Source organism: Pseudomonas sp. P4_C4 (assembly GCF_056402055.1).
In genome coordinates this window covers 1-47,076 of sequence record NZ_JBFUID010000050.1, presented here as the reverse complement: position 1 = coordinate 47,076, position 47,076 = coordinate 1, and the positions used below count along the sequence as shown (strand labels likewise).

General features: G+C 60.1%; 48 protein-coding genes and 1 pseudogene. 15 read left to right on the top strand and 34 right to left on the bottom strand.

The genetic code is table 11. The annotated features are described in order from the left end of the window. The 12 genes and pseudogenes from AC1DXW_RS23065 to AC1DXW_RS23010 form a co-directional block, all read right to left on the bottom strand. Positions 1–176: pseudogene (locus tag AC1DXW_RS23065) on the bottom strand (IS5/IS1182 family transposase); the annotation flags it as partial. Then, entirely contained in the window at positions 154–573 is a 420-nt protein-coding gene (locus tag AC1DXW_RS23060; protein WP_477757127.1) for a hypothetical protein, read from the bottom strand. The pseudogene AC1DXW_RS23065 and the gene AC1DXW_RS23060, both read right to left, overlap by 23 nt. 474 nt (positions 574–1,047) lie before the next feature. Further along, entirely contained in the window at positions 1,048–2,205 is a 1,158-nt protein-coding gene (gene argE, locus AC1DXW_RS23055) for an acetylornithine deacetylase (protein ID WP_477755201.1), read from the bottom strand. Then, positions 2,202–3,356: an NAD(P)/FAD-dependent oxidoreductase gene (locus tag AC1DXW_RS23050; protein ID WP_477760492.1), complete on the bottom strand. Its 1,155-nt coding sequence runs from the start codon at positions 3,354–3,356 to the stop codon at positions 2,202–2,204. The genes argE and AC1DXW_RS23050 overlap by 4 nt, the downstream gene beginning before the upstream one ends. After that, positions 3,353–4,744, bottom strand: a complete 1,392-nt coding sequence (locus AC1DXW_RS23045; RefSeq protein ID WP_477760491.1) for an FAD/NAD(P)-dependent oxidoreductase — start codon at positions 4,742–4,744, stop codon at positions 3,353–3,355. Before AC1DXW_RS23045 ends, AC1DXW_RS23050 begins: the two co-directional genes overlap by 4 nt. After that, on the bottom strand, positions 4,726–5,034 hold the full coding sequence (locus AC1DXW_RS23040; RefSeq protein ID WP_052964739.1) for a (2Fe-2S)-binding protein: 309 nt from the start codon (positions 5,032–5,034) through the stop codon (positions 4,726–4,728). Before AC1DXW_RS23040 ends, AC1DXW_RS23045 begins: the two co-directional genes overlap by 19 nt. Further along, a complete protein-coding gene (locus AC1DXW_RS23035; protein WP_477760490.1) occupies positions 5,031–6,875 on the bottom strand; it encodes an ABC transporter ATP-binding protein in 1,845 nt (614 codons plus the stop codon). Before AC1DXW_RS23035 ends, AC1DXW_RS23040 begins: the two co-directional genes overlap by 4 nt. A 1-nt stretch (position 6,876) precedes the next feature. Further along, on the bottom strand, positions 6,877–7,749 hold the full coding sequence (locus tag AC1DXW_RS23030) for an ABC transporter permease (RefSeq protein ID WP_477760489.1): 873 nt from the start codon (positions 7,747–7,749) through the stop codon (positions 6,877–6,879). After that, positions 7,746–8,702, bottom strand: a complete 957-nt coding sequence (locus AC1DXW_RS23025) for an ABC transporter permease (protein WP_477755196.1) — start codon at positions 8,700–8,702, stop codon at positions 7,746–7,748. The genes AC1DXW_RS23030 and AC1DXW_RS23025 overlap by 4 nt, the downstream gene beginning before the upstream one ends. Positions 8,703–8,748: 46 nt before the next feature. Next, the gene (locus AC1DXW_RS23020; protein WP_477755195.1) at positions 8,749–10,395 is read right to left on the bottom strand and encodes an ABC transporter substrate-binding protein; all 1,647 of its coding nucleotides are present in this window, start codon (positions 10,393–10,395) and stop codon (positions 8,749–8,751) included. 85 nt (positions 10,396–10,480) lie between these two features. Continuing rightward, positions 10,481–11,755: an NAD(P)/FAD-dependent oxidoreductase gene (locus AC1DXW_RS23015; protein WP_477755194.1), complete on the bottom strand. Its 1,275-nt coding sequence runs from the start codon at positions 11,753–11,755 to the stop codon at positions 10,481–10,483. Positions 11,756–11,791: 36 nt separating this feature from the next. Then, positions 11,792–12,460 carry a haloacid dehalogenase type II gene (locus tag AC1DXW_RS23010; RefSeq protein ID WP_150752413.1) on the bottom strand — a complete coding sequence of 223 codons (669 nt, stop codon included), beginning with the start codon at positions 12,458–12,460 and terminating at the stop codon, positions 11,792–11,794. A gap of 861 nt (positions 12,461–13,321) precedes the next feature. Here AC1DXW_RS23010 and AC1DXW_RS23005 point away from each other — a divergent pair. Continuing rightward, positions 13,322–14,809, top strand: coding sequence for an aldehyde dehydrogenase family protein (locus AC1DXW_RS23005; RefSeq protein ID WP_477756193.1), 1,488 nt, complete (start codon positions 13,322–13,324; stop codon positions 14,807–14,809). Between the two features lie 146 nt (positions 14,810–14,955). Here the strand turns inward: AC1DXW_RS23005 and AC1DXW_RS23000 are convergent, their stop codons facing one another. Then, positions 14,956–15,267 carry a cache domain-containing protein gene (locus AC1DXW_RS23000; protein ID WP_477756192.1) on the bottom strand — a complete coding sequence of 104 codons (312 nt, stop codon included), beginning with the start codon at positions 15,265–15,267 and terminating at the stop codon, positions 14,956–14,958. A 259-nt stretch (positions 15,268–15,526) separates the two neighbouring features. Between AC1DXW_RS23000 and AC1DXW_RS22995 the strand changes: the two genes are divergently transcribed. After that, positions 15,527–16,147 (top strand): glutathione S-transferase family protein, encoded by a 621-nt coding sequence (locus AC1DXW_RS22995; protein ID WP_477756191.1) that lies wholly within the window; start codon positions 15,527–15,529, stop codon positions 16,145–16,147. 144 nt (positions 16,148–16,291) lie between these two features. On the opposite strand, the gene AC1DXW_RS22990 is transcribed toward AC1DXW_RS22995, so the two are convergent. Further along, a complete protein-coding gene (locus tag AC1DXW_RS22990) occupies positions 16,292–17,698 on the bottom strand; it encodes a purine-cytosine permease family protein (RefSeq protein WP_477756190.1) in 1,407 nt (468 codons plus the stop codon). A gap of 324 nt (positions 17,699–18,022) precedes the next feature. Here AC1DXW_RS22990 and AC1DXW_RS22985 point away from each other — a divergent pair, with 324 nt between their 5' ends. From AC1DXW_RS22985 to AC1DXW_RS22965, 5 genes are all read left to right on the top strand, one after another. After that, complete coding sequence (locus AC1DXW_RS22985; RefSeq protein ID WP_477753854.1) at positions 18,023–18,508, top strand: flavin reductase family protein; 486 nt, start codon at positions 18,023–18,025, stop codon at positions 18,506–18,508. Positions 18,509–18,607: 99 nt separating this feature from the next. Next, positions 18,608–19,651, top strand: coding sequence for an LLM class flavin-dependent oxidoreductase (locus AC1DXW_RS22980; RefSeq protein ID WP_007982502.1), 1,044 nt, complete (start codon positions 18,608–18,610; stop codon positions 19,649–19,651). A 145-nt stretch (positions 19,652–19,796) separates the two neighbouring features. Then, complete coding sequence (locus AC1DXW_RS22975) at positions 19,797–19,946, top strand: hypothetical protein (protein WP_477753882.1); 150 nt, start codon at positions 19,797–19,799, stop codon at positions 19,944–19,946. 91 nt (positions 19,947–20,037) lie between these two features. After that, positions 20,038–20,715: a cysteine hydrolase family protein gene (locus AC1DXW_RS22970; RefSeq protein WP_477753855.1), complete on the top strand. Its 678-nt coding sequence runs from the start codon at positions 20,038–20,040 to the stop codon at positions 20,713–20,715. Positions 20,716–20,720: 5 nt separating this feature from the next. Beyond that, positions 20,721–22,085 (top strand): purine-cytosine permease family protein, encoded by a 1,365-nt coding sequence (locus tag AC1DXW_RS22965; RefSeq protein WP_477760488.1) that lies wholly within the window; start codon positions 20,721–20,723, stop codon positions 22,083–22,085. A 183-nt stretch (positions 22,086–22,268) separates the two neighbouring features. Here AC1DXW_RS22965 and AC1DXW_RS22960 read toward each other — a convergent pair whose 3' ends face one another. The 4 genes from AC1DXW_RS22960 to AC1DXW_RS22945 form a co-directional block, all read right to left on the bottom strand. Continuing rightward, positions 22,269–23,615: a glutamine synthetase family protein gene (locus tag AC1DXW_RS22960; protein WP_477753857.1), complete on the bottom strand. Its 1,347-nt coding sequence runs from the start codon at positions 23,613–23,615 to the stop codon at positions 22,269–22,271. A gap of 20 nt (positions 23,616–23,635) precedes the next feature. After that, the gene (locus AC1DXW_RS22955) at positions 23,636–24,190 is read right to left on the bottom strand and encodes a helix-turn-helix domain-containing protein (protein WP_477753858.1); all 555 of its coding nucleotides are present in this window, start codon (positions 24,188–24,190) and stop codon (positions 23,636–23,638) included. A 25-nt stretch (positions 24,191–24,215) separates the two neighbouring features. After that, the gene (locus tag AC1DXW_RS22950) at positions 24,216–25,505 is read right to left on the bottom strand and encodes an NAD(P)/FAD-dependent oxidoreductase (RefSeq protein ID WP_477753859.1); all 1,290 of its coding nucleotides are present in this window, start codon (positions 25,503–25,505) and stop codon (positions 24,216–24,218) included. A 161-nt stretch (positions 25,506–25,666) separates the two neighbouring features. Beyond that, the gene (locus AC1DXW_RS22945) at positions 25,667–26,002 is read right to left on the bottom strand and encodes a hypothetical protein (RefSeq protein ID WP_477760487.1); all 336 of its coding nucleotides are present in this window, start codon (positions 26,000–26,002) and stop codon (positions 25,667–25,669) included. Between the two features lie 268 nt (positions 26,003–26,270). Here AC1DXW_RS22945 and AC1DXW_RS22940 point away from each other — a divergent pair, with 268 nt between their 5' ends. Beyond that, on the top strand, positions 26,271–26,510 hold the full coding sequence (locus AC1DXW_RS22940; protein ID WP_477753861.1) for a hypothetical protein: 240 nt from the start codon (positions 26,271–26,273) through the stop codon (positions 26,508–26,510). 13 nt (positions 26,511–26,523) lie between these two features. Continuing rightward, on the top strand, positions 26,524–26,874 hold the full coding sequence (osmE, locus tag AC1DXW_RS22935) for an osmotically-inducible lipoprotein OsmE (RefSeq protein WP_477753862.1): 351 nt from the start codon (positions 26,524–26,526) through the stop codon (positions 26,872–26,874). A gap of 151 nt (positions 26,875–27,025) precedes the next feature. On the opposite strand, the gene AC1DXW_RS22930 is transcribed toward osmE, so the two are convergent. The 10 genes from AC1DXW_RS22930 to AC1DXW_RS22885 all read right to left on the bottom strand — a co-directional run bounded on the left by AC1DXW_RS22930 (position 27,026) and on the right by AC1DXW_RS22885 (position 35,715). Then, positions 27,026–27,226 carry a DUF2188 domain-containing protein gene (locus AC1DXW_RS22930; RefSeq protein ID WP_477753863.1) on the bottom strand — a complete coding sequence of 67 codons (201 nt, stop codon included), beginning with the start codon at positions 27,224–27,226 and terminating at the stop codon, positions 27,026–27,028. A gap of 117 nt (positions 27,227–27,343) precedes the next feature. Beyond that, positions 27,344–28,042 (bottom strand): alpha/beta hydrolase, encoded by a 699-nt coding sequence (locus AC1DXW_RS22925; RefSeq protein WP_477753864.1) that lies wholly within the window; start codon positions 28,040–28,042, stop codon positions 27,344–27,346. A gap of 45 nt (positions 28,043–28,087) precedes the next feature. Then, positions 28,088–28,861, bottom strand: coding sequence for a 1,6-dihydroxycyclohexa-2,4-diene-1-carboxylate dehydrogenase (locus AC1DXW_RS22920; protein ID WP_477753865.1), 774 nt, complete (start codon positions 28,859–28,861; stop codon positions 28,088–28,090). A 170-nt stretch (positions 28,862–29,031) separates the two neighbouring features. Continuing rightward, a complete protein-coding gene (gene benC / locus AC1DXW_RS22915; protein WP_477753866.1) occupies positions 29,032–30,045 on the bottom strand; it encodes a benzoate 1,2-dioxygenase electron transfer component BenC in 1,014 nt (337 codons plus the stop codon). A 10-nt stretch (positions 30,046–30,055) separates the two neighbouring features. After that, positions 30,056–30,544, bottom strand: coding sequence for a benzoate 1,2-dioxygenase small subunit (benB, locus tag AC1DXW_RS22910; RefSeq protein ID WP_477760486.1), 489 nt, complete (start codon positions 30,542–30,544; stop codon positions 30,056–30,058). Then, entirely contained in the window at positions 30,541–31,905 is a 1,365-nt protein-coding gene (benA, locus tag AC1DXW_RS22905; RefSeq protein WP_477760485.1) for a benzoate 1,2-dioxygenase large subunit, read from the bottom strand. The genes benB and benA overlap by 4 nt, the downstream gene beginning before the upstream one ends. Positions 31,906–32,164: 259 nt before the next feature. Next, positions 32,165–33,124, bottom strand: coding sequence for an AraC family transcriptional regulator (locus tag AC1DXW_RS22900; protein ID WP_477753869.1), 960 nt, complete (start codon positions 33,122–33,124; stop codon positions 32,165–32,167). Positions 33,125–33,292: 168 nt separating this feature from the next. After that, entirely contained in the window at positions 33,293–34,222 is a 930-nt protein-coding gene (gene catA, locus AC1DXW_RS22895; protein WP_477753870.1) for a catechol 1,2-dioxygenase, read from the bottom strand. Between the two features lie 52 nt (positions 34,223–34,274). Beyond that, positions 34,275–34,565 (bottom strand): muconolactone Delta-isomerase, encoded by a 291-nt coding sequence (catC, locus tag AC1DXW_RS22890; protein ID WP_477753871.1) that lies wholly within the window; start codon positions 34,563–34,565, stop codon positions 34,275–34,277. A gap of 10 nt (positions 34,566–34,575) precedes the next feature. Then, on the bottom strand, positions 34,576–35,715 hold the full coding sequence (locus AC1DXW_RS22885; protein WP_477760484.1) for a muconate cycloisomerase family protein: 1,140 nt from the start codon (positions 35,713–35,715) through the stop codon (positions 34,576–34,578). Positions 35,716–35,842: 127 nt separating this feature from the next. Here AC1DXW_RS22885 and AC1DXW_RS22880 point away from each other — a divergent pair, with 127 nt between their 5' ends. Continuing rightward, the gene (locus tag AC1DXW_RS22880) at positions 35,843–36,730 is read left to right on the top strand and encodes a LysR family transcriptional regulator (protein ID WP_477753873.1); all 888 of its coding nucleotides are present in this window, start codon (positions 35,843–35,845) and stop codon (positions 36,728–36,730) included. Between the two features lie 84 nt (positions 36,731–36,814). On the opposite strand, the gene AC1DXW_RS22875 is transcribed toward AC1DXW_RS22880, so the two are convergent. Continuing rightward, entirely contained in the window at positions 36,815–37,714 is a 900-nt protein-coding gene (locus tag AC1DXW_RS22875) for a polysaccharide deacetylase family protein (RefSeq protein WP_477760483.1), read from the bottom strand. Positions 37,715–37,910: 196 nt separating this feature from the next. Between AC1DXW_RS22875 and AC1DXW_RS22870 the strand changes: the two genes are divergently transcribed. Then, entirely contained in the window at positions 37,911–38,591 is a 681-nt protein-coding gene (locus AC1DXW_RS22870) for an SOS response-associated peptidase family protein (RefSeq protein ID WP_477753875.1), read from the top strand. A 167-nt stretch (positions 38,592–38,758) separates the two neighbouring features. On the opposite strand, the gene AC1DXW_RS22865 is transcribed toward AC1DXW_RS22870, so the two are convergent. The 3 genes from AC1DXW_RS22865 to AC1DXW_RS22855 all read right to left on the bottom strand — a co-directional run bounded on the left by AC1DXW_RS22865 (position 38,759) and on the right by AC1DXW_RS22855 (position 39,980). Beyond that, positions 38,759–38,905 carry a hypothetical protein gene (locus tag AC1DXW_RS22865; RefSeq protein WP_008051909.1) on the bottom strand — a complete coding sequence of 49 codons (147 nt, stop codon included), beginning with the start codon at positions 38,903–38,905 and terminating at the stop codon, positions 38,759–38,761. 65 nt (positions 38,906–38,970) lie between these two features. Further along, the gene (locus tag AC1DXW_RS22860; protein WP_177413237.1) at positions 38,971–39,282 is read right to left on the bottom strand and encodes an AzlD domain-containing protein; all 312 of its coding nucleotides are present in this window, start codon (positions 39,280–39,282) and stop codon (positions 38,971–38,973) included. Then, entirely contained in the window at positions 39,282–39,980 is a 699-nt protein-coding gene (locus tag AC1DXW_RS22855) for an AzlC family ABC transporter permease (protein WP_007978998.1), read from the bottom strand. Before AC1DXW_RS22855 ends, AC1DXW_RS22860 begins: the two co-directional genes overlap by 1 nt. Positions 39,981–40,148: 168 nt before the next feature. On the opposite strand from AC1DXW_RS22855, the gene AC1DXW_RS22850 reads away from it, so the two are divergent. The 3 genes from AC1DXW_RS22850 (at position 40,149) to AC1DXW_RS22840 (ending at position 42,668) form a co-directional block, all read left to right on the top strand. Beyond that, a complete protein-coding gene (locus tag AC1DXW_RS22850; RefSeq protein WP_477753876.1) occupies positions 40,149–41,084 on the top strand; it encodes a GGDEF domain-containing protein in 936 nt (311 codons plus the stop codon). 285 nt (positions 41,085–41,369) lie between these two features. Then, positions 41,370–42,245, top strand: coding sequence for a 4-hydroxy-tetrahydrodipicolinate synthase (gene dapA, locus AC1DXW_RS22845; protein ID WP_477753877.1), 876 nt, complete (start codon positions 41,370–41,372; stop codon positions 42,243–42,245). Between the two features lie 60 nt (positions 42,246–42,305). Continuing rightward, positions 42,306–42,668: a DUF2784 domain-containing protein gene (locus AC1DXW_RS22840; protein WP_477753878.1), complete on the top strand. Its 363-nt coding sequence runs from the start codon at positions 42,306–42,308 to the stop codon at positions 42,666–42,668. Between the two features lie 79 nt (positions 42,669–42,747). Here the strand turns inward: AC1DXW_RS22840 and AC1DXW_RS22835 are convergent, their stop codons facing one another. Both AC1DXW_RS22835 and AC1DXW_RS22830 read right to left on the bottom strand, forming a co-directional pair. Continuing rightward, positions 42,748–44,292, bottom strand: a complete 1,545-nt coding sequence (locus AC1DXW_RS22835; RefSeq protein ID WP_477753879.1) for a sensor domain-containing diguanylate cyclase — start codon at positions 44,290–44,292, stop codon at positions 42,748–42,750. A gap of 84 nt (positions 44,293–44,376) precedes the next feature. Continuing rightward, positions 44,377–44,904 (bottom strand): DUF3087 family protein, encoded by a 528-nt coding sequence (locus AC1DXW_RS22830; RefSeq protein ID WP_477753880.1) that lies wholly within the window; start codon positions 44,902–44,904, stop codon positions 44,377–44,379. Positions 44,905–45,138: 234 nt separating this feature from the next. Between AC1DXW_RS22830 and ppnN the strand changes: the two genes are divergently transcribed. After that, on the top strand, positions 45,139–46,512 hold the full coding sequence (ppnN, locus tag AC1DXW_RS22825) for a nucleotide 5'-monophosphate nucleosidase PpnN (RefSeq protein WP_477753881.1): 1,374 nt from the start codon (positions 45,139–45,141) through the stop codon (positions 46,510–46,512). The last annotated feature ends 564 nt before the right edge of the window (positions 46,513–47,076 follow it).

Below are 47,076 nucleotides of genomic sequence, written 5' to 3'. Positions count from 1 at the left end.
GCCGGTCGGCCAGTTTCAGCAGGGACAGCGCTTTCAAAACCCAAGGTGATCAGGTCGAGTTCATCCACGAAGACATCGACAACGCGCACCGGATTAGTGTCGCTGACGTAATCGTCCAGGCTCTCGGGGAGCAGGGTCCTTTGACCTCGGTGTTCACCTTGAATGAAGCGTTTCATGGGCAGCCCTTGCGATGAAATCCGGGGCAATCATAGCAAGGGTTGGCTTTGGCGTTTTGACACACTCTGGGCCGGGGGCGGCTACCGCGGCATCCTTGCCGCGGTGCCCCCTACGCAACGCCTGCGTTCGGCCTCTGGGAAAGGGGCGGCAGATCAAGATCAAGATCAAAAGCCAAAGCCACGGCAACGGCAACGGCAACGGCAACGGCAACAGCAACAGCAACAGCAACAGCAACGGCAACGGCAACGGCAACGGCAACAGCAACAGCAACAGCAACAGCAACAGCAACAGCAACAGCAACAGCAACAGCAACAGCAACAGCAACAGCAACAGCAACAGCAACAGCAACAGCAACAGCAACAGCAACAGCAACAGCAACAGCAACAGCAACGGCAAGATCAACAGCTTCGCGAGCAGGCTCGCTCCCACACTTGGACTGGGTACATTCGGGGAAGATGGGCCGGCTGACAGGTCGCCATCGCAGGCAAGCCAGCTCCCACAAAAATTCAGACATATCCGCTCTGCTTTTCACCACGCAACAGGCCGAGCGTTAGCTCGCCTGCAGCTTTTGATCTTGACGCACCGCCCCCTCGTGAGGCCGAGTGGAGGTTCTGCGCAGTGGGCAACCCGGCATGGATGCCGGGTTAGCCGCGCACGGCCATGGATGGCCGATCGCGGCGGGCCCACGGAGCAGGACCGGAGCGAGGGCATGCCGAGCCTAGGCGAGGCACCGAACGAAAGGGGCAGAAGCGCTTTGGTTACTTTCGCGCTTTTCGAAAGTGACTCGCTGTAAAAGCGAAACCGCCAGCGGCCATGACCGCAAAAACGGATATGTACACCGATCAATGTTCGGTGTCAGCAAGCGGGACACTAGAGCCGCATCGAGCCCAACAACCCTTGCAGAAAGTGCTCGCCGGCTTCCATCTGGCTGATCTCGATGAACTCGTCAGGCTTGTGCGCCTGTTCTATCGAGCCCGGGCCACAGACCACAACCGGCACATCCAGGCGTTGTTTGAACAACCCGCCCTCGGTGCCGAATGAAACTTTGGCAGTGCCGGTGTCCGGCGCGGCAAAGTTTTTCAGAAAACGCACCGCTTCAACGCTCGGGTGGGTATCGAGGCCCGGATAGACGTTCAGGGTTTCGATCTCGATATCCGCCACGCTGGACAGCTTTTTGGCTTCGCGAACGATCAGTTCGGCACGCTCGCGCATCTGTTCCAGGAACTGATCCAGGTCGTCCGCTGGCAAGTTACGCACTTCGAAATCCAGGGTGCACAGGTTCGGCACGATATTCAGCGCCTTGCCGCCGACAATCTGCCCGACATGCACGGTGCTGTAGGGCACGTCATAGTCGGCATCCTGGGCGCCCTGCTCTTGCAGTTGCTGCTGGCTCTGACGCAGTGCCGCGATGAAATCGCAGGCCACATGAATCGCATTGACCGAACGCGGCGCCAGCGAGGAATGCGCTTCCAGACCGCGACAGTAAGTGCGGTAAGAACCCTTGCCCTTGTGCCCGAGCACGAACTGCATGTTGGTCGGCTCACCGATCACGCACAGAAACGGCCGCACCGGCGCCAGATGCAATACATCCAGTAAGCGTCGAACACCCACGCAGCCGATTTCTTCGTCGTGGGACAGCGCCAGTTGCAATGGCCGACTCAACGGATGATCGGCGGCATCGAGCATGGCGTCGATAGCCAACGCGACAAAGCCCTTCATATCGCAACTGCCACGGCCATAGATCCGACCGTCCTGCACGGTCGCCTGAAACGCTGGAAAGGTCCAGGCCTGCCCCGCTGCCGGCACCACGTCGGTATGGCCGGACAGCAGAATCCCCGGCACCTCCCGCGGACCAGTACTGGCGAACAGGTTGGCCTTTTTACCGCTGGTGTCCTTGACGATCAGCGACTCGATGCCCTTGCTCAGCAGCAGATCGCGCACGTACTCAATCAAGGCCATGTTCGATTCCGCAGAAACGCTTTCAAAGGCCATCAGGTGTTTAAGAATCTCCAGTACACGAGGCTTCATGAGGCCTTGCTCCGTTGCTCGACTGAAGAAGCGAACCGGTTGATGGAGAACGGCAAAATCGAAGTGCTGGTGCTGCCGGTGCTGATCAGTTCCGCCATCACGTCGCCCACGCCCGGGCCGAGCTGGAAGCCATGACCGCTGAAACCGAACGCATAGAACAAACCATCAACGGTGCCGCTCGGCCCCATTACGGGCAGTGAATCAGGCAGGTAACCTTCGATACCACTCCAGACCCGAATGATGTTCAGGTTGCCGACACCCGGCAGCAGGCGACGCATCTGATCGAATTGATTGAGAATGCTGCGCGGCTCGACATAGGCCCGGCGGTTGAGCATGTCCGGCTCGCTGCGATAGCCGCCACCGATGATGATATTTCCACGGGGTATTTGGCGGAAATAAATCACTTCCTCGGGAATCCTGGTATAGACACCGATGACTGTCGGCAAGGCGTAAGGCACTGGCTCGGTCACGGCCATTTGCGGACCATGGGTTTCCAGCGGCACCGGTTCGCCGAATTGCGCCGAGAGTTTTTGGCCCCAGGCGCCAGCGGTGATCAACAGCTGGGCGGCGCTGAACTGACGACCGTCGGTGGTGCTGATACTGAACTCGCCGCCGACCTTTTGCACCTCGGCCACTTCCGTGCGCTCTTCGATCTGCGCACCGAGGCGTCGTGCCGCGCGGGCAAACGCCGGGGCCGCCAGACGCGGGTTGGCGTGCCCATCGTGGGGGGCATAGGAGCCGCCTTTCACATCCGGGCCGAGAAACGGAAAGCGCTTATGTAATTCGTCGCCACTAAAGATCTTCAGGTCCAGCTGCTCTGCCTCAGGGGCGTCTGCGTAGGCTTGCAGCTCGGCGATCTCGTCTTCGCGGTAACACACCCGCATATGCCCACTGGCGATGAATTCCAGGTCATCGTCAATCAGTTCTGGCAGACGCTTCCATAACGCCCAGGAACGATTGGCCAGTTCCAGCTGCCCGAGGTATCGCCCTTGACGTCGCACGTTGCCGAAATTCACGCCGCTGGCGTACTGACCGATCTGGTCGCGCTCCAGCAAGATCACCGACTGCCCGCGCAGGCGCAGGAAAAACGCCGCCGCTGAGCCCATCAGGCCGCCGCCAACAATCACGACATCGGCTTTCTGTACCGTCATGGCGACACCTCCTCGGTGAGTATCGAAAGGGGTTTGACCGGCGCTTGACCCCGTTGTCGGCCAACCTGTTGCACGCTGACGCCCGCGGCGGCGGCAATCACCTCTGCCCCGGCCTGGGAGCAATAACGGCCCTGGCAGCGGCCCATGCCGACCCGGCTGAAGGCCTTGGCCCGATTGACTTCACAGGCCCCCTTCTCACTGACGGTCCGACGCAACTCGCCGGCCGTGATCATTTCGCAGCGGCAGACGATCGCCTCGTCCGGCAGCGCTTTGGYCTGGGCGGAGGGCCAGGGAAACGCCTGCGCCAGGCCGAGGCGAAATTCATCCATCACCGCCAGCGCGTGCCGTTGTTCGTCGCGCAACCCGACGTTCATCGGTTGCTGCTGATCCTCCAGCAGCGCCATGGCCACCAGCCTCCCGGCGTGTTCGGCCGCATCGGCACCGCGAATCTTCGAGCCGTCACCGGCGGCATACACGCCGCTGACCGAGGTCCGGCCGTCTTCATCCGTGGCCAGCCACCATTGGCTCGACGCTTCATCGAAGCGCATACGGCAACCGGCCAGGTCGGCCAATTGAGTTTCCGGACGCAGGTGATAACCGAGGGCCACGGCATCGCAATCCACCGTCAAGGTCTCACCGCGCGCCGTGCGCACGCGTACGCCACTGACACCGCTGGCCGCATCGCCTAGCACTTGAAGCGGTGAAATGCCCAGGTGCACCGGGATCTTCGCCCGGTAAAGCTGCGCCAACAGTTTCATCCCGGTGAACAGCAACCCCGGGCGCGCCAGCAGTTTCGGCATGGCAAGGATCCGTTTGCTCAACGGCGAAGTGTCGAGCACTGCCGCGACCTTGGCTCCCGCCTTCACATACTGACTGGCAACCAGATACAGCAACGGCCCGCTGCCCATGAACACCACGCTGTGGCCGATGGACACAGCCTGAGATTTCAGGGCGATCTGCGCACCGCCCAGGCTATACGTGCCCGCTAACTGCCAGCCTTCAATCGGCATCAAACGGTCGGTGGCGCCGGTGCAGAGGATCAGCGCGTCGTAATCCACCGTCGAGTGCTTGCCCTGGCTGACACAGCACAGTTGCCCCGGCGTCAGGTTCCACACCAGTGTGTCCGGACGATAATCAATCTGCCCGCGCAAACGGTCGAAGCTCTGGTGCAGGTCGTTGGCCTTGGCGGCTTCGGTGCCATACAGCGTGGCGTAATCCCGGGTAAACCCTTCGGGTTGGCGCCGGTAGATCTGCCCGCCATCCCGGCGATTTTCATCGATCAGGATGGGCTTGAATCCAGCGGCGACCAGGGTTTCGGCGCAACGTGTACCGGCCGGCCCGGCGCCGACGATTACGACTCGATGAGGGTTCAGCCGCGCAGTGGCCATATCGCCTCCGGTTGTGTGGTGACAATATCCAGCCCTTCACGGACCTCATTGGAACAGGCGCGTAGACGTTCGCCGCTGCGGGTCCAGACCCAGCAGTCCTGACACGCGCCCATCAAGCAGAAACCGGCGCGGCGGCCAGAATCGAACTCCGATTGGCGCAAGGCCGAACCCTGAGTCAGCAACGCGACCATCAGCGTATCGCCCTGCAGCGCCTCGATAGGTTTGCCGTCTACCTGAAGTTTGATGATGGGCCGGCCCTGTTCGGCCAGCCTTACGAAACGCCCGTTCATGCATAGGCTCCCACGGTCATGCTGTTGGAATCCTGCTGAGTTTTCAGCAGCTCGGCACTGTCGTGATGGCAAAGGACTTCACTGCCGCCAACGATCATCCGACGGTCCGGCGGGACACAATTGCACAGGCCGTCGACCCGCACCGGGCAGCGATTGAGGAACGTGCACAGCCCCGGCACATTGGCTTTTGCACCAATGGGCGGCAGCGTGCCGCAGGTCGTTGTTCCACAGCTTTCCAGCCAGCCCTGACGCAACTCCGGCACCGAATGGATCAACAAGTCGGTGTAGGGGTGGAACGGTGCCTGGGCGTACGACTGGCGACTGCCGGCCTGGATCTTGTGGCCGCTGTACATCACCACGATGTCGTCGCACAGCGCTCGCACGGTGGAGATGTCATGGCTGATGAACAGATAGGACACGCCCAGTTGCTGACGCAGGTCGCGCAACAGTTCGAGAATCGCTGCACCGACCACGGTATCCAGTGCCGAGGTCACCTCGTCGCAGAGAATCAGATCCGGCTTGGCGGCCAGGGCCCGGGCCAGATTGACCCGTTGTTTTTGCCCGCCGGACAGTTCGTTCGGACGACGTTCAGCCATCGTGCGCGGCAAACGAACGAGATCCAGCAACTCACCGATACGCTCGCGCAATGCCGCACCCTTGAGGCCGAAATACATCTTCAGCGGGCGACTCAGAATCGTGCTGACGCTGTGCATCGGGTTGAGTGCGGTGTCGGCATTCTGAAAGACCATTTGAATGCGTCGGAACTGCTCATCGGTGCGCGACGACAGGCTGCCACCCAAGGGCTGGCCATCGAAGGTCAGTCCCCCGAGCGCCGGCTCCAACAACCCGGCCACCACCCGTGCCAAAGTCGACTTGCCAGAACCTGACTCACCAATGACGCCAATCGCCTGGCCCCTACGCACGGTCAGATCAATATCCTCCAATACGAGGATCGATGGCATGCCATGCGCGTTCTTGTTGCCGTAACCGGCGGTCAGACCCTGGATGGTCAGCAAAGGAGTGTCTTCAGCAACACCGCAGGGTGGACGGATAGTGGTGTCCGGCCGTGCTGCCGCCAACAAGCTGCGGGTGTATTCGTGGGTCGGGCCTTTGAGCAAGGGTGCCGTGGCGCTCTGTTCGAAGATCTCGCCGCCATTGAGCACCACGATCTGATCGGCCATCTGCGCCACTACCGCCAGGTCGTGGGACACGTAGACTGCCGTCGCGCCACGTTCACGGACCACCCGTTTGAACGCCCGCAGTACATCAATTTGGGTGGTCACATCAAGTGCCGTCGTCGGTTCGTCGAGTACCACCAGCAATGGATCGCTGATCAGCGCCATGGCCGCCATCACCCGTTGCAGTTGCCCGCCGGAAACCTGATGAGGGTAACGCTGGCCAATGTGATCGGGGTCTGGCAGGGCCAGGTCGCGGAACAACTCGATGGCCTTGGCCTCAAGCACAGCCCTGCTGCCCAGACCATGAATCAACGCACCCTCCACGACTTGGTCGATGAGCCTTTTCGCCGGATTGAACGCCGCGGCGGCGCTCTGGGCGATGTACGACACACGGTTGCCGCGCAAGCCTTGCAGCTCGCCTTCGCTCAACGCCAGCATGTCGTGTTCGCCGATCTGCACCACCCCGCCCGCCAACCGACAACCGCGTCGGGCATAACCGAGTAACGCCAGGGCGATAGTGGTCTTGCCGGAGCCGGACTCACCGATCAGCGCCAGCACTTCGCCTTTCTGCAGGGAGAAGCTTACGCCCTTGACGATTTCCACCTCACCAAGCTCGCCACAGGCGACCACTCGCAGGTCCTGAACCTTAATTAACTCACTCATTTCAATGACCTCCCGAACGTCGACTACGTCGCGACGACAGTCGGTCGATAAACAGATTCACACCGATGGTCAGGGTGCCGATGGCCAACGCCGGAATCACGATGGCCGGTGCCCCTTGGTTGAGACCACCGATGTTTTCGCGCACCAGCGACCCGAGATCGGCATCCGGCGGTTGCACACCCAGCCCCAGGAAACTCATGCCACTGAGCAGCAGCACGATGAAGCCAAAGCGCAAGCCCAGGTCCGTCAGCACCGGGTTGAGCATGTTCGGCAGGATTTCCACGCAGGCGATGTACAGCCGACGCTCGCCGCGAGTACGGGCCACTTGCACATATTCCAGCGCTTCGATGTTCACCGCCATGCTGCGGGCGATGCGGAATGCACCCGGGGTGAAGCTCAATACCGCCGTGCAGATCAGCAAGGTGACCGAGGAGCCGAAGGCCGAGACCATGATCAACGCCAGCATCTTGCTGGGGATCGAAATGAAGGCGTCCATCAAGCGACTGATCAACTCATCCAGCCACTTCGGCGACACCACCGACAGCAACGCGAAGCTGGTCCCCAGACCGCTGGCCAACACCGCCGCCACCAAGGCCAGGCCGACGGTGAATCGTGCGCCGACGAGGATCCTGCTGAGCATGTCGCGACCCAGGTAATCGGTGCCGAACGGGTAAGCAGCGCTCAGGTTGTCGAAGACATTATCAGAGACCACTTCCCCCACCGGATGCGGTGCCAGCCATGGGCCGAAGATGGCCACCAGCAACCAGATCACACACATCGCAGCGCCGATCAGGCCGAGCCAGGACGATCCGTGGGAAACCTTGCCCTGCGCCAATTTGGTAGTAGCCGGCGATTTCACAATGAGATTGTTCATTGATTTCTCAGCCTCGGATTGGAAAGAATCGCGCACAGGTCGGCAATCAGCACCAACGTCAAATACGCCGTACAAAACAACATGGTGCAGGCTTGAACCAGGGCCATGTCGCGGTTGGTCACGGCATCGACCATCAGGCTGGCGATGCCGGGGTAGTTGAAGATCGTTTCAACGATCACCACCCCGCCCAACAGGTAAGACAGGCTCAAGGCGATGGCATTGGCGATGGGCCCGATGGCGTTGGGCAAGGCATGGCGTAGAACGATCCGGATCTTGCTCACACCTTTGAGCCGGGCCATTTCCACGTAAGGGCTGTCGAGCTGATCGATCACCGCCGCCCGGGTCATGCGTGCCATTTGCGCGACAATCACGCAGCACAGCGTCATCACCGGTAAGGCGTAAGTGCGCATGAATTGCCAGGGTGACGTGATGTCACTGGCGTAGGACAACGCCGACAACCAACCCAGGTTCACCGCGAAAATCAGCACCGCCAGGGTCGCAACCAGAAACTCTGGCACCGCCACCATGGTCAAGGTAAAAAAGCTGAGGACACTGTCGATGCGCCCGCCCCGGCCCATGGCCGAACCGATGCCCAGAATCAACGCCACCGGCACTGATACCAGCGCCGTGGCGGCCGCCAGCATCAGGGTGTTGGGCAGACGCCCGGCCATCAAGTCGCGGACCGGCATGGCGTTGGATACCGACTGCCCCATGTCACCGCCAAGCAGGCTCATCAACCAGTGCAGGTAACGCAACACACCGGGCTGATCCAGCCCCATTTTCAGGCGCAAGGCTGCCACCTGCTCGGGCGTGGCGAATTGCCCCAGAGACTGTTGTGCCGCGTCTCCCGGCAGCACCGCCGTGATGGCGAACACCACCATGGACACAATCAACAAGGTCACGATCGCCGTGCCCAAGCGCCGGCCGATCAACCACAGTGTGTTGCTATTCATCACCCTATCCTCATGCAATGTAGCTGCAGCAAAAACCCGACTTTCATCAAGCGTCCAGCCAGACCTGCTCGGCAAACATGTACCCCATGAAACCGCCTAGAGGGTTGGTGCCGTAGCCCTTGACTCGCTGATCGGCGGCATCGATGTTGCTGATGAACACTGGCACGCCGATACCGCTGTGCTCATGCACCAGGGTTTGCATATCTGCGTACATCTTGCCGCGCTTGGCCTCGTCGGTTTCACCTCGGGCTTGTACCAACAGCTGGTCGAACTGTTCGTTTTTCCAGCCGGATTCATTCCAGGGTGCTGTCGACTGGAAGAACTGCGAGAAAAGCATGTCGGCATTGGGGCGCGGGTTGATGTTGCCGAAGCTCAGCGGGTGCTTCGCCCAGTGATTGGACCAGTAGCCATCGCTCGGCAGACGGTTGACGTCGAGCTTGAGTCCAGCCTCTTTGGCTGACTGCTGCAACAGCACGGCGATGTCCACCGAACCGGTCGCGGCCGGCGAGCACATCAGCGGCATCGTGATGCTTTCCATGCCGGCCTTTTTGAGCAGGAACTTGGCTTTTTCCGGATCGTAGGCACGTTGTGGCAGGTCGGCGTTAAAGAAGCGCGCACCCGGTGCGATCGGGTGATCGTTGCCAACCCGGGCGTAGCCACGGAATATCGCCGACTTGATTTGCTCGCGGTCCATCAAGTATTTCATGGCCTGGGTGAACTCCGGGCTTTGGCCCGGCATCTGGTCTTGACGGATGATCAGGTCAGTGTAGTTACCCGACGGCGAGTCCACGACCCGATGCTTGGGGCTGGCCTTGATGCGAACCGTTGAGCGCGGGTTAACCTCGTTGACGATGTGCACGTCGCCCGACAACAGGGCGTTGATCCGTGACGACTCATCGGCAATTGAGATAAATTCGATCTCGTCCAGATAGGGCAAGCCGGGTTTCCAGTAATTGGTATTGCGCACAGCAATCGAACGCACCCCGGGCTGGAACTCCTTGGCCTTGAACGGACCGGTACCGATGCCCTGGCTGAAATCGCTCGTACCCTCGGGAACGATCAACATGTGAGAGACGGCAAGAACCGACGGCAATTCAGCATTCGGGCCGCTCAATTGTATCTGCACTTCGTGGGTACCGACGGCCTTGACCTCGGCGAACTGCGACGCCAGCGGCAGGACCTTGGAACCGGTGAGTGGATCCTTGTGCCGCAACAGCGAAAACACCACGTCGGCGGCGGTCAGCGCCTTGCCGTTGTGGAAGGTCACTTCCTTGCGCAGGCTGATCACCCAGAGCGTGGCGTCAGTGGTTTCGATACGCTCGGCCAACTCCAGTTGCGGCACCATATGGCTGTCGAAACGCGTCAGACCGTTGTAGAACATGTAATGGCGCACGTAGTCGGTGGAGCCTGAACCTTTGGCCGGATCCAGGGTGTCGGCGGTGGAACTGGACGAGCCTGAGACGCGGATACGACCGCCGGGCTTGCCTTTGCCAGGGCTTGCAGCCTCATCATCGGCAAACAGCTTGCCAGCGGCGCCGAACAGACTACTGGCGCCCGCGACAGCCACCCCGGCCAACCCCAGCATCTGCAATGCATTGCGGCGTGACATGCCGCGATTGAGCCCTTCGAAAACGCGCAGACTTTCTTCACCGGTGATCAGCTGGGAGTCGATATTATTTTTTTTGTCAGTCATGTCAGTCCTACCTTTCGTCAATGATCAGGCTCAAGTGCTGCTGATTAAGCGCAGCGTGGTTGAAACGTAAAGCAACACCATGAACTCAGTGCAGGTAGTCCTGCAGGCGGTAATACGCCCCCACCAGAGGCAGGAACCAGGGTTTTCCGAAATGCCCGGGAATGGCTGGCCAATCGAGTTCGCGCCACGGATTGGCCTCGACCTTACCGGCCATTACCTCAGCCATGACCTGCCCCATGTGCACCGACATTTGCACCCCATGACCGCTGTAACCCATGGAGTAATAAACCCCTCCATGCTGCCCGGCGCGGGGTAACCGATCGGAGGTCATATCCACCAGGCCACCCCAGCAGTAATCGATCTTCACGCTAGCCAGTTGCGGAAACATCTGGACCATCGCCGCCTGCAATACCTTGCCGCTCTTGGCGTCGGAAATGCTGTCGGACATGGCAAACCGGGCACGACCGCCAAACAGCAAGCGGTTGTCCGGTGTCAGGCGGAAGTAGTTACCGATCATGCGGCTGGTGACATAGGAACGCCGTGCCGGTAGCAAGCTGTCGATCAGGGCCTGCGGTAGCACCTCGGTGGCGATCACGAAACTGCCCACCGGCACGATCCGCCGCCGATACCAGCCCAATCCGCCCTGCTGGCACGTGCCTGTGGCCAGCAGAATCTGCGTGGCGTGTAGCGAGCCCTTGGTGGTATTGACCTGATAGCCGCCGGCACTGGCCTTCCAATCCGTCACTGACACGCCCTGAAAGATCAATGCGCCGTGACGTGCTGCCGCCTCGGCCAACCCGACACCGAAGCGCCCAACGTGCATCTGCACGCCGTTGCGCTGCAGCATGCCTCCATGGAACTGGGCCGAGTTGGCTTCAGCACGGGCTTCTTCTGGAGAGAGCAACTCGACCTCGGCGTCGACCTCCCGCCGAATCAATTCGCAGGTGCGCGCCAAACCTTCGTAATGCATCGGTTTGGCGGCCAGCTTCAGCTTGCCATTGCGCTGTAGGTCGCAGGCAATCTGCTCCTGCTCCACCAATGAAACGACGCTCTGTACGGCGCTTTCATAGGCTTGGTAATAAGCACGCGCCTTATCAGCGCCGAGGCTGGCGCTGAGTGCCGCGTAGTCTTGGGCAACGCCGGTGCTGCAGTGGCCACCATTGCGCCCCGAAGCCTCGCCAATCACCCGCCCTCCTTCCAGCACCACCACACTGGCCCCCTTCAAGGCCAGGGCTCGGGCCGCGGCCAGGCCAGTGAGACCACCACCGACGATGGCCACATCGACCTGCCCGGGCAATGCGCCGAGCTGTGCACCGGTGAATTGCGGTGCGGTATCGAGCCAATAGGACTCACTGCCCATGTCTAACCCCTTTTGCCTTGAAGAGTGCCTTGAGACTTAGAGACCGACCAACCCGGGCAATGCGCCGATATCCGGGATCTGGTGGTAGCCATAAACGGCATTCGCCGGCTGTTCATGACCACGAGCAACGAAGGCTTTGTTCTTGATCTTCATGTCGTTGGCCGGCATCAGGTCGTAACGGAAGCTCGAGGACACATGCAGAACGTCCTCAGGCCCGCAGCCGAGGTTATCGAGCATGAACTCGAAGGCGGCCAGGCGCGGCTTGTAGGCCTGGGCTTGTTGGGCGGTGAAGACTTTATGGAAGGGAGCGCCGAGCTTGTCGACGTTGGACATGATCTGCTCGTCCATCGCGTTGGAGAAAATCACCAAGGGAATCTTGTCGGCGATTTTTGCCAGGCCGGCCGGTACGTCGGCATGTGGCCCCCAAGTCGGTACGGCGTCGTAGTAGAGTTGGCCTTCACCCCGGTACTCGACACCCCAACGCTTGCAGACGCGCGCCAGGGCGGTCTTGATGATCTCATCATACGGCCGCCAGTCACCCATCACCTGATCCAGACGATAGGCGGAGAAGTCCTTGACGAACTGATCCATTTGCTCAAAAGGGACACGATCGGCGAACAGTTCGCGCGTCATGTTTCCCATTTGAAAGTTGGTCAACGTGCCATAGCAGTCAAAGGTAATAAACTTGGGTCGAAGAAAGCTCATGAGTGCGGTCCTTAATGATTGTTGAGGTCATGACGGGGCAAGCAGTTACTCCGCTCTGGAAGCATCGGTGCAACGCTGCATCACGGATTTATTACAACACCAAGAGACCATGCATAAACTGTTAAAAGTATAGGCTGCTTGGTACAAACCACCGTTTTGCAGGGCTTGCTCAGCAGACTTTGCGGGACGCTCCAGACTCGGGCGCTCCACCCCCTGTTTCTACGCCTTTGCGGGCTTTTATGGTGCGCTGGCAAGCCACGCACAATGCAATGTGCGGCAGTATTTATGGCTGACGGAAGGAGAACGAGGGCATTTTCTGAGGCGCGCCCGCTGATTGTGCTGCGAGGTGAGGCGGGGCCAATCAAGCGTCAATGCGCGCTGGGACAACCTTGCTTCTATTAGCGATAGCCGTGACATACCGGTCAAAACAACATCTGTACGCGTCGCGACAGCTCTACAAAGGCGGCGCATCGCACGATGCATCACCACGCCCCCACCTGCCTATCTATATGACCCATCACCGCCACCGATGTGCCTACGAACGCACTGACCAGGAATGGTCTCACTGAGCGGTCTATCAGAAGGTTTACTAACGAAATCGGTTCAACTTGTTCTCATACAAAGTCAGCCTGACAGATACGGCAGATTCTCCCTTGCAAACCTGAAGAACAGCACATTTTATCTGGCACGCTTTGCTAGCTTATTGAGAAGACCCGGCATAGCGATGTCCTGGTCGCCACGGCGATGTTCTGGTGATTTCCACGTTCGGCTTGATCTTTGTTTCAGCGACCTTGCAAGGTCGCGAGCCAGACCGCCCTCTGCTGCTTGCAGTGCCTGTTACCGCTCTAGGGAGCCAGTTGGATGACAATACAATCTTCGAATAGCTACAGCATTGATCCGCAAACGGCTCAGAAATTTTATATCAATGGCTGTTGGTCTTCCCCGGCAATCCCGGCAAGTTTGCCGGTGGTCAATCCGGCAACTGAAGAGGTCGTTGCGCAGGTCGCGCAAGGCTCCGCCGCGGATGTTGATCGGGCAGTAGCTGCTGCGCGCGCAGCGTTTCCTGGTTGGTCTGCTACCTGCGCAGAGTCACGCGCGCTTGTCCTTGGAAAGATCCATGAGCTCATCCTTGAGCGAAAAGAAGTGCTCGCGCAGGCCCTCTCTCTCGAAATGGGCGCTGCCATCGGTTCCGCCCGGGCAATGCAAGTGCCTCTCGCGGCCGAACACGTTCGGGTCGCCCGCGATCTGCTGTCCACTTATCGTTTCCAGACGGTTGAAGGTGGAACCGCGATTGAACGCGAACCCATAGGCGTCTGCGGTCTCATCACTCCGTGGAACTGGCCGCTTTATCAAATCACCGCGAAAGTCGCCCCTGCTATTGCTGCCGGATGCACTGTGGTCCTCAAACCAAGCGAACTGTCGCCTCTGAGCGCCCTTCTTTTTGCACAACTGGTCCATGACGCAGGCCTTCCACCAGGCGTCTTCAACCTCGTGAACGGAAGTGGATCCGAGGTCGGCGCAGCGATGGCTGCGCACCCTGATATCGATATGATTTCGATTACCGGCTCCAACCGCGCGGGCGCGCTGGTCGCACAGGCGGCCGCCCATACGGTGAAGCGGGTTACACAAGAACTTGGAGGAAAATCCCCGAACATTCTGCTTCCCGACGCCGACTTCGCCAAAGCCGTCCCACTGGGCGTGATGTCAGCGTTGCGCAACGTCGGACAATCGTGCAGCGCCCCGACACGAATGATCGTACCTAAGGACCGGCTGGCGGAGGTTGAATCGCTGGCAGCCGAAACCGCCAATGCGATCATCGTGGGTGATCCGCAATCGGAAGCTACGGTGCTCGGTCCCATTGCCAACGAGGCCCAGTTCAATCGTGTGCAAGCCATGATCGAAGCTGGTCTGAGTGAGGGCGCAAAACTCGTTTGCGGCGGACCAGGACGTGTACCGGGTTATGAGAAGGGCTTCTACACTCGACCGACAGTATTCTCCGACGTAGATGCCGCAATGCGGATCGCCCAAGAAGAAATTTTCGGGCCGGTGCTGTGCATCATTCCGTATGAGACGATCGATGAGGCGGTCCTTATCGCGAACGATACGGTATACGGCCTGGGCGCCCATGTTCAGTCTCAGAACCTTGATCTTGCACGTGCAGTTGCCTCTCGTATCCGCGCGGGGCAAGTGCATCTGAATTACCCCGCCTGGAATCCAATGGCTCCATTCGGTGGTTACAAACGTTCTGGTAATGGTCGTGAGTATGGTGTCTACGGCTTGGAGGAATACCTGGAAACCAAGGCAATCATTGGATTTGGCGGATCACTTGATAGTACTTCCCGCACGTAGAACTCATTCAAATGTTCGGTGCCGTCCAATTCGGCTAGCCGCCGATGCGGACGCCCATCGCGCAGACCGGTCGCGAACGCTTGTTGCGCCAGCAGAAAACACCGATCTCACACTCCTTGCGGTGGTTGCTGTTGGTCCCTGTCGGATTACTTGATCGCATGGCAGCCTACCGCCACGACGTAACCGCTCACCCGCTGCAAAAAAGTCCTCTTGTATTCGTTCTGCCCAGTGATGGGGTTGCGCCACAGGTAAGCAATTTCCCCTTTTTCATGGGCGCTCATTTGCTTGTGGATGTCCTCGCCAATAGGCTTGTCGTCGACTGAACGCAGTGACTTGAAGTCGGTGCCGATCAACCGGGACGAAAAGCCGTGAGCGACAAACCGTTGGGTTTTCAAGTCCACCACGAAGGCATAAAGATCCTCCTGGGTGAACCGCTTATCGTTATTTGAAGGTTTCACCGCCAGTCAGGACCCGATGAGTGACATGCGCATCGGAAGTTCGAGGTGAGGGTTGACTGAATGGCTTGTGAAACGCTTAAAACATTTCGAGAGGCTATTATCAAACGCAGTGAAAGTAGTTTTCGTGGAGGGATAAGGCTTGTCGCGCTGGGGTATGGACGGTCACTGTTTTTTGAATATCAGTGCGGCGGATTTTCATCATACTGACATGATTGGCAGTGTTCGGTGGCTGCCTGTGTCCCGACAAGAGCAATGACCCATGAACGATCAAATCGAACTGTACGGCGCGAACACCGGCAACAGTCTGCGGGCCGCAATTGCCCTGGAAGAATCCGGCATCGCCTACACGGCACGCAGGCTCGACCTGTATGCGCAGGAACACCGTGGCCCGGCCTTCCTGGCGCTGAACCCGGCCGGGAAAGTCCCGACCCTGATCGACCACGGGACCACGCCGGCGCTGGTCATCAATCAGTCCAACGCCATCATCCAGTACGCCGATGCCAAGGCGCCGGGACGACTGGCGCCGGCGCAGGCCGGACCTGAGCGTATCCGGGTGATTGACCGCTATTTCTTTTTCGTGACCGATGTCATCGCCCCCAGCCATGCCGCGTTTTTTCTGCACCAGGCGGGGCAGGACAAGGCGGCGGCGATCATCGATCTGCGGGTGATCGAGCAACTCACCTACGCGGAAAGTTTTTTGACTGCCGGGTTCATGGCCGGAGCGCAGTTCTCCATGGCCGACATTTCGGCGTTCACCATCGCCACAGCGTTCCGTGATCGACTGGAATGGAAAGAGCTTCCGCAACTATCGCGCTGGTTCGACTCGGTCGAAGCCAGGCCGGCGGTACAACGCGGCCTGAATGCGTTCAAGGATGCCTGAGTGGTCGATGTGCTGACACTTATGTAGGAGCGAGCCCTGCTCGCGATGGACGTCAACGATAACGCGTGCTTACCGGTTAAACGCGCCGTACTTGAGTCTTTCGCGAGCAGGGCTCGCTCCTACAAAGTGCGGCATTCCAATAGATCAGTCGGTGTAGCCGAACTTCACCGAACGGCTTTCCTGCACCTGGCTTCGCGTAGCGAGGCAGTAATACAACGGACACGTCACCACCAGCCCCACCAGCCATGACAGGTCCGCGCCGTCCACCAGATTGGCGTACGGTCCGACATACAGCGACGTATTGGCGAATGGCAGCTGCACGATGATGCCGATGAAGTAGGCAATGATCGCGTGCAGATTGAAGCGACCGTAGATGCCGCCGTCAGCGCGGAAGATCGAAGCGATGTCATAGCGACGACGCTTGATCAGGTAAAAGTCGATCAGGTTGATCGAGGCCCACGGCACCAACACCAGCAACAGCGCGAGAATCAGGCCGATGAACTGCGAAATGAAGTTCGCCGAAGCGCCCAGCGCCACCACGCAGCAACCGGCCAGTACGATGCCCGACAACACCACGCGCACCTTGATGCTCGGCGTCCACTGGCTGGCGAAGGTCTGGATCGAAGTGATGATCGACAGCACCGCGCCATACAGATTCAAGGCGTTGTGGCTGATGATGTTGAGCAGGAACAGCACCATCAGGATCGGCCCCAGCCAACCGGTGGACTGCTTGACCGCCGCCATCGCCTCAGTGCCTTCCGGGGTTGCCAGTACCGCCACGGCGCCGAAAGTGAACGACAGGATCGTGCCCAGGGTCGCCCCCAGGTAAGTGGCGAAGAACGGACGGGTGATACCGATATCCGCCGGCAGGTAGCGCGAGTAGTCAGACACGTAGGGTGAGAAGCTGATCTGCCAGATGATGCCCAGCGACACCGTGGCCAGCCAGCCGGACAGGTTGAATCCGCCGCGGGTGAAGAAGTCCGCCGGCAGATCATGGGCGAAGATATAGAGAAAGCCAGCGAGCAACGCGCTACCCATCACCCAGGTGCCGATGCGGTTCAGGGTATGGATGAAGCGGTAGCCAATCACGCCGATGGCGGTGGCGCTGAGGGCACCGATGAGAATGCTGGCCGGCACCGGAACCGACGGCGCAATGCCGACAATCGATTTGCCTGCCAGCACGATGTTGGAAATGAAGAAACCGATGTAGATCAACGCCGCGAAGAACACGATCAGCAGAGCGCCGTAGCGGCCGAACTGGCCACGACTCTGCACCATCTGTGGAATGCCCATGCACGGCCCCTGGGCCGACGCCAGCGCAATCACCACGCCGCCGACCATGTGCCCGAGGGCAATCGCCAGCAGGCCCCAGAACAGGTTGAGGTGGAACACCTGGACCACCATCGCGCCGGTGACGATGGGCAGTGGCGCGATGTTGGTGCTGAACCACAAGGTGAAAAGATCGCGGGCCTTCCCGTGGCGCTCTGCGAGTGGAACGTAGTCGACCGTGTGGTTCTCGATCAACGGATCTTGCCGGGACATCTGGGACATGTGCATGAACTCGAGTTTGTCTGTTCTTATCTTTGTATGAAGCCAAACCGGGGGGACTCTCTGGCCGCCCCTCAGATGACGACCATATTATGGTATTCCAAACTTTAAACAAGACTGATCCGGTCTTTGAACAAGCATCTGAGCCGGCATCCTGCCCGAATCACGCCAGCACTGGCTAGCCGAAAGCCCCGTAATCATTGGGTTTCCGACGAAAGCCTTACGTTTATCGGTTCACCTAAAAAGACCTTGCAATAGATGTATTACGGTATACCATCAGACCTACAAGCACATAAAAAACGCGTCACACCACCCGAGGACCGTCCAATGATCGATGCCGCCATCTACAAACAAGTCATGGGTTCGTTCCCGTCCGGAGTGACCGTGATCACCACCCTGGATGACGACGGGCAAATCGTCGGCCTGACCGCCAGCGCCTTCAGCTCGCTGTCGATGGACCCGGCCCTGGTGCTGTTCTGCCCCAACTACAGTTCCGATTCCTACCCGGTCCTGATCAAGAACAAACGATTTGCCATCCACGTGCTTTCCGGCGGCCAGCAAAACGAAGCCTATGCTTTCGCGCGCAAAGGCAAGGACAAGGCCCAGGGGATCGAGTGGACGTTGAGCGAACTGGGCAACCCGATTCTGGCCAACGCCACGGCGGTCATCGAATGTGAGTTGTGGCGCGAATATGAAGGCGGTGATCACGCGATCATGGTCGGCGCGGTGAAGAACCTGATCGTGCCCCAACAGAGCAGCGGGCCACTTGTGTATTGCCACGGCAAGATGGGCGCCCTGCCCGTTCTGGCCTGATTTGACATTTCGGCTGCAGCTATCCAGTATTATGGTATACCAACAATCATCAATGCCCTGCGCCGACGGGCCAATAACAATAGATCCGAGGTAAGCGTCATGAAGTTTTCCCTGTTCGTACACATGGAACGTTGGGACGAAAGCGTCAGCCACCGCCAGTTGTTCGAAGACCTGACCGAGCTGACGCTGATGGCCGAGGCCGGTGGTTTCAGCACCGTATGGATCGGCGAACACCACTCCATGGAATACACCATCTCGCCAAGCCCGATGCCGTTGCTGGCTTATCTGGCGGGCAAGACCACCACCATTCACCTCGGTGCCGGCACCATCATCGCGCCGTTCTGGCATCCGCTGCGGGTGGCCGGTGAATGCGCGTTGCTCGACGTGATCAGCAACGGGCGCATGGAAGTCGGTCTGGCCCGTGGTGCCTACCAGATCGAGTTCGACCGCATGGCCGGCGGCATGCCGGCATCCTCCGGTGGCCAGGCGCTGCGGGAAATGGTTCCGGTGGTGCGCGCACTGTGGAACGGCGACTACGCCCACGACGGCGACATCTGGAAGTTCCCGACCTCCACCAGCGTGCCCAAGCCGATCCAGCAGCCGAACCCGCCGATGTGGATCGCCGCCCGCGACCCGGACTCGCACAACTTCGCCGTGGCCAACGGCTGCAACGTCATGGTCACGCCGCTGATGAAAGGCGACGAAGAAGTCCTCGACCTGAAGAACAAATTCCAGGCCGCGCTGGACAACAATCCTGGCGTGCCGCGCCCGCAATTGATGGTGCTGCGTCACACCCACGTGCACACCGCTGACGATCCACAGGGCTGGGAAGTCGGGGCCAAGGCGATCTCGAAGTTCTACCGCACCTTTGATGCCTGGTTCGGCAACAAGACCACCCCGGTCAACGGTTTCCTCGCGCCGAGCCCGGAAGAGAAATTCGCCGGTCGCCCTGAGTTCGAGCTGGAAAGCCTGCACAAGACCGCCATGATCGGCACCCCGGAAGAAATCATTCCGCGCATCAAGTACTACCAGGAACTGGGGGTCGACGAATTCAGCTTCTGGTGCGATAACAGCCTGCCCCACGCGGAAAAGAAAAAATCCCTGGAACTGTTCATCAAGCATGTGGTGCCAGCGTTCCGCTGATTGCGCCGTCCTGCTGCAGCACACCTCAACTGTGGGAGCGAGCCTGCTCGCGATGGACGCTAACGATAACGCGCGCCATCTGAATGACCGCGTTGTCCAGAGTTTTTCGCGAGCAAGCTCGCTCCTACAGGGGTCGATTCCAATGATGACTGGTCGTCTCCCACCACTCGCCCTTCCCTCCGGCGCCGCGCGGGCTTACCTGCGCGGTGAATGGACCGCTTCGCACCTGCATTTCAAGCGCCTGCGCGCCAGCGTTTCGGCCAAGCAGAACGGCTTCTGGCAAATAGTTCACTGAGCCCACCCGAACAGCCAATCACGCACCCCGCGTCTCGCCATTGCATGGCGCGTGCGGTGCATCGTGTTTCGCCTTTGATCAGGTTTGCCCAATGAACAATAACAACGCGCTGTTGATCATCGACATGCAGCAGGAGGACGGCTTCGTCCTGGAAAACTTCGACAGGGTGGTCGCCCATACCGCCGCCCTGCTCGATACCGTCCGCCGTCAGCGGATGCCTGTCATCTATACCCGCCACGTCAATCAGGCCGACGGCAGTGACCTGCCCCGAGGCGAACCTCTGGCCGCCGACGGTGGCCCCGGCAGTTACCGCGCCGGCACCCGGCAAGTGGAAATCATCGAGTCGCTGACGCCGCAGCCCGGTGAATTGATCATCGACAAGGGCCGTTACAGTGCCTTTCACCGCACCGACCTCGACGCCCGACTCAAGGCAATGGAGGTCGACACGCTGATCGTCTGCGGCGTGCTGACCGACGTCTGCGTGCTCACCAGCGTGTTCGATGCCTTCGCCCTGGGTTATCGCGTGCGCCTGGTCAGCGATGCCTGCACCACGACCACCGAGGCCGGGCATTACTCGGCCCTGCTGATCATGGCCAACTGGGTCTACGCACTGGAAATCCTCACCACGACCGAGTGCCAGCGCGACCTGGAACACCGCGATTACATCAGCCTGATCCCCGAGCGTCCGGACCTGTTTGCCCACCAGCCCCATGAGCTGCAAAGCACCATCGCCCGTCTGCAATCCCGTCTCGTCCGGACTCAGGAGTGATCGCCATGCAAGTTGAAAAAAGAAGCATCGATTTCATCCCCGAGACCGAACGCCACGGCAAGCCGGGTTCGCTGTTCTATATCTGGTTCGGCGCCAACATGAACATCACCACCATCGCCTCCGGCGTGTTGCCGGTGGTGATGGGGCTCAACCTGTTCTGGAGTGCGTTGGCGATCATCATCGGCTCGTTGCTGGGGGCGATTTTCATGGCCTCCCACTCGGCCCAGGGACCGAAGCTGGGCATTCCGCAAATGATCCAGAGCCGGGCGCAATTCGGCGTGTTGGGGGCGGTGTTGCCGCTGCTGTTCGTGATGCTGATCTACTTGGGCTTCTTCGTCAGCAACACCTTGCTCGCGGCCCAGGCACTGGAGTCCGTCAGCCCGCTGCCGATGTCCGGCAATATCTACCTGATCGGCGCGTTGTGCTTCGTCGTCGCGCTCTATGGCTATCGGTTGATTCACCGCTTGCAGAAGCTGCTGTCGATTCTGTCGCTGGTGGTGTTCGTGGCGGCCACGGTGCTCGCCTTGCAGTTGCCGATCCCGGCCGAACAATGGCTGCCAACGGGCTTCTCGTTGTCGAAGTTCCTGGTCGCGGTGAGCATCGCCGTGACCTGGCAACTGTCCTACGCGCCTTACGTCGCCGACTACTCGCGCTACCTGCCAAGCAGCACGCCGACCGCCCAGGTATTCTGGTACAGCTATGCCGGCACGGTCAGCGGTGGCGCGTGGATGATGATTCTCGGGGCGATCCTGAGTGTCGGTATCGGCGATTTCTCCAGTAACGTCGGCGGGCATGTCGCCGGTCTGTTCGGCGCTGGCGCGGTGCTGCTGTTCGCCTTCATCGTCTACGGCCAGGTGTCGATCAACGTGTTCAACCTGTACGGCGCGTTCATGTCGACCATCACCGTGATCGAACCTTTCGCCCGGCTCAAGGTGACCCCGCGAGTACGCGGTGTGTTCATGCTGCTGATCAGCCTGGTGGCCACGGCCCTGTGCACCATCAGTCAGGACGACTTCATCAACTTCTTCCTCAACTTCATCTTCTTCATGAGCTACTTCCTGATCCCGTGGACGGCGATCAATCTGGTGGACTACTACTGCCTGCGCAAAGGCCAGTACCGGATTGACGACATCTTTGACCTGAACGGGATCTACGGACGGGTCAACCGGATCGCCTGCGGCAGTTTCCTGCTGGCGATTGCCCTGGAAATTCCGTTCATGAACACCACGCTGTACGTCGGCCCGGTGGCCACGGCGCTGGACGGGGTGGATCTGACGTGGATCGTCGGGTTGGTAGTGCCGGCGTTGAGTTATTACTGGCTGATGAAGCTCGGCAAGCGAGCGCCGATGATGGAGTCAGCAGCCGACTGATTTTCAGGCAAAAAAAATCCCAGGCAGCTGATGGACGCCCGGGATTTAAAAATGCATAAACCGTGGTGGTGAACGCGGCGCGGATATTACGGAATATTTCGGCCTGTAACAAGATATTTTTATTCACCATCCAGTTACTAAACGTTCTAACCCCTTCAATATCCACATGTTTTCAAAGGGCAACTACAGGAACCAGCGATACTCCCGCGCGCTGATGTCATGCAGAAATGCCAGATGATCCTGACGCTTGTTTTCGCAGTAGACGTCCACGAACTCCGCCCCCAAGCCTTCGCGCAGCACTGAATGACTTTGCATGGCCTGCACCGCTTCGAGCATTTCCAACGGAAAATCGATGCCACTGCTGCGGTCTTCGTTGAGCGGTGCAATCGGCTCGCGCTCCCCTTCCAGGCCTTGCTCCAACCCCACCAGAATCGCCGCCAACGCCAGATAGGGGTTGGCATCGGCGCCCGCCAGGCGATGTTCAATGCGCAGGTTCTTGATGTCCGACTCCGGAATGCGCAAGCAGGCATCGCGATCCTCGAAGCCCCAACTGGCGCGGGACGCGACGTTCACCGTGGCGCTCAAGCGGCGCATGGCGTTGTGGTTCGGAGCAAAGATCGGCATGCAGTGCGGCAACACCTCCAGGCATCCGGCCACCGCATGGCGCAGCGCCCGCTGGCCGTTCGCCGCCAGCAGGTTGTTGCCGGCCTGGTCATACAGGCTGACATGCACGTGCATGCCGCTGCCGGGGTGCTGCAGGTAGGGTTTGGCCATGAAGCTGGCGCGGTAGTTGTGCTTGAGCGCCACGCCCCGGGTACTGCGGCAGAACAGGGCGGCCCAGTCGGCGGCACGCAGGCCGTCATCGCAATGGCCGAAGTTGATTTCGAACTGCCCCGGGCCGAGTTCGGCGGTAATCACCGTGGCATCGATGCCTTGGGCTCGCGCGGTCTCGACCATTTCATCGAGTACCGGGGCGAAGCGCGACAAGCGTTCGATGTGCATGTTCGGCTGATCGTCGGCATCACCGGTCAACGCATCACGGGGGAACTGCGGCAAGCCGTCCTTCAGGTGACTGTCGAACAGGTAAAACTCCAGCTCGAAGGCCACCACCGGATGAATGCCCTTGCGCTTGAGCCGTTGCAGCACCTGCGCCAGCACTTCACGGGGTTCGAATTCGATGGGTTTTTCCGTGCCGTCGGAGGTGATCAGCATCTGGCCCAAGGGCTGTTTTTCCCAGCTCACCAGCTTCAGCGTGCCGGGCACCAAACGGCGCAGCGCGTCCGGGTCACCATCGTTGAAGCAGTAATCACCGATCTTGAACAGCCCGCCCTGGGTGCCGAGCAGCACGCAGTTTTGCGGCAGCTTCAGTGCACTGCCGGCAGCGACTTTTTCCAGCATCTCGATCGGGTAGCGCTTGCCGTAGAAATGCCCTGGAATATCCAGGGAGATCAGGTCGACGTAACGCACTTCGGGGTTGCAGTGGCGGAAGTTGCGAACCTCGGCCAGCAGATCAGAGCACACAGCATCCATCGATTTGTTCCTTGTCGTTATCAGGTGTAAACCCAAAGCACGCGGGTCAGTTGGTCGGACCGGTTGCCGTAGCGGCAGTGCGCATGGCTGGCCAGTTGAAAGCTGTCGCCGGGATGCAGGGTCACCGGTTCGTTGTCGCCGAGCCATAGGGTCAACTGCCCTTCCAGGACGTAACCGCCCTGCTCCGAGCTGTCCTTCATGTGTCGGTCACCGCTGCTGGCGCCGGGTTCGAGCTGGCTTTCGAGCATCGAAAAGGACGCGCGCATTTTTGGCGAAACGAGGATGTCGGTGATGCCGTCGGCGTAGTACAGCGTGCGGCGCTCGTCCGGGCGGGTGACCCAGGACAAGGCCATGGGTTTGGGCAGGCTGTAGAAATAGGTGGTCGGCACGCCGAGGGTTTCGCTGATGGCGGTCAAGTCCGCTACCGTCGGGCGCGACAGGCCGCGCTCGACCTGGGACAGAAAACCCACGGAGCGACCGATTTTGTCCGCCAGTTCCTTCAGGGTGTACTTTTTGTGTTTGCGCAGGTCCTGGATCAGGATCGCCAGCGCCGAGATTTCTTCTTGCATGTCCATCTTGAGGCTTCCAGAAAGTGTCGCTTCAAATGCTGTCGCGCAGTCGATACCAGGCCTTGCCGATGGCTTCCAGCGGCGCGGCCAGGTATTTGCCGCCGGGAAAACTGCCGTTGTTCAGGCCCTGGTACAGGGACAACTCGTCGGGCTGACCGAGGATCGCGTCGGACACCGCCCGCGCCGCGGCCAGTGTCGGCAACACGCCATGCCCGGAATACCCCTGCATCCAGTAAAGATCGCCGCGCCGTCCGATATCCGGCGTGCGTTTGAGGGTCAGATCAATGTGTCCGCCCCAGGCAAACTCCAGATCGACGCCGGTGAGTTGCGGGAACACGCGCTCCAGGAACGGCCGGGTCGCCGCGGCGATGTCCTTCGGCATCCCGCCCAGGTAAGTGCAACCACCGCCGAACAGCAGGCGGTTGTCCGGGGTGCGGCGGAAATAATCGAGCACGAACTGGTTGTCGGTCACGCATACATTGCTCGGCAGCAGCGCCGTGGCCTGGTCCTTGGTGAGCGGCGCAGTCGCGACCTGATAGGTCCCGACCGGCAACACGCAACTCGCCAGTTGCGGGTCGAGCCGGTCGAGGTAGGCGTTGCACGCCAGCACCAGCACATTGGCACGAATACGACCGCGCTCGGTGGTCACCACAAACCCGTCGCCCTCCTCGCCATAGCTCAGCGCCTTGCTTTGCTCGTGGATGCGGCCACCGGCGCGCTCGATTGCATCGGCAAGGCCGAGGGCCAGTTTCAGCGGGTTCAAATGCCCGCCTTCGGGATCGAACAGGCCGGCCTGATAACGCTCGCTGGCAACCCACTGCGGCAAATCGCTGCGCTCGATCAATTGCAGTTTGTCGTGGCCCCACTTGTGGCTGGCCTCGTGTTGCCACTCCGTCAGCAGTCCGACCCGACGCGGCATCACCGAAGTCCAGAGATGGCCGGCGCGGTAGTCGCAATCGAACCCATGGCGGCCGGGCAAATCACGCAACTCGCGTGCGGCCCAACGCATGCCGTCCCACAGTCGCCGCGCCCGTTCGTAACCCAGCGCCGCTTCCAACGGTGGCATGTCGCACGACCAACCGAGAATCGCCTGCCCGCCATTGCGCCCCGAAGCGGCCCAGGCCACCCGGCTGGCTTTGAGCAAGGTCACGCGCTTGCCGGCCAGCGCCAGGCGCAAAGCCGTGTGCAAACCACTGAAACCGGCCCCGATGATCAGCACTTCGGTGTCTTGCTCACCCTCCAGTGCGGCTCGATTGACCAGACGATCGGCGCAGGTGTGGGCGTAATAGCTGGCAACGTGTTGGTCGGACTGCTGAAACATGCAAGCCTCATGAAATTTTCTATTTATAATTTCATGAAAAAATACACGGTAAATTTCACGCAGGCAAATGGCGCGCAAAAAAAACCGGATGCACACCAGACATCCGGTTTTTTCTCGATTCGGCGAAAAACGGTCGGCGACCGATTTTCACTCTCTCGCGCTTACAAGCAATCACGCACGATTTTGCGCAGGTCGCCGGACTTGGCCCAAGGTGGCCCCTGATACAGCGATATCCGGCTGCCGTCCTTGTACTTCACGATATCCAGCACTTCGTCAGCCGTGATCACGCTGGGCGCGGTGATGCGGTATCCGTTGGATATCGAAACCTGGGTGGTATTCGCTACTTCCTTTTGCCAGGCCGGCAAAACGCACGCCGCATACTCTTTTGGCGCCTTCGTGCTGTGCTTGCTGACATTCGGCTCGCCCGGTACCAGCGACGCCGGCAACGAACACCCGGCCAGCAATGCCAGAGCGACTCCCCCCATCAACATCCGCATGCTGCTTCCTCAAATTCGAAAAAAGAAAATGTAGCTTGCCGTCGTCCTTACATCCAGCCCCAACGATTCAGCGACAGTCATTGATATCGCTTCCCTCGTTTAGTTCCTTGCGTTCGGATAAGCCATCCATCTTTCTTGGGCAGGACAGCGTATTTTCTCGTTCACTTTCAATTCCCGACCAAAGGAAACCCCGCTGATTCAGACGAACACAACATCCGGCCCGGTAAACAGGTCTAAAATTCCGGAGTGAAGAGTTCAGGAGGTCGTCATGTGGCTTAACGAATCGGAACAGGAACTTCGGCGTGATCTGCAAGGGCTTGCGTCAGATTTGCGCTGGTCGGCTGTGGAGCTGTTGCGCATCGAGCAGCAATTGCGCCTGCTCGGGAACGACGTCGACGCACAAGCCGTTCAGAAACTGTGTGCTTTGTTTCAGGGTGATGAAGCAAAACTGTCCGGCTATGCCGAGGAAGTGAAAGCCAAGGTCATTAGCCGCAACAAGGCTCAATAGCGGGAGCGCTGCCATGAACAGGCCTCTATTCACGCTGGTCGTCGCACTGACCGCGTTGGCAGGCTGCAGCACCAACTCGATCTACCAGGAGCAGCCGCTGGTTGCGAAAGTCGACACCGGCATGAGCCAGGAGCAAGTCCGGCAAATCGGCGGCCAGCCCTTGGCGGTCACTGATCGTACCGTCGAACCCGGTACGTGCTTTGACTACAAACTGACTCAGTCCGGCCATCAACAAACTTACAATGTCAGCTTTGACGGCCGGGGCATGGTCGACCACAAAAGCTTTATGACGTGCGCGGAATGGAGCCACATGCAACAAAAGGCCCGAGAACCCTCCCGCCCCAGCGGAGGCGGCGGCTACTAGCGCCCTTAAGGACTTTGTAGGAGCGAGCTTGCTCGCGATGGTCGTCAACGAAGACGATGTAAGCCTGACACCCCGCGATGCACTCAGGTTCATCGCGAGCAAGCTCGCTCCTACAAGAGATTACCGGAGAACCGGGGCCTCGGGCTGGACTTCACTTTGCTTGATGGCTACGCGCAGGCCTGCCAGCACGAGCCCTGTAGCCGGGCAGCGACGCGGCAAACGCCAGTGCTTCTTCCCGACTGTCAAATGAAGCCAGTCGGTCACCCTGGGTACATACCCGCCAGGGGCCGTTGCTCACTCTGAGTACCTCATAGCCATTCATGTGCATTTTGTTCAGCATCGGAACGCTCATAGTCACCTCCTCCTGGGCAGTGATATCAGGTTGACTTGCTTACCTTACACCCACCCTTCTCCAAAATACCGACCAGACATCGCCATGAAGATTCCCGAATCCGGTTGCACTTGGACCCTAACCCTTGGCCAACGCCGTCGCTGCCCTGTCGATCAAGGCCGCCACTTCGGCGGGCATCGACGCCAGGGACGCATGGCTGGCAGTCAAGGTCAGAATCTCCCGGGCGTTCAGCCGCTCAGCCATCCATTGCTGGTTTTGTGGAGCGATCATCCGGTCCCCGGTCGAAATCTGATACCACGATGGTTTTTTCTTCCAGGCCACCGTGCCAATAGTGTCACCGAAGGTACTCGCCAGCGGCGCTTTCTGGGTGAGGCCCATGACCAACCCTTCGGTCGCCGGCAGGTCCTGACAGAAGCTTTCGTGATAGAGCTCTGGCTTGACCCACAGGTAACCGTCGCTATCGGGCGCCAGGTTGGCCGCCGCCGCTGGCAGATGCCGTTGGGTAATGCCACCGGGGCTTTCACCAGCGTCCGGCGCAAATGCGGCGATATACACCAGGCCCACCACATTCGGCAAATCACCCGCTTCAGTGATCACCGCACCGCCATAGGAATGCCCCACCAGCAGCACCGGCCCCGGCACCTGGGCGACCATCTTGCGCGTACGCTCGGCATCCTCGGCCAGCGAAGTCAGCGGTAACTCGACGGCACGAATGTTCGTGTCACCCCGGCTGAGCAATTTGACGATGACCTTGTTCCAGTGGGCAGCGCCGCCCCAAAAACCATGGACCAGCACGATCGTGGGTTTGTCACTCATCACCATGACTCCGTTGTTTGCGGATGGGGTTGTCTGTCGCTCGCCTCAGCCCTGATCGCCGCCGCCCACGGGCATGACCATGCCGGTGATATAGGACGCTTCGTCGCTGGCCAGAAACAGAATAGCCCCCGCCTGCTCATCCAGGGTGCCGTAGCGTTTCATCAAACTGCTGTCGAGGGTCTGGTCGACGATCTGCTGGTACCAGAGCTTTTCCTGCTCGCTCTGCTCGGCACCGTTGCGGGGTATGCGTCGCGGCGGTGCTTCGGTGCCGCCAGGTGCAGTGGCGTTGACCCGCACGCCACGACCGGCGGTTTCGAATGCCAGACAAGCGGTCAATGCATTCACCCCGCCTTTTGCCGCGCCATAGGGCACGCGGTTGAGGCTGCGGGTGGCGATGGAGGATACGTTGACGATCGCCCCGCTGCCCTGCTCCAGCATGAACGGCAGCGCGGCATGGCAACACCACAAGGTCGGGAACAGCGAACGGCGAACCTCGGCCTCGATCTGCGAGGCTTCATAGTGCTCGAACGGCTTGGCCCAGATCGTCCCGCCGACGTTATTGACCAGCACGTCGAGGCGATCGAAGCGCTCGACGGCGGTTTGCATCACCCGACAGCATTCCTCGTATTGTTCAAGGTCGGCGGTCAGGGCTAATACCTGGGTGGTCGCAGCCAGTTGTTGCTGCACTTCGAATACCAGGTCGGAGCGATCCACCAGGATCAGCTTCGCCCCTTCGGCGGCCATACGCTCGGCCACCCGTCGCCCGATGCCTTGGGCAGCGCCGGTGATCAGTGCGACTTTTTCTTGAAATCTGTTCATGTGTACCTCATGACGAAAATTGGCACCCCGGACGAAACAAGGCCTGTGGGAGCGAGCTTGCTCGCGATGGGGCCGGAACATTCAGCATTGATGTTGCCTGGCAGGACGCTATCGCGAGCAAGCTCGCTCCCACATTGGGTCTTTGCCAACACCGGGAGTTCGTGCACGACTCAAGCCGCGCTGGCAGCAAACTTTTCGTAGTAGAAGTTGGCCGGTGCGATGCCTTGTTCGCGGATGAACTGGCTGACGGCCTCGACCATCGGCGGCGGGCCGCACAGGTAAACGTCGACGTCGCCATCGTTCAAATGCTTTGGCTCGATGTGCTGGGTCACGTAGCCCTTGAGCGGGTGCTGACTCTCGGGGCTGGCGACGCAAGCGCTGAAGGTGAAGTTGGGGATGCGCGCGGCGAAGGCTTCGAGGCGGTCGACTTCCACCAGGTCGAAATCGTGGGTCACGCCGTAGATCAGATGCAGCGGATGATCGCTGCCCTGCTCGGCGATCTTCTCCAGCATCGCGGTGAACGGGGCCAGCCCGGTGCCACCGGCCAACAGCAACAGCGGCCGACGGATGTCGCGCAGGTAAAAGCTGCCCAAGGGACCTGCCAGGCTCATGCTGTCACCGGCCTTGGCCATGCCGGTCAGGAAACTGCTCATCAAGCCACCGGGCACGTTGCGGATCAGGAAGCTGACCTCGCCGTCGCGCTGCAACGAGCTGAACGAATAGGCACGGGTCTGCTCGCTGCCGGGGATCCCCAGGTTCACATATTGCCCCGGCAGGAACGCCAGCTTGCTCAAGGCCTCGCCCTTGATCGACAGCGCGATGGTGCTGTCGGACAACTGGCGCACGGCGCTGATGGTCGCGTCGTAGCAGGCCTGACGGGTGCGGCAAACCTGCGAGGAGGTCGGTACGCGCACCACGCAATCGCTTTGGGCGCGCATCTGGCAGGTCAGGACAAAACCCTGCTCGGCCTCTTCAGGGCTGAGGGCGTCTTCGATGTACTCCTCACCCAAGTCGTAGGTGCCGGCTTCGGCAAAACACTTGCAGGTGCCGCAAGCGCCGTCGCGGCAGTCCAGCGGAATATTGATGCCTTGGCGGTACGCGGCATCGGCCACCGTTTCGCCGGCATTGGCGTCGATGAATCGGGTGACGCCGTCTTCAAAGTTGAATGCAATGGAATGGGTCATGACGGCCGCCTCACAGGTGGTAAACATCGATGACCTGACGAACGTAGTCGTTCTTCAGGATCACTTTCTTGGCCTTGATCAACGGGTTTTCACCGCGCACATCGAGGGTGTAGAAACTGCTGCCGAAATAGCTGTCGACGGTCTTGTAGCGAAAACTCAGGGTGTGCCAGTTGAAGCGCACCTTGCACAGTCCGTCGGCCTGTTCGAGCAGCTCGATGTTGCTGATGTTGTGGGAGGTGCGGGTGTCCGGCACGCTGGCGCTGGAGCGCTCGGTCTTGATGCGAAAGATGCGGTCTTCAAGGCCCGTGCGGTTGCCGTACCAGATCAGCGAGATTTCCCGCTGCGGGTCCTCGGTCAATTCGTCGTTGTCGTCCCAGGACGGCATCCAGTACGTCGCGTCGGGGGCGTACATTTCAAGCCATTCGTCCCACTGCCGGTCGTCGAGGTAGCGCGCTTCGCGGTAGAGGAAATCGCGCACGCTGTCGTAGGTGATGGTCATTGCACGTCCTCCACGGCGATCAGCTTCGACTGCTCGGCCGCCAGGGCCTTGAGCATGGTCTGCTGCCAGTATTTGTGTTGCAGCACGAACAGGCCTTCGTCTTCGGTGCGTACGCCGCTGAGCAGCGGGTGCAGGTCGATCTCTTTGGCGGCCTCGTCAGCGCCTTCGATCCAGTGCTCGGCACCACGGGACATGTCGTTCCAGGTGGTGACGCTGCCCTGATAGCTGGTCTGGCAGGAACGGAATTCCTCCAGGTCGTCCGGCGTGGCCATGCCACTGACGTTGAAGAAATCCTCGTACTGGCGAATGCGGCTGGAACGGGCGTGGTCGCTCTCGCCTTTCGGGGCGATGCAGTAGATGGTGATTTCCGTGCGATTGACCGAGATCGGCCGGGCGATGCGGACCTGCGAGCTGAACTGGTCCATCAGGTACACGTTGGGGTACAGGCACAGATTGCGCGAATTCTCGATCATCCAGTCGGCGCGGGCCTTGCCGAAGTCTTGCGCCAGTTCGTCGCGACGCTCGTACAGCGGACGGTCTTCCGGGTTGGCCCAGCGGGTCCAGAGCAGCATGTGGCCCTTGTCGAAGGAATAGAAACCACCACCCTGCTTGGCCCAGCTGCCGGCGCTCATGGTCGGATTGCTGTCGCCGGCCTCGCGCTGCTTGCGCTGGTTCTGGGTGGCCGCGTAGTTCCAGTGCACGGAGCTGACGTGGTAGCCGTCGGCGCCGTTTTCGGCGGTGAGTTTCCAGTTGCCTTCGTAGATGTAGCTCGAAGAACCCCGCAGCACTTCCAGGCCATCAGGCGACTGGTCGACGATCATGTCGATAATCTTCGCCGACTCGCCCAGGTGTTCAACCAGTGGCAAAACGTCGGCTTTCAGGCTGCCGAACAGGAAGCCACGATAGGACTCGAAACGCGCAACCTTGGTCAGGTCGTGGGAGCCTTCGCAGTTGAAGCTCGCCGGGTAACCGGCGTTGGCCGGGTCCTTGACCTTGAGCAGCTTGCCGGAGTTGTTGAAGGTCCAGCCGTGGAACGGGCAGGTGTAGGAGCTCTTGTTGCCGGACTTGTGCCGGCACAGGGTCGCGCCGCGATGGCTGCAGGCGTTGATGAAGGCATTGAGCACACCGTCCTTGTTGCGCGCGATGAAGATCGACTGGCGCCCCATGGTGGTGGTGTAGAAATCGTTGATGTTGGGGATCTGGCTTTCGTGGGCCAGGTACAGCCAGTTGCCTTCGAAGATGTGTTCCATCTCCAGGTCGAACAACCGGGGGTCGGTGAACATCTCGCGCTTGCAGCGATAGAGGCCCTGCTCGGGATCGTCTTCAAGCAGGGAATGCAAATATTCAGGTCGCAGGGTCATGGCCGCCGCCTCCATTGTTATTGTTCAGGCAGGGCCATGCTAGGACGGGGGGTCAGGCTGGAGTATCCGCGGGGTGCAGACCTTTATCCGTTTTGTGCAGTCACTGGTGGTGTGTCAGGCGCCATCAATGGTGAATGTGCCGACCCCATCGTCGGAACGCCGCCCGGAGCAAGCTCGCTCCCACAGGAGCGAAGAAATCCCTGTGGGAGCGAGCTTGCTCGCGATGGCGCCAGACCAGACAACATCAAACTTGAAGGTCTCAATGCCGACGCTTGAGGGTATCGGACGGCAATTCGCCGAACTGCTTGCGATAGCTGTCGGAGAACCGGCCCAGGTGCAGGAAGCCGTAATCCATCGCCACTTCGGTGACGTTGCGCACGTTGCAGGTCGGGTCGCTGAGGCAGGCGTTGATGCGTTCCAGGCGTTTCTGGCGCTGGTAGTTTTTCGGCGTAAGGCCGGCATTGCGCTCGAACAGTCCGTACAACGAGCGCAGGCTCATGTGCGCCTGGCGCGCCAGTGCTTCGCTGTCGATGTCCTGCTTGAGGTTATTGGCGATGTAATCGGCAATCGCCTCGAAGGTGGCGGTCTGCGAGCCCGGTTCGAGGCGGCAGACATTGGTTTTCATCAGGCTGAGCATCTTGCTGACGATGATCTGCGTGTAATGCTCCTGCACCCTGGGGATCTGCTCGGTGGATTCAGCCTCCTGGCAGATCATCGCCAACAGGTTGACGAAACCTTCCAGTTCATTGAGCTGATAACGGTTTTCCAGAAACCGCACGCCCTGCCGCGGATAGCGCCAGCGCTGCTCATCGCAGACCGATTCGAACAAGCGGGTCGGGACTTTGAGGATGAATTTTTCGCAATCGGCGGAGTACGTCAGGTCCACCGGATCATCGGGATTGATCAGCAGCAATTCGCCGGGAGCGAAGTAATGTTCCTGGCCGTGGCCACGCCACAGGCAATTGCCGCGCAGCAGCACTTGCAGGTGATAAATGCTGTCCAGCGCACCGGACGTCACGCGCACGCTGGCACCGTAGCTGATGCGGCACAAGTCGAGGCTGGCGAACTTGCGATGATCAAGGCTGGCCAGCGGACTGCCGGCGCGGGGCATGAGAATGCAGTGGTTGCCGACGTGCTGATTGACGTAGCCCGACACCGCATAAGGGTCGGCATGGTCGAATACTCTGCTGCGCTGACTCAACAGTTGAGCTTGCATCATCGGGTCACTCTGATTGTTGTTATGAGTTGCTTCAGTTCATTCTAGAACCGAAACACTTGTAGGAGCGAGCTTGCTCTCGATGGACTTGAGAACGCCACGTTTAGCCAGCAAACACGCGTCATCGTTAACGACCATCGCGAGCAAGCTCGCTCCTACAGGATTTTGCGATCAGTCTTCCAGTGCGCGAACCCGCTCGTGGCGCTGCTGCTCTTCAGGCTGGGCGGTCGACTGCAAGGTGAAGTCGAACTCGATTTCGGCAAAGCGACCGCTCACACCATGGGCCGCCGCGCGCTGCTGATCGTCACTGAAGGTGATCCTGGCGATCAATTCGTCACGGGTGGCGTAGGCAAAATCGTCGTGCAGGTACTGATCGCCGTCGAGGTTGATCTGGGTGGTCAGGTGGCGATGATCCGGCGCGGAAATGAAGAAGTGCACGTGCGCCGGACGCTGGCCATGACGGCCCAGTTGATCGAGCAGTTGCTGGGTCGGACCGTCCGGTGGGCAGCCGTAGCCCGACGGCACGATGCTACGCAAACGATAGCGGCCTTCGGCGTCGGTCACGATGCGGCGGCGCAGGTTGAATTCCGATTGCGTGGTATCGAAGTACGAGTAGGTGCCACCGGTATTGGCGTGCCAGACGTCGACCACGGCGCCAGCCAAAGGTTCGCCAGCTGTGTTGAACACGCGGCCTTGCATGAACAGGGTCACGCCCGGATCGACGCCATCGTCGAGTCGCGCTTCGCCTTGCGACAGCGGCGCACCGGCCACGTACAGCGGGCCTTCGATGGTGCGCGGCGTGCCGCCGGACTTACCGGCCTGTTCGTCTTCGGCGTCCATCAACAGGTCGAGGTAATGCTCCAGCCCGACACCGGCCACCAGCAGCCCGGCTTCCTGGCGCGCGCCCAGCACGTTGAGGTAGTTGACGGCTTTCCAGAATTCTTCCGGGGTCACGGCCAGGTCTTCGATGATGTTCACCGAATCACGCAGGATGCGGTACACCAGCGCCTTGGTTCGTGGGTTGCCGGCGTCGTTGAGCAGGCCGCTGGCTTCTTCGAGAAATTTCTGGACTTCGGCAGTGTGGGAAATCTTGACGTTCATTCTGGGTTCCTCATCTTGTAATTATTAGCGTAGCGCGCTGAACAGGCTGGACTCAGCGGTCATCGTCACGGATGGAAGAAGGATGCCGGCACATCGCGTCGATCTCGATGGCCATGTACGGAAACAGTGGCAATTGCATCAGCAGGTCATGCAGCTCCTGAACGCTGTCGACATCGAACACGCTGTAATTGGCGTAGTGCCCGGCGATGCGCCACAGGTGGCGCCACTTGCCCTGCTCTTGCAGGCGCTGGGCCAGGGCTTTTTCGTCAGCCTTGAGTTTGGTTGCCGCTTGCGGATTCATGTCGACCGGCAGGTTCACGGTCATTTTTACGTGGAACAGCATAATGCTCTCCTCAGGCTCGATGAATGGTCTTGTCGCGGCGGAAGAACGCCAGGCGCTCTTCATCCAGGCTCAGGCCCAGACCCGGTGTATTCGGCACGTGCAGTTCAAAATCGCGGTACACCAGCGGTTCGCTGAGAATGTCTTCGGTCAGCAGCAACGGGCCGAACAGCTCGGTGTCCCACGCCAGTTTGTTCAGCGTGACGAAGGCATGGGCCGAGGCCATGGTGCCCAAGCCACCTTCAAGCATGGTGCCGCCGTACAGGGCGATGCCGGCTGCTTCGGCGATGGAGGCGGTACGCAATACAGCGCGTGGGCCACCGTTCTTGGCGATTTTCAGGGCGAACACCGAGGCCGCGCCTTCGCGGGCCAGGTTGAACGCATCTTCCACGCATTCGATGGATTCGTCGGCCATGATCGGCGCCGGGCTCATGGCGTTCAGGCGAGCCATGCCGGCGCGGTTGTTGCGCGAGATCGGCTGTTCGATCAGGTCGATGCCGTTGGTGCCGAGGATCCGGCAGGCGCGAATCGCGACCGCTTCGTCCCAGGCCTGATTGACGTCGACCCGCACACTGGCGCGGTCACCCAGGGCCTTCTTGATGGCGATGACGTGGGCCAGGTCGCGGTTGACCTCACCGGCGCCGATCTTCAGTTTGAAGATGCGATGGCGACGCAGGTCGAGCATTTTTTCCGCTTCGGCGATGTCTTTCTCGGTGTCGCCGCTGGCCAGGGTCCAGGCCACGGGCAGCGCGTCGCGAACACGGCCGCCGAGCAATTCGCTGACCGGCAGGCCGAGGCGTTTACCCAGGGCATCGAGCAGTGCGGTTTCAATACCGGATTTGGCGAAGGTGTTGCCGCGGATGCTGCGCTCCAGGCGCAACATGGCAGCGTTGACGTTGTTGCTGTCCTGGCCGATCAACAGCGGTGCGAAGTGCGTGTCGATGTTGGTCTTGATGCTGTCCGGGCTTTCATTGCCGTAGGCCAGGCCACCGATGGTGGTGGATTCGCCGATGCCTTCGATGCCGTCGGCGCAACGCACACGAATGATCACCAGGGTCTGGTTCTGCATGGTGTGCATCGCCAGCTTGTGCGGGCGGATGGTCGGCAGATCGACGATGATCGTCTCGATCGACTCAATGGCTGTTGCAAGCATTTCGATACCCGTCAGGTTCTTGAAGTTCTGGAATCGATTCTCGTACGGCTTTTTTCGCGATGCCAATATAGAATTGGTCTGACTTGATACCTTAAAGGTATGCAACTGATCAGCATCTGGAGGCTCCATGGAATTGCGTCACCTGCGTTATTTCCAGGTATTGGCTCAAACCCTCAACTTCACCCGCGCCGCAGAGCTGCTGCACATCGCCCAACCGCCCCTGAGCCGGCAGATCCAGCAACTGGAGGACGAACTGGGGGTGATGCTGCTGGAGCGCGGCCGACCGCTGAAGCTGACCGACGCCGGGCGGTTTTTCCATGAGCACTCCACCGCCCTGCTCGAACAACTGAACAAGGTCTGCGACAACACGCGGCGTATCGGGCTGGGTGAGAAAACCTGGCTGGGGATCGGCTTTGCGCCATCGACACTGTATGGCGTGCTGCCGGAACTGATCCGCCGCTTGCGCAGCGGCGAGCCGCTGGAGCTTGAACTGGGGCTGTCGGAAATGACCACGTTGCAACAGGTGCAGGCGCTCAAGGCCGGGCGCATCGACATCGGTTTCGGCCGGATCCGCATCGACGATCCGGCCATCGTCCAGACCGTGCTCACCGAAGACCGCCTGGTCGCCGCCCTGCCCGCCGGGCATCCGCTGCTCGCCGGTCCCATCAGCCTGCGGGAGCTGGCAAAGGAACCCTTTGTGCTGTACCCCGGCAACCCACGGCCGAGTTACGCCGACCATGTGATTGCCCTGTTTGAGTCCTATGGCGTGCGCATCCACGTCGCGCAATGGACCAACGAGCTGCAAACGGCGATCGGCCTGGTGGGGGCAGGCATCGGGGTCACGCTGGTGCCCGCCTCGGTGCAGTTGCTGCACCGCGACGACATCGGTTTCACACCATTGCTGGAAGACAACGCCACCTCGCCGATCATTCTCAGCCGACGGGTGGGCGATGTGTCGCCGGGGTTGAACCATTGTTTGCGGATGATAGATGAGCTGCTGCCACCGGCAATTTAAGGCAGTAAATACCTGTGTCGAGGGAGCTTGTCGGAACCCCGCGCCGCCCCGCTGGGCTGCGTAGCGGCCCTATCTGCACGTTTTCTAATGGGCGTTCCCGCCCCAGATCCAATTCCAGAACCCCGGCAACTCGACCGGCTGCGAAACGTCGCGCACGGTTCGCGCCATGGCAGCCCGCAGCAATGCGGCCTGATCCTCGTAAAACGGCTTGTCCGCGGTTTTCACCCCGGTCTCCCGGGCGCTGTCGAGCAGAATCTGCAGGTATTCGCGGGTATGCCGGGCGGTATAACGGTTGAGGTCGTGGAAGGTCACCACCACCGGAATCACCCCATCGACCACCGGCAGTTCGCCGCGGGCAATGCGTTCGCGGACTTCGGACATCGAACGCAGCATGTGCGACCGGCGCCGGGGGCTGGCGTTGAAGCCCCAGATTTTGCCGTCATTGGCGCTCAAGTCCGTCAACAGCACATGCAGGCCATGCCGCTGATAAGCGGCGAAGGTGCGTTTGTCGTAGTTCCAGAATGGCGGGCGCAGCAAGGTTGGGGGTGCGCCGGTGATCGCCGCGATGTCGGCGCTGCCATCGGTCAGGGAATGCTCCAGCTCCTGGGGCTCCAGCGAGCGATGATTGGTGTGCCAGGGCGTGGCGGTGTGGAAGCCCAGGATATGACCTTCGGCGTGTTCGCGGCGCATGATGTCCCGGCCCAGCTCGCTGCCGCCAGCCCGCGGTGCGCGGGTTTGCACGAAGAACACGGCTTTGATGCCCGGTTGCAGTGGGTTTTGCGCCAGGCTCTCGAGCACCGTCACGGTCGGGTTCCACCAGCTCGATGCACTGGGACCGTCATCGAAGGTCAGCAGAAAGCGGATGGGGGGTTGCTCGTGCAAACGCTGCTCGGTCTGCGCAGTCATTTCGATCGGTGCTGCGATGCACCCCAGCAGACCCACTGCCAAGGCGCACACCGTTAAACACTTGAACAACTGTTTCATCTTTTGCCTTGGGTCAGACCATCAAGTCGATACTTCAATTGGCAGGAATCCTTCGCCCGTTCATCCGTCGTCAGCCCGCATCGAGACGGCGGGCCGAGGTTGGATAAGGTACACAGAGTTTGGTTCCAGTGCTTGCCAAGCCCGTTTCGTCGCCACCAACTAAACTGAAAAAAATGCTCAACCAGAGTGTCAGGTCATGTGCGGACGACTGTCGCAATACCGCGGGATTCACGACTTCGTGGCGGTGCTGAGCATCCCCGACGCGCTGATCAACCACGTCGGCAACGAACCCCTGGCGCACTATAACGCCGCGCCCACCACGCAACTCGCCCTGTTGCACCTGGAGAATGATCGGCTGCACGCCGATGCCGTGCGCTGGGGTTGGCGACCGCACTGGGCGACGGATCGCACGGAGCCGGTCAATGCCCGGGTCGAGAAAGTCGCCCACGGCCCGTACTTCCGGGCGATCTGGCCCCATCGCGCGATTTGCCCGATTGATAACTGGTTCGAATGGGTCGACGCCGGTGACGGCAACAAACAACCGTGGTTGATCCGGCGACGCAATCGGGCGCCGGTTTTCTGCGCGGCGATCGGTCAATACCCCATCGGCGGAGCCCCTCACAGGGAGCACGACGGTTTCGTCATCCTGACGGCCGACAGCGCCGGTGGCATGCTCGATGTGCATGACCGGCGACCGGTGGTGTTCTCCCCCGAGCTGGCGCGGGAATGGCTGGACCCGGCCACGCCCAAGGAACGAGCCGAGGAAATGGCGTTATCCCAGGGCGAGGTCAGTGAGGTATTTGAGTGGTACAAGGTCGATAGGGCCGTTGGCAATGTCAGGAACCAGGGCGCCGCGCTGATTAAAGAAATTCCATGAACCTATCAATAACGACAAAGCCCCACTCAGAAGGCGCAATGCTGTTCACTGTAGGAGCGAGCTTGCTCGCGATGGTCGTTAACGATAACGCGTGTTTACTGGCTAAACGCGGCGCCCTTGAATCCATCGCGAGCAAGCTCGCTCCTACAGATGTATTGGCGTGCCGGTCAGAACTTGCGGTCAGGCTCTGACAATTCCTTACCGTCGTCAGGATGCTTCCAGTCCGGTACCGAACGCTTCTGCTGTTCAATCTCTTCTTCCGTGGGTTCGTCCTCGTCTTCTTCCAGGTCCGGTTGCTTGGGTTCATTGGCCATGTTCACCTCGCTTCCTGAAGGGATCGGTCATCAATTTCAAGTTTAGATCAGTTCCCCTGCCCCGCTCAAAACCACCAGCGCAACAAAAAGAAGAAGCCCATGCTCAACAGCATGCTGAGCAACGTATTACGCGTGTAAAGCACCAGAGCGACCGCCACCAGTGAGCTGATCAGATAGGGATTGTCCCAGTGCAGGTTCAGCTGTTTTTCCGGCATGAACACAATCGGCCCACAGATCGCAGTCAACATGCCTGGCACGGCAAACCCGAGGAACTGCCGGGCGTTGCTGCTCAAGCGCACCGGCAGCCGCGGTTCCAGAAAAACGTAGCGGTTGAGGAACACCAACACGCCCATTCCGACAATCACTGCCCAGACCATCATGTGCGTCCACCGTAGAATTTATTGCAGACAAACCCGGCGGTCATGCCCGCCAGCCCCGACAGCACCAGCGCCGAGCCCCATTGCCAGTAACTGAACAACACCGAGCAGAACAGCGACACCGCCACGCACACTACGGTTGGCACGTTGCGTACCACCGGCGTGATCAGGGCAATGAAGGTGGCCGCGATGGAGAAGTCCAGGCCCAGGTGTTCAAGGCCCGGAATGCTGCTGCCAAGGACGATGCCTGCCAGGGTGAACAGGTTCCAGGCGATGTAGAACGTCAGGCCCACGCCCAGGGCGTACCAACGGTTGAACTGCTGTTTGTCGTGCTGGCTGGTCAAGGCGAACAGCTCATCGGTGAGCAAGAACCCCAGCCCTGCACGCCAGCGCCCCGGCAATGGCGAAATCACCGAGCGCATGCTCATCCCGTAGAGCAGATGCTGGGAGGTCAGCAGCAACGTGGTGAGCAAGATCGAAAAAATCCCGGCCCCCCCCTTGAGCATGCCGATGGCCACCAGTTGCGCGGCACCGGCAAACACAATACTCGACAGGCCCTGGCCTTGCAGGGGCGTGAGGTTGGCTTCGATGGCCATGGAACCAGCCAGCAAGCCCCAGGGCGCGGTGGCCAGGGACAACGGCATGATCGCTGCGGCGCCGCGCAAAAAAGCACTGCGCGGCATGATTGAGTTGGACATAACGCTCTACAGACAGGGAAAGACCCGGGACTTTGCCAGCAGTCGCGGCCGAAGGCTTGAACAATCTTGCTCACTGATACGACTGTGTGCCATTCATCGGCTGCCCGCTTGATTCACCAAAGTGGTAACAACATGATGGCGCTGCATTTTCATCGAGGCAGGCCCTTCATGAGTTCAGTCGAAACCGACAGCGACGTTTATAAAACCCTGCTTGAGTCGACCCGGGCGATTCCCTGGCGCATCGACTGGAAAACCATGACCTTCAGCTACATCGGGCCGCAGATCGAGCAATTGCTCGGCTGGAAACAGGACAGCTGGCTTTCGGTCAATGACTGGATCGAGCGCATGCATCCGGATGACCGCGACTATGTGATGGACTTCTGCGTCTCGCAATCGCGCGCCGGTATCGATCACGAAGCCGACTATCGCGCACTCACCGAAAGCGGCGGGTACGTGTGGATCCGCGATGTGGTGCACGTGGTGCGCAAGGACGGCGAAGTCGAGGCGCTGGTGGGTTTCATGTTCGACATCAGCGAGCGCAAGAAAACCGAAGAACACCTGATCCGCCTGCAAAAACAACTCGAAGAGTATTCCTTCCAGGACGGCCTGACCGGCATCGCCAACCGGCGCATGTTCGACACCGTGCTGGAGCGCGAGTGGAACCACGCCCAGCGCACCGGTTTGCCATTGTCGGTGATCGTGCTGGATATCGATTACTTCAAGCAGTACAACGACCATTACGGCCACATCAAGGGCGATGAATGCCTGCGCCGCGTCGCGCAAACCTTGTCCCTGGCGGCCAATCGGCCACGGGATTTCATCGCGCGGATCGGTGGTGAAGAATTCGTCTGGCTGCTGCCGGAAACCGATGCCGAATCCGCCAGGCTGGTGGCGCACAAGTGCCTGCACCTGATTCGCCAGCAGCAGATTCCCCATGAGTTTTCCGGGGTGTCGAACCTGCTGAGCGTCAGCCTCGGTGTCGGCACCACCGGTGTTTCGGTGCATGCGACGGCGCTGGAGTTCGTCGGACAGGTCGATCTGTTGCTCTACAAGGCCAAGCACAATGGTCGGATGCGCGCCGAGTTCGCTGATTTTCGTGATTGACAAACGGCGCTCCGGGTTTTAAAACTGGGCGCCTCACTCAGGGTGTAAGCAAGTATGTCCGCAACCTTCAACCTCAACACTTCCGTCATTGGCTTGATTGCCAAGGCGCAAGGTTGCGTTGCGCACGCCCTCAAATCGAAGAAACAGTCGCTCATGTGACCGGGGCGCGCTGTCCCGTCAGATGAGCTGACAGGACATTGAGCGCGACGGACCACCCTCCCCTTGCTTACTCTCCTTCCACGCTCCTGACGGTGACGAAATCGGTCAACCATCAGGAGAAAGTGCATGTCAGCGTTTCAAGGTATCTGGGTTCCACTGGTCACACCGTTCCACAACGGCGCCATCGATTTCGTCGGTTTGCGCCGGCTGGTCAACCATCTGCTGGAAAAAGGTGTCGACGGCCTCATCGTTTGCGGCACCACCGGCGAACCGGCGGCGATGGGCAAACATGAGCAACTGGCGGTGCTCGATGCGGTGCTGGAGCTGGTGCCGGCGCAGCGGGTGGTCATGGGCCTGGCCGGTAACAACCTGATCGAGTTGTTGCAGTTCCAGAGCGAGATCCTCAAGCGCCCGGTGGCTGGCCTGCTGGTGCCGGCGCCGTATTACATCCGCCCCTCCCAGGCGGGCCTCGAAGCGTTTTTCCGCACGGTCGCCGATGCCTCCAGCGTTCCGCTGATTCTCTACGACATCCCTTACCGTACCGGCGTTGCCTTCGAACAGGCGACCCTGCTCAACATCGTCACCCACGAGCGCATCGTCGCCATCAAGGATTGCGGCGGTAATTTTTTGAACACCCTCGCCTTGCTCAACAGCGGCCATGTCGACGTGCTGTGCGGCGAAGACAACCAGATCTTCAATGCCCTGTGCCTGGGCGCCAAAGGTGCGATTGCCGCATCGGCGCATGTCCATCCCGAACTGTTCGTGCAGTTGCACCGGCAGATCCGCGACAACCAATTGGCTGAAGGCCGCGCCACGTTTTTCCGTTTGCTGCCGCTGATCAACAGCCTGTTCCTGGAGCCCAACCCGGCCCCGGTGAAAACCGCGCTGGCCCTGGAAGGCTTGATCGGTGACGAACTGCGCGCACCGATGCAACGCAGTAGTGAATCGATGACTGAGCGTTTGAAGGGCGTGCTAAGGGCGTTGGATCGCGACAATCGATAGAGCGCCCGCCACCGGCCCGAGTACCATGGAGCGATTCGTTCAGCCTTCAGGGGCACCGACATGCTGTACCGAATCGCCGCCGATGGACTGATGCTGTTTCACCTGTTGTTCATTGTGTTTGTGTTGTTCGGCGGGTTGCTGGTGCTCAAATGGCGCCACCTGATCTGGTGGCATCCGCCCGCTGCGCTGTGGGGTATGGCGGTGGAATTCTTCCACCTGCCCTGCCCGCTGACCGACTGGGAAAACCGCATGCGTCATGGGGCCGGGCAAACCGGCTATGGCGGTGGATTCATCGAGCATTACATTTGGCCGGTGATTTACCCGGCCGGGCTGACACCCGGCATTCAGTTGGGATTGGGCGCCGTGGTGTTGCTGATCAACGTGCTGATCTATCTTCGGTTGATCAAGCGATGGGCAGCCTGAATCTTCAACCTGCCTGACGGTCGCGCCCTGGCCATCCGACTGGTTCAAGGAACGGATCGGGTTGCCTGACGCCCGACGCTCAATTGGCAATCACGCTCATGTTCCGCCCACTGGCCTTGGCCACGTACAGCGCCTTGTCTGCCGCACCGATCAGGTCTTCGGGACGGACCTGGGAATCGGCATTGCTGGCACACACGCCGACGCTGACGGTCACGGTGCCTTGCGGGCTGTCGCTGTGGGCAATGTCGGCCTGTAGCACCGCGCGGCGGATTTTCTCCGCCACCAGAAATGCCCCCACGTAATCGGAGCCAGGCAGCACCACGGCGAACTCTTCGCCACCATAACGGGCGGCCAGGTCACCGGGGCGCTTGATGTTGTCCGTGATGATCGCGCTGACCTTGCGCAAACACTCATCACCGGCCAGGTGGCCGTAGCGGTCGTTGAACGGTTTGAAATGATCGACATCGATCATCAGCAGCGCCAACTCGGCCTGGCTGCGTCGGGCGCGCCCCATTTCGGCATCGATGAAAGCGTCGAGCTGACGCCGGTTGGCCAGCCCCGTCAGCGCGTCCTTGAGGGCCAGGCCCTCGAGGTTGCGATTGACCTCCAGGAGCTTGTCCTGGGTGTCCAGCAACTCGACCTGCACCAGATTCTGCTGCTTCATCAGCTTGATAAGCCGCAACCCCAGCACCCCGAGAAAACTCAGCAACAGCGTGACGATGCAGACGCTGAGCAGGGTTTCCCGGCGCCAACTGGCCAGCACTTCATCCTTGTTCAGCGCGGTAAAAACGATCAGCGGATAACCCTCGACCCGGCGGTACCCCGTCACCCGCTCGACACCGTCGACAATCGACCTGATCGTGGCCATGCCCCCGTCGCCCTTGGGCAACAACTGGGTGAACAATGGGCTCTTGGCGAGGCTGGTGCCGATATCCGTCTCCTTGAAGGGTCTGCGGATGACAATGCTGGCATTGTCGGCGATCAGGTTGATCACCCCGTTACTGCCCATGTCGATGCTGTCGTAGAGTTGCAGGAAATGGCTGAGGTAAATCGACGCCAGCGCCACGCCGGCAAAGCTGCCATCGGGATGATTGACCCGGCGCGAAACCGTCATGATCCATTCACCGCTCGAACGGCTCTTGATCGACGGCCCGATGTGCGGCCCACGGCTGGGATTATCGCGATGGAAGATGAAGTATTCGCGGTCGGAATTGTTGACGCCGGTCTGGCCGGCGCCATTGGAGTTGGCGATCCACTGCCCTTTTTCGTCGTAAACGAACAGGCCGTGGAGCTGGCTCAACTCACGGCGCTGGACGTTGAGCAGTTGTGGCAGCCGGGATTGATCCACACCTTCGTGCTCCAGCCGATCGACCAGGGTGAACAGCAGCGTGTCGGCCTGCTTGATCGTTGCCTGCGCTTGCGAGGCCAGGGTCTGCGCAAGGTTGGACATCGCCACTTCCTTGTCATGCAGCAGGTACTGGCGTGAACTCCAGACCTCCCAGATCACGATAGCCATCATCGACAGGCACACCGCCGCCAGCAGGATCACCGCCGAACGGACTTTGAGTCGGGGCACGGCTGGCCGGAGCATTTCAATATGATCGTTGATCGACGGATGTCGCATGGTGCTCCCTGATTGTCTGTGACAGGGCGAGTCTTCCTGATCGCCGCTTTTGCTCACTATGCCTGCTACAGGCTCGCAATGATGTTAGCGCGCCGCCTGCTTTACCGCCTCCAGCCACGCCGGATCCAGGCGCGTCTGCCCGGTATCGATGCCCAGCGCTTGCATCCGTTCCTTGTGCTGATCCATTTCGCGGATCAACTGGCCGTGGTCGCTGGAGTTGCCATCGAGCTGATGCATCTGGTTCAACCCCAAATGGTAGAAACGCAACAGCTTCATGGCAACCGGATCACCCTGTTCCACGGCCGCCGTTACATGATGCATGACATTGGTGATGCTCATCAGGCTGCGCTTGAGTTGCCAACTATAGACCGCCGGCGCCATCCATTCCTGGCGCCAGAACACTTTGCGCATCAGCGCCGCCATCGCCAGCACCGCAACAAACACGCCACCGACGTTGAAGGGCAGATTATCGCCCCCAGCCTCGCCGAACAGAGCCACCGCCGCCGTGGACAGAATCATCGCCAGCGCCAGAAAGATCAGGGCAATGATGACCGTGCTGCGCCGCGTCTGTTGCCGGTAGGTGTCGGCGTTCATCGGCTGGATTTCGAACATTGCGTCGGGTTTCCTGAGCTTCAATGGTAAAAAGGGGTCCGGGACAAAAAGACAGCGGGCCATTATCACCTCTGCGAGGGATTTAGCTATGCTGGGGGTCCTTTTCATCTTTTCATCGTCAAGCGAGGGACGTGGCGAGACCACACAGTTCGTGCCATCTTCTTTCATGAATACACATTATTCGGATGCCATTCGTGGTTGCTGTATGAATGACATCGTTTTAAGGATCATTGAATGACCCAACGCCAAGTTATCAACGCCTCCGTCAGCCCCAAAGGCAGCCTGGAAACGCTCTCGCAACGGGAAGTCCAGCAATTGAGCGAAGCCGGTTCCGGCAGCACCTACACCCTCTTCCGCCAGTGCGCCCTGGCCATCCTCAACACTGGCGCCCATGTCGACAACGCCAAGACCATTCTTGAAGCCTATAAAGATTTTGAGATCCGCATTCACCAACAGGACCGCGGCGTACGCCTGGAACTGCTGAACGCTCCGGCCGACGCCTTCGTTGACGGCGAAATGATCGCCAGCACCCGCGAAATGCTGTTCAGCGCCCTGCGTGACATCGTCTACACCGAAAACGAACTCGACAGCCAACGCATCGACCTGAGCAGCTCCCAGGGCATCAGCGACTACGTCTTCCACCTGCTGCGCAACGCCCGCACCCTGCGTCCCGGCGTCGAGCCGAAGATCGTGGTGTGCTGGGGCGGGCACTCGATCAACACCGAAGAATACAAATACACCAAGAAAGTCGGCCATGAACTGGGCCTGCGCAGCCTGGACATCTGCACCGGTTGCGGCCCCGGCGTGATGAAAGGCCCGATGAAAGGCGCGACCATCGCCCACGCCAAGCAACGCATCCACGGCGGCCGCTACCTGGGCCTGACTGAACCCGGAATCATCGCCGCCGAAGCGCCGAACCCGATCGTCAACGAACTGGTGATCCTGCCGGACATCGAAAAACGCCTGGAAGCCTTCGTCCGCGTCGGCCACGGCATCATCATCTTCCCGGGCGGCGCCGGGACGGCCGAGGAGTTCCTGTACCTGCTCGGCATCCTGATGCACCCGGGCAATGAAGGCCTGCCCTTCCCGGTCATCCTCACAGGGCCGAAACATGCCGCGCCGTACCTGGAACAACTGGACGCGTTCGTCGGCGCCACCCTGGGCGACGCCGCCAAGCTGCACTACCAGATCATCATCGATGACCCGGCCGAAGTGGCCCGCCAGATGACCCAGGGCCTCAAGGCGGTCAAGCAGTTCCGTCGCGAGCGCAACGATGCGTTTCACTTCAACTGGCTGTTGAAAATCGACGAAGGCTTCCAGCGCCCGTTCGACCCGACCCACGAAAACATGGCCAACCTGAAGCTGAGCCTCGACCTGCCGTCCCACGAACTGGCGGCCAACCTGCGCCGCGCGTTCTCCGGCATCGTCGCCGGCAACGTCAAGGACAAGGGCATCCGCCTGATCGAAGAGCACGGGCCCTACCAGATCCGTGGCGACGCCGCGATCATGCAGCCGCTGGACCTGCTGCTCAAAGCCTTCGTCGCCCAGCACCGCATGAAACTGCCGGGTGGGGCGGCGTATGTGCCGTGTTATCGCGTGGTGGCGTAGCCAATCTGGTCCACACGCTGTGGTGAGGGGAGCTTGCCCTCTCACCACAATGGATCACCACATCCTGACAAACACAAATTCCTGTGGCGAGGGAGCAAGCTCCCTCGCCACATTGGTGGTGTGAGCCAGAGGACTATTCGTCGGCTGTCGGACCGTCATCGCGAGCAAGCTCGCTCCCACAGGGACCGGGGACATCCGTAAAACTCTGGTCGGCTATCAGGCCGCCATCGCGAGCAGTCTCGCTCCCACAGTTGGGCCGGGTACATGTGAAAGAGCTTGGTCGGCTGTCAGGCCGCCTTCGCGGGCAAGCCAGCTCCCACAGAAAAACAAAGGCAGTTCGGCGTACACCCACGCTCCTCACCACTCATCAGGCCGAGCGTTAGCTCGCCTGCAGCTCTTGATCTTGATCCACCCGCCCCCTCGGGAGGCTGAGTGGAGGTATTTATCCGGGGATGGGCGCGCAGCGCCGTTCGACGCAGTCGAACTCATTGCATGTAGGTCGAAGCGAAGCCGACCGGAGGGCAATGCCCCCGGATGAATACCGGAGCGAAGGAACCCCGAGCC

Bases quoted from the DNA above. Each gene is read 5' to 3' on its own strand.
- AC1DXW_RS22850 (WP_477753876.1), top strand. From the start codon at position 40,149: ATGAGTTCAGTCGAAACCGACAGCGACGTTTATAAAACCCTGCTTGAG.
- benC (WP_477753866.1), bottom strand. From the start codon at position 30,045: ATGACCCATTCCATTGCATTCAACTTTGAAGACGGCGTCACCCGATTC.
- AC1DXW_RS22840 (WP_477753878.1), top strand. From the start codon at position 42,306: ATGCTGTACCGAATCGCCGCCGATGGACTGATGCTGTTTCACCTGTTG.
- AC1DXW_RS22970 (WP_477753855.1), top strand. From the start codon at position 20,038: ATGAACAATAACAACGCGCTGTTGATCATCGACATGCAGCAGGAGGAC.
- AC1DXW_RS22995 (WP_477756191.1), top strand. From the start codon at position 15,527: ATGAACGATCAAATCGAACTGTACGGCGCGAACACCGGCAACAGTCTG.
- AC1DXW_RS23025 (WP_477755196.1), bottom strand. From the start codon at position 8,702: ATGAATAGCAACACACTGTGGTTGATCGGCCGGCGCTTGGGCACGGCG.
- dapA (WP_477753877.1), top strand. From the start codon at position 41,370: ATGTCAGCGTTTCAAGGTATCTGGGTTCCACTGGTCACACCGTTCCAC.
- catC (WP_477753871.1), bottom strand. From the start codon at position 34,565: ATGCTGTTCCACGTAAAAATGACCGTGAACCTGCCGGTCGACATGAAT.
- AC1DXW_RS23020 (WP_477755195.1), bottom strand. From the start codon at position 10,395: ATGACTGACAAAAAAAATAATATCGACTCCCAGCTGATCACCGGTGAA.
- ppnN (WP_477753881.1), top strand. From the start codon at position 45,139: ATGACCCAACGCCAAGTTATCAACGCCTCCGTCAGCCCCAAAGGCAGC.
- AC1DXW_RS22990 (WP_477756190.1), bottom strand. From the start codon at position 17,698: ATGTCCCAGATGTCCCGGCAAGATCCGTTGATCGAGAACCACACGGTC.
- AC1DXW_RS22945 (WP_477760487.1), bottom strand. From the start codon at position 26,002: ATGCGGATGTTGATGGGGGGAGTCGCTCTGGCATTGCTGGCCGGGTGT.
- benB (WP_477760486.1), bottom strand. From the start codon at position 30,544: ATGACCATCACCTACGACAGCGTGCGCGATTTCCTCTACCGCGAAGCG.
- AC1DXW_RS22865 (WP_008051909.1), bottom strand. From the start codon at position 38,905: ATGGCCAATGAACCCAAGCAACCGGACCTGGAAGAAGACGAGGACGAA.
- AC1DXW_RS22880 (WP_477753873.1), top strand. From the start codon at position 35,843: ATGGAATTGCGTCACCTGCGTTATTTCCAGGTATTGGCTCAAACCCTC.
- AC1DXW_RS22875 (WP_477760483.1), bottom strand. From the start codon at position 37,714: ATGAAACAGTTGTTCAAGTGTTTAACGGTGTGCGCCTTGGCAGTGGGT.
- AC1DXW_RS22925 (WP_477753864.1), bottom strand. From the start codon at position 28,042: ATGAGTGACAAACCCACGATCGTGCTGGTCCATGGTTTTTGGGGCGGC.
- AC1DXW_RS23015 (WP_477755194.1), bottom strand. From the start codon at position 11,755: ATGGGCAGTGAGTCCTATTGGCTCGATACCGCACCGCAATTCACCGGT.
- AC1DXW_RS22940 (WP_477753861.1), top strand. From the start codon at position 26,271: ATGTGGCTTAACGAATCGGAACAGGAACTTCGGCGTGATCTGCAAGGG.
- AC1DXW_RS22965 (WP_477760488.1), top strand. From the start codon at position 20,721: ATGCAAGTTGAAAAAAGAAGCATCGATTTCATCCCCGAGACCGAACGC.
- AC1DXW_RS23030 (WP_477760489.1), bottom strand. From the start codon at position 7,749: ATGAACAATCTCATTGTGAAATCGCCGGCTACTACCAAATTGGCGCAG.
- AC1DXW_RS22830 (WP_477753880.1), bottom strand. From the start codon at position 44,904: ATGTTCGAAATCCAGCCGATGAACGCCGACACCTACCGGCAACAGACG.
- AC1DXW_RS22955 (WP_477753858.1), bottom strand. From the start codon at position 24,190: ATGGACATGCAAGAAGAAATCTCGGCGCTGGCGATCCTGATCCAGGAC.
- AC1DXW_RS22900 (WP_477753869.1), bottom strand. From the start codon at position 33,124: ATGATGCAAGCTCAACTGTTGAGTCAGCGCAGCAGAGTATTCGACCAT.
- AC1DXW_RS22975 (WP_477753882.1), top strand. From the start codon at position 19,797: ATGACTGGTCGTCTCCCACCACTCGCCCTTCCCTCCGGCGCCGCGCGG.
- osmE (WP_477753862.1), top strand. From the start codon at position 26,524: ATGAACAGGCCTCTATTCACGCTGGTCGTCGCACTGACCGCGTTGGCA.
- AC1DXW_RS23050 (WP_477760492.1), bottom strand. From the start codon at position 3,356: ATGACGGTACAGAAAGCCGATGTCGTGATTGTTGGCGGCGGCCTGATG.
- AC1DXW_RS22855 (WP_007978998.1), bottom strand. From the start codon at position 39,980: ATGTCCAACTCAATCATGCCGCGCAGTGCTTTTTTGCGCGGCGCCGCA.
- AC1DXW_RS23010 (WP_150752413.1), bottom strand. From the start codon at position 12,460: ATGAGCTTTCTTCGACCCAAGTTTATTACCTTTGACTGCTATGGCACG.
- benA (WP_477760485.1), bottom strand. From the start codon at position 31,905: ATGACCCTGCGACCTGAATATTTGCATTCCCTGCTTGAAGACGATCCC.
- AC1DXW_RS22885 (WP_477760484.1), bottom strand. From the start codon at position 35,715: ATGCTTGCAACAGCCATTGAGTCGATCGAGACGATCATCGTCGATCTG.
- AC1DXW_RS22985 (WP_477753854.1), top strand. From the start codon at position 18,023: ATGATCGATGCCGCCATCTACAAACAAGTCATGGGTTCGTTCCCGTCC.
- argE (WP_477755201.1), bottom strand. From the start codon at position 2,205: ATGAAGCCTCGTGTACTGGAGATTCTTAAACACCTGATGGCCTTTGAA.
- AC1DXW_RS22920 (WP_477753865.1), bottom strand. From the start codon at position 28,861: ATGAACAGATTTCAAGAAAAAGTCGCACTGATCACCGGCGCTGCCCAA.
- AC1DXW_RS22950 (WP_477753859.1), bottom strand. From the start codon at position 25,505: ATGTTTCAGCAGTCCGACCAACACGTTGCCAGCTATTACGCCCACACC.
- AC1DXW_RS22960 (WP_477753857.1), bottom strand. From the start codon at position 23,615: ATGGATGCTGTGTGCTCTGATCTGCTGGCCGAGGTTCGCAACTTCCGC.
- AC1DXW_RS23005 (WP_477756193.1), top strand. From the start codon at position 13,322: ATGACAATACAATCTTCGAATAGCTACAGCATTGATCCGCAAACGGCT.
- AC1DXW_RS23035 (WP_477760490.1), bottom strand. From the start codon at position 6,875: ATGAGTGAGTTAATTAAGGTTCAGGACCTGCGAGTGGTCGCCTGTGGC.
- AC1DXW_RS22835 (WP_477753879.1), bottom strand. From the start codon at position 44,292: ATGCGACATCCGTCGATCAACGATCATATTGAAATGCTCCGGCCAGCC.
- catA (WP_477753870.1), bottom strand. From the start codon at position 34,222: ATGAACGTCAAGATTTCCCACACTGCCGAAGTCCAGAAATTTCTCGAA.
- AC1DXW_RS23040 (WP_052964739.1), bottom strand. From the start codon at position 5,034: ATGAACGGGCGTTTCGTAAGGCTGGCCGAACAGGGCCGGCCCATCATC.
- AC1DXW_RS22930 (WP_477753863.1), bottom strand. From the start codon at position 27,226: ATGAGCGTTCCGATGCTGAACAAAATGCACATGAATGGCTATGAGGTA.
- AC1DXW_RS22860 (WP_177413237.1), bottom strand. From the start codon at position 39,282: ATGGTCTGGGCAGTGATTGTCGGAATGGGCGTGTTGGTGTTCCTCAAC.
- AC1DXW_RS22870 (WP_477753875.1), top strand. From the start codon at position 37,911: ATGTGCGGACGACTGTCGCAATACCGCGGGATTCACGACTTCGTGGCG.
- AC1DXW_RS22980 (WP_007982502.1), top strand. From the start codon at position 18,608: ATGAAGTTTTCCCTGTTCGTACACATGGAACGTTGGGACGAAAGCGTC.